The organism is Pseudomonas sp. GW821-FHT11D10 (assembly GCF_058808435.1).
On sequence record NZ_JBXARR010000001.1, the window covers coordinates 263,859 to 321,529 of the forward strand.

The 57,671-nt window shown below is 61.0% G+C and carries 48 protein-coding genes and 1 pseudogene (2 of these 49 cut by a window edge); 24 read left to right on the plus strand and 25 right to left on the minus strand.

Annotated elements, in window-relative coordinates:
• Positions 1-684 carry the 3' portion of an acyl-CoA dehydrogenase gene (locus tag AC1RT4_RS01280; RefSeq protein ID WP_041075051.1) on the plus strand. It extends 546 nt beyond the left edge of the window, so only the last 684 of its 1,230 coding nucleotides appear in the window; its start codon lies off the left edge, out of view; its stop codon occupies positions 682-684.
• A 136-nt stretch (positions 685-820) separates the two neighbouring features.
• Here the strand turns inward: AC1RT4_RS01280 and AC1RT4_RS01285 are convergent, their stop codons facing one another.
• Both AC1RT4_RS01285 and xthA read right to left on the minus strand, forming a co-directional pair.
• Positions 821-2,155 (minus strand): substrate-binding domain-containing protein, encoded by a 1,335-nt coding sequence (locus tag AC1RT4_RS01285; RefSeq protein WP_493083035.1) that lies wholly within the window; start codon positions 2,153-2,155, stop codon positions 821-823.
• Between the two features lie 115 nt (positions 2,156-2,270).
• The gene (xthA, locus tag AC1RT4_RS01290) at positions 2,271-3,083 is read right to left on the minus strand and encodes an exodeoxyribonuclease III (protein WP_493083037.1); all 813 of its coding nucleotides are present in this window, start codon (positions 3,081-3,083) and stop codon (positions 2,271-2,273) included.
• A 174-nt stretch (positions 3,084-3,257) separates the two neighbouring features.
• Between xthA and AC1RT4_RS01295 the strand changes: the two genes are divergently transcribed.
• The 8 genes from AC1RT4_RS01295 (at position 3,258) to AC1RT4_RS01330 (ending at position 15,821) form a co-directional block, all read left to right on the plus strand.
• The gene (locus AC1RT4_RS01295; protein ID WP_007951503.1) at positions 3,258-3,908 is read left to right on the plus strand and encodes a GNAT family N-acetyltransferase; all 651 of its coding nucleotides are present in this window, start codon (positions 3,258-3,260) and stop codon (positions 3,906-3,908) included.
• Between the two features lie 66 nt (positions 3,909-3,974).
• The gene (locus tag AC1RT4_RS01300) at positions 3,975-5,702 is read left to right on the plus strand and encodes an autotransporter assembly complex protein TamA (protein ID WP_493083039.1); all 1,728 of its coding nucleotides are present in this window, start codon (positions 3,975-3,977) and stop codon (positions 5,700-5,702) included.
• Positions 5,699-9,373: a translocation/assembly module TamB domain-containing protein gene (locus AC1RT4_RS01305; protein WP_493083041.1), complete on the plus strand. Its 3,675-nt coding sequence runs from the start codon at positions 5,699-5,701 to the stop codon at positions 9,371-9,373. The genes AC1RT4_RS01300 and AC1RT4_RS01305 overlap by 4 nt, the downstream gene beginning before the upstream one ends.
• 117 nt (positions 9,374-9,490) lie before the next feature.
• Positions 9,491-10,813, plus strand: a complete 1,323-nt coding sequence (locus AC1RT4_RS01310; protein ID WP_493083043.1) for a hypothetical protein — start codon at positions 9,491-9,493, stop codon at positions 10,811-10,813.
• 237 nt (positions 10,814-11,050) lie between these two features.
• Positions 11,051-11,533, plus strand: a complete 483-nt coding sequence (locus AC1RT4_RS01315; RefSeq protein WP_085608360.1) for a MarR family winged helix-turn-helix transcriptional regulator — start codon at positions 11,051-11,053, stop codon at positions 11,531-11,533.
• Entirely contained in the window at positions 11,523-12,992 is a 1,470-nt protein-coding gene (locus tag AC1RT4_RS01320; RefSeq protein ID WP_007951498.1) for an efflux transporter outer membrane subunit, read from the plus strand. The genes AC1RT4_RS01315 and AC1RT4_RS01320 overlap by 11 nt, the downstream gene beginning before the upstream one ends.
• Before the next feature lie 15 nt (positions 12,993-13,007).
• Entirely contained in the window at positions 13,008-14,210 is a 1,203-nt protein-coding gene (locus AC1RT4_RS01325) for an HlyD family secretion protein (RefSeq protein ID WP_007951497.1), read from the plus strand.
• A gap of 81 nt (positions 14,211-14,291) precedes the next feature.
• Positions 14,292-15,821 carry a DHA2 family efflux MFS transporter permease subunit gene (locus tag AC1RT4_RS01330; protein ID WP_192561624.1) on the plus strand — a complete coding sequence of 510 codons (1,530 nt, stop codon included), beginning with the start codon at positions 14,292-14,294 and terminating at the stop codon, positions 15,819-15,821.
• A gap of 238 nt (positions 15,822-16,059) precedes the next feature.
• Here AC1RT4_RS01330 and lpxH read toward each other — a convergent pair whose 3' ends face one another.
• Together lpxH and AC1RT4_RS01340 are read right to left on the minus strand one after the other, a co-directional pair.
• Entirely contained in the window at positions 16,060-16,806 is a 747-nt protein-coding gene (gene lpxH / locus AC1RT4_RS01335; RefSeq protein WP_493083046.1) for a UDP-2,3-diacylglucosamine diphosphatase, read from the minus strand.
• Positions 16,803-17,309, minus strand: coding sequence for a peptidylprolyl isomerase (locus AC1RT4_RS01340; protein ID WP_127798757.1), 507 nt, complete (start codon positions 17,307-17,309; stop codon positions 16,803-16,805). Before AC1RT4_RS01340 ends, lpxH begins: the two co-directional genes overlap by 4 nt.
• A gap of 250 nt (positions 17,310-17,559) precedes the next feature.
• Between AC1RT4_RS01340 and AC1RT4_RS01345 the strand changes: the two genes are divergently transcribed.
• The 3 genes from AC1RT4_RS01345 (at position 17,560) to AC1RT4_RS01355 (ending at position 22,118) form a co-directional block, all read left to right on the plus strand.
• Positions 17,560-19,260 (plus strand): glutamine--tRNA ligase/YqeY domain fusion protein, encoded by a 1,701-nt coding sequence (locus AC1RT4_RS01345; protein ID WP_493083049.1) that lies wholly within the window; start codon positions 17,560-17,562, stop codon positions 19,258-19,260.
• A gap of 20 nt (positions 19,261-19,280) precedes the next feature.
• Complete coding sequence (gene cysS, locus AC1RT4_RS01350) at positions 19,281-20,663, plus strand: cysteine--tRNA ligase (protein ID WP_262196243.1); 1,383 nt, start codon at positions 19,281-19,283, stop codon at positions 20,661-20,663.
• Positions 20,664-20,906: 243 nt separating this feature from the next.
• A complete protein-coding gene (locus tag AC1RT4_RS01355; protein WP_493083051.1) occupies positions 20,907-22,118 on the plus strand; it encodes an MFS transporter in 1,212 nt (403 codons plus the stop codon).
• 16 nt (positions 22,119-22,134) lie between these two features.
• Here the strand turns inward: AC1RT4_RS01355 and AC1RT4_RS01360 are convergent, their stop codons facing one another.
• Positions 22,135-24,000 carry a sigma-54-dependent Fis family transcriptional regulator gene (locus AC1RT4_RS01360; protein WP_493083053.1) on the minus strand — a complete coding sequence of 622 codons (1,866 nt, stop codon included), beginning with the start codon at positions 23,998-24,000 and terminating at the stop codon, positions 22,135-22,137.
• A gap of 271 nt (positions 24,001-24,271) precedes the next feature.
• On the opposite strand from AC1RT4_RS01360, the gene AC1RT4_RS01365 reads away from it, so the two are divergent.
• The 6 genes from AC1RT4_RS01365 to AC1RT4_RS01390 are packed head-to-tail and all read left to right on the plus strand — an operon-like array spanning position 24,272 to position 30,224.
• The gene (locus AC1RT4_RS01365) at positions 24,272-25,366 is read left to right on the plus strand and encodes an ABC transporter ATP-binding protein (RefSeq protein ID WP_007951489.1); all 1,095 of its coding nucleotides are present in this window, start codon (positions 24,272-24,274) and stop codon (positions 25,364-25,366) included.
• Entirely contained in the window at positions 25,366-26,478 is a 1,113-nt protein-coding gene (locus AC1RT4_RS01370; RefSeq protein WP_493083055.1) for an ABC transporter ATP-binding protein, read from the plus strand. Before AC1RT4_RS01365 ends, AC1RT4_RS01370 begins: the two co-directional genes overlap by 1 nt.
• Positions 26,475-27,341, plus strand: a complete 867-nt coding sequence (locus AC1RT4_RS01375) for a carbohydrate ABC transporter permease (protein WP_007951487.1) — start codon at positions 26,475-26,477, stop codon at positions 27,339-27,341. The genes AC1RT4_RS01370 and AC1RT4_RS01375 overlap by 4 nt, the downstream gene beginning before the upstream one ends.
• A 9-nt stretch (positions 27,342-27,350) precedes the next feature.
• Positions 27,351-28,151 (plus strand): carbohydrate ABC transporter permease, encoded by an 801-nt coding sequence (locus AC1RT4_RS01380; protein ID WP_115078485.1) that lies wholly within the window; start codon positions 27,351-27,353, stop codon positions 28,149-28,151.
• 10 nt (positions 28,152-28,161) lie between these two features.
• Complete coding sequence (locus tag AC1RT4_RS01385; RefSeq protein WP_039767461.1) at positions 28,162-28,434, plus strand: DUF2160 domain-containing protein; 273 nt, start codon at positions 28,162-28,164, stop codon at positions 28,432-28,434.
• 47 nt (positions 28,435-28,481) lie between these two features.
• Entirely contained in the window at positions 28,482-30,224 is a 1,743-nt protein-coding gene (locus tag AC1RT4_RS01390) for an ABC transporter substrate-binding protein (RefSeq protein ID WP_007951484.1), read from the plus strand.
• A 55-nt stretch (positions 30,225-30,279) separates the two neighbouring features.
• On the opposite strand, the pseudogene AC1RT4_RS01395 reads toward AC1RT4_RS01390, so the two are convergent.
• The 8 genes and pseudogenes from AC1RT4_RS01395 to AC1RT4_RS01430 all read right to left on the minus strand — a co-directional run.
• A pseudogene (locus tag AC1RT4_RS01395) lies at positions 30,280-30,378 on the minus strand (PIN domain nuclease); the annotation flags it as partial.
• Between the two features lie 13 nt (positions 30,379-30,391).
• The gene (locus AC1RT4_RS01400) at positions 30,392-30,634 is read right to left on the minus strand and encodes a type II toxin-antitoxin system Phd/YefM family antitoxin (protein WP_493083058.1); all 243 of its coding nucleotides are present in this window, start codon (positions 30,632-30,634) and stop codon (positions 30,392-30,394) included.
• Positions 30,635-30,793: 159 nt separating this feature from the next.
• Positions 30,794-31,672, minus strand: a complete 879-nt coding sequence (locus AC1RT4_RS01405; RefSeq protein WP_493083060.1) for an alpha/beta fold hydrolase — start codon at positions 31,670-31,672, stop codon at positions 30,794-30,796.
• Positions 31,669-32,619 carry a class I SAM-dependent methyltransferase gene (locus AC1RT4_RS01410; RefSeq protein WP_493083063.1) on the minus strand — a complete coding sequence of 317 codons (951 nt, stop codon included), beginning with the start codon at positions 32,617-32,619 and terminating at the stop codon, positions 31,669-31,671. Before AC1RT4_RS01410 ends, AC1RT4_RS01405 begins: the two co-directional genes overlap by 4 nt.
• A complete protein-coding gene (locus AC1RT4_RS01415; protein ID WP_493083065.1) occupies positions 32,616-33,839 on the minus strand; it encodes a YcaO-like family protein in 1,224 nt (407 codons plus the stop codon). The genes AC1RT4_RS01410 and AC1RT4_RS01415 overlap by 4 nt, the downstream gene beginning before the upstream one ends.
• Before the next feature lie 50 nt (positions 33,840-33,889).
• Positions 33,890-34,018, minus strand: coding sequence for a hypothetical protein (locus AC1RT4_RS01420; protein ID WP_493083067.1), 129 nt, complete (start codon positions 34,016-34,018; stop codon positions 33,890-33,892).
• 372 nt (positions 34,019-34,390) lie between these two features.
• A complete protein-coding gene (locus AC1RT4_RS01425; RefSeq protein WP_493083069.1) occupies positions 34,391-35,800 on the minus strand; it encodes a heavy metal sensor histidine kinase in 1,410 nt (469 codons plus the stop codon).
• Entirely contained in the window at positions 35,797-36,471 is a 675-nt protein-coding gene (locus AC1RT4_RS01430) for a heavy metal response regulator transcription factor (RefSeq protein ID WP_007951475.1), read from the minus strand. Before AC1RT4_RS01430 ends, AC1RT4_RS01425 begins: the two co-directional genes overlap by 4 nt.
• A 408-nt stretch (positions 36,472-36,879) precedes the next feature.
• Between AC1RT4_RS01430 and AC1RT4_RS01435 the strand changes: the two genes are divergently transcribed.
• From AC1RT4_RS01435 to AC1RT4_RS01455, 5 genes are all read left to right on the plus strand, one after another.
• Positions 36,880-38,127 (plus strand): TolC family protein, encoded by a 1,248-nt coding sequence (locus AC1RT4_RS01435; protein WP_493083071.1) that lies wholly within the window; start codon positions 36,880-36,882, stop codon positions 38,125-38,127.
• A 49-nt stretch (positions 38,128-38,176) separates the two neighbouring features.
• Positions 38,177-39,370, plus strand: coding sequence for an efflux RND transporter periplasmic adaptor subunit (locus AC1RT4_RS01440; RefSeq protein ID WP_493083073.1), 1,194 nt, complete (start codon positions 38,177-38,179; stop codon positions 39,368-39,370).
• A 15-nt stretch (positions 39,371-39,385) separates the two neighbouring features.
• Positions 39,386-42,538 carry an efflux RND transporter permease subunit gene (locus AC1RT4_RS01445; RefSeq protein WP_493083075.1) on the plus strand — a complete coding sequence of 1,051 codons (3,153 nt, stop codon included), beginning with the start codon at positions 39,386-39,388 and terminating at the stop codon, positions 42,536-42,538.
• Positions 42,539-42,672: 134 nt separating this feature from the next.
• Positions 42,673-42,873, plus strand: coding sequence for a co-regulatory protein PtrA N-terminal domain-containing protein (locus AC1RT4_RS01450; protein WP_179694427.1), 201 nt, complete (start codon positions 42,673-42,675; stop codon positions 42,871-42,873).
• A 79-nt stretch (positions 42,874-42,952) separates the two neighbouring features.
• On the plus strand, positions 42,953-43,285 hold the full coding sequence (locus tag AC1RT4_RS01455; protein ID WP_103386165.1) for a DUF2790 domain-containing protein: 333 nt from the start codon (positions 42,953-42,955) through the stop codon (positions 43,283-43,285).
• Positions 43,286-43,434: 149 nt separating this feature from the next.
• On the opposite strand, the gene AC1RT4_RS01460 is transcribed toward AC1RT4_RS01455, so the two are convergent.
• The 3 genes from AC1RT4_RS01460 to AC1RT4_RS01470 form a co-directional block, all read right to left on the minus strand.
• On the minus strand, positions 43,435-44,760 hold the full coding sequence (locus tag AC1RT4_RS01460; RefSeq protein ID WP_493083078.1) for an OprD family porin: 1,326 nt from the start codon (positions 44,758-44,760) through the stop codon (positions 43,435-43,437).
• A gap of 161 nt (positions 44,761-44,921) precedes the next feature.
• A complete protein-coding gene (locus AC1RT4_RS01465) occupies positions 44,922-45,236 on the minus strand; it encodes a helix-turn-helix domain-containing protein (protein ID WP_007951468.1) in 315 nt (104 codons plus the stop codon).
• The gene (locus AC1RT4_RS01470) at positions 45,233-45,577 is read right to left on the minus strand and encodes a toxin (RefSeq protein ID WP_096822369.1); all 345 of its coding nucleotides are present in this window, start codon (positions 45,575-45,577) and stop codon (positions 45,233-45,235) included. The genes AC1RT4_RS01465 and AC1RT4_RS01470 overlap by 4 nt, the downstream gene beginning before the upstream one ends.
• A gap of 368 nt (positions 45,578-45,945) precedes the next feature.
• Here AC1RT4_RS01470 and AC1RT4_RS01475 point away from each other — a divergent pair, with 368 nt between their 5' ends.
• Positions 45,946-46,419 (plus strand): GNAT family N-acetyltransferase, encoded by a 474-nt coding sequence (locus tag AC1RT4_RS01475; protein ID WP_493083080.1) that lies wholly within the window; start codon positions 45,946-45,948, stop codon positions 46,417-46,419.
• A 60-nt stretch (positions 46,420-46,479) separates the two neighbouring features.
• On the opposite strand, the gene nuoN is transcribed toward AC1RT4_RS01475, so the two are convergent.
• The 9 genes from nuoN to nuoF all read right to left on the minus strand — a co-directional run.
• Positions 46,480-47,943, minus strand: coding sequence for an NADH-quinone oxidoreductase subunit NuoN (gene nuoN, locus AC1RT4_RS01480; RefSeq protein WP_007951465.1), 1,464 nt, complete (start codon positions 47,941-47,943; stop codon positions 46,480-46,482).
• A 7-nt stretch (positions 47,944-47,950) separates the two neighbouring features.
• Positions 47,951-49,483 (minus strand): NADH-quinone oxidoreductase subunit M, encoded by a 1,533-nt coding sequence (gene nuoM / locus AC1RT4_RS01485; protein ID WP_007951464.1) that lies wholly within the window; start codon positions 49,481-49,483, stop codon positions 47,951-47,953.
• A gap of 39 nt (positions 49,484-49,522) precedes the next feature.
• Positions 49,523-51,376 carry an NADH-quinone oxidoreductase subunit L gene (nuoL, locus tag AC1RT4_RS01490; RefSeq protein WP_007951463.1) on the minus strand — a complete coding sequence of 618 codons (1,854 nt, stop codon included), beginning with the start codon at positions 51,374-51,376 and terminating at the stop codon, positions 49,523-49,525.
• On the minus strand, positions 51,373-51,681 hold the full coding sequence (nuoK, locus tag AC1RT4_RS01495; RefSeq protein WP_003180046.1) for an NADH-quinone oxidoreductase subunit NuoK: 309 nt from the start codon (positions 51,679-51,681) through the stop codon (positions 51,373-51,375). The genes nuoL and nuoK overlap by 4 nt, the downstream gene beginning before the upstream one ends.
• A 3-nt stretch (positions 51,682-51,684) precedes the next feature.
• Positions 51,685-52,185: an NADH-quinone oxidoreductase subunit J gene (gene nuoJ, locus AC1RT4_RS01500; RefSeq protein WP_007951462.1), complete on the minus strand. Its 501-nt coding sequence runs from the start codon at positions 52,183-52,185 to the stop codon at positions 51,685-51,687.
• A gap of 9 nt (positions 52,186-52,194) precedes the next feature.
• The gene (nuoI, locus tag AC1RT4_RS01505) at positions 52,195-52,743 is read right to left on the minus strand and encodes an NADH-quinone oxidoreductase subunit NuoI (RefSeq protein WP_007951461.1); all 549 of its coding nucleotides are present in this window, start codon (positions 52,741-52,743) and stop codon (positions 52,195-52,197) included.
• An 11-nt stretch (positions 52,744-52,754) separates the two neighbouring features.
• A complete protein-coding gene (nuoH, locus tag AC1RT4_RS01510) occupies positions 52,755-53,762 on the minus strand; it encodes an NADH-quinone oxidoreductase subunit NuoH (RefSeq protein ID WP_007951460.1) in 1,008 nt (335 codons plus the stop codon).
• Positions 53,759-56,473 carry an NADH-quinone oxidoreductase subunit NuoG gene (gene nuoG / locus AC1RT4_RS01515; RefSeq protein WP_007951459.1) on the minus strand — a complete coding sequence of 905 codons (2,715 nt, stop codon included), beginning with the start codon at positions 56,471-56,473 and terminating at the stop codon, positions 53,759-53,761. The genes nuoH and nuoG overlap by 4 nt, the downstream gene beginning before the upstream one ends.
• 137 nt (positions 56,474-56,610) lie before the next feature.
• Positions 56,611-57,671, minus strand: the 3' portion of a protein-coding gene (nuoF, locus tag AC1RT4_RS01520) for an NADH-quinone oxidoreductase subunit NuoF (RefSeq protein WP_007951458.1). The gene runs 295 nt beyond the window's last position; the window shows 1,061 of its 1,356 coding nt (coding positions 296-1,356); its start codon lies beyond the right edge, outside the window — the gene reads right to left on this strand; its stop codon occupies positions 56,611-56,613.

A 57,671-nucleotide genomic window follows, 5' to 3' on the forward strand; every position in this document is an offset into this window, starting at 1 on the left:
GGCCTGAGCAACCCTGACGCCCCGCGTCACGCCCAGCACTCGATGATCCTGGTGCCGGTCGACACCCCTGGCGTAAAAATCGTCCGCCCGCTGCCGGTGTTCGGTTACGACGACGCACCGCACGGTCACGCCGAAGTGCTGTTCGATAACGTGCGAGTGCCGTACGAAAACGTCCTGCTCGGTGAAGGACGCGGCTTCGAAATTGCTCAAGGTCGTCTCGGCCCGGGCCGGATTCACCACTGCATGCGCTCGATCGGCATGGCCGAGCGCGCACTGGAACTGATGTGCAAACGCTCGGTGAGCCGTACTGCATTCGGCAAGCCGCTGGCGCGTTTGGGCGGTAACGTCGACAAGATCGCCGACTCGCGGATGGAGATCGACATGGCGCGCCTGCTGACCCTGAAAGCGGCGTACATGATGGACACCGTGGGTAACAAGGTCGCCAAAAGCGAGATCGCGCAGATCAAGGTCGTTGCACCGAACGTCGCGTTGCGGGTGATCGACCGGGCGATCCAGATTCATGGCGGGGCAGGGGTGTCGAACGATTTCCCGCTGGCCTACATGTACGCCATGCAACGCACCCTGCGCCTGGCCGACGGCCCGGACGAAGTGCACCGCGCGGCGATCGGCAAGTTCGAGATCGGCAAGTATGTGCCGAAGGAAATGCTGCGCAGCGAGCGCTGATCAGCATTAGCCGCCCTCTGATCGTTCCCACGCTCTGCGTGGGAATGCATACCGTGACGCTCCGCGTCACAGTGGACGCGGAGCGTCCATGGCTGCGTTACCACGCAGAGCGTGGGAATGATCACTGGTTCGACGCTCAGTAAACCCACACCTCCACCCGCCGATTCTTGATCCTGCCTTCATCCCCGCTGTTGGTCGCCACCGGCATCAGCGCGCCAAACCCGCGCACCTCGCGCAACACCACGCCGTTCTTCACCAGTTCCCGACGTACCGCCATCGCCCGCAGCTTCGACAGCAAATCCGCCCGCGCCGGGTCGTCCTTGGCGTCGCCGAATCCCACCAGTGTTACCGCGCGGTCGGTCTTGTCGTGGTGCTTTATATAGTCGAACACCCGGGCCAGATCCTGGCGGGCCTTGTTGTCGAGGCTGGCGCTGCCTTCTTCAAAGCGGAAGTTCACCGTCAGACGCTGGGCGTGACGGCTGAGGGATTGATAACCCTCGGGCATCAGCGCATTCGGCGTGACGGCGATGGCCTGCACGGTCTGGGCGATAAAACCGTTGGCCGCGACAATCGCCTGGCCCCGACGGCTCTGCGCAAACTCCACCAACGCCTTGGCCCAGGGATTGTTGCTGTCGGGCGGCAGATAGAAGAACAGCCGCCGCGACAGCGGATAGTCTTCAGTGGCGATCAGGCTGGCGAGCGGCAGCATTGCCTGGGATTGCCCGTCGACAATCGCCACAGCCTTGGCCTGACGCACATAGGGCAGGCCGATGAAACCGATGCCCTGCGGATCGGCACTGACGGCGTCGGACAACTGCTCGCTGGATTCAAATCGTTTCGCGGCATTGCTCAGGGATTTCCCACGACGGCTGAGGACAAGTTCCTTGAACGTGTCGTAGGTGCCGGACTGATCATCCCGCGCATACAAATGAATCGTCCCACCCTTGCCGCCGACGTCTTCCCACGTCTTCGCCTCGCCACTGAAGATTCGCGCCAGTTGTTCGGTGTTCAATTGATTCAGCGAATTGTCGGGATGGAGGATGATCGCCAGGCCATCGATGGCGATGACTTGCTCGGCGCCGGGGCTTTTCAGATCGCCCCGGGCTTGCAGGTTCAGCAGTTCGCTGTCCTTGATCGGACGCGACGAGGCAGCCAGATCGGCGCTGGCGTTCTTGAGTGCAGTGAAACCGGTGCTCGAACCGTGGGCGGCGATCTCCACCACGACTCTTTGGCCTTGAGCCGTCAGGCCGACGACCCGTTGTTCGTTGGCGGTGTCCGGCGTTTCGCTGTGGACTTTCAACAGTCCCTGGTCTTGCAACAGACCTTCCACCAGCGCCGGGCCGAGGGCCGCGCCGATGGTGTTGGAACCCTGGATGCGCAATACCGGGCCGTTCTCGGGAATGGGCAACGCCGCAAACCCAACCTGCAGCCAGGCGCTCAGGAGAAAGACGAACAGAACACGCAGGGTCATGCCGGCACCGATTGCAGCCAAGGGGATTGCCGGGGAGATTAAGTCAGTGAGGTTGCTGAAAGATGACAAGGCAGAAGATCACAACCCGCGGCTGTGATCTTCTGCTTAAAGCAGATCAGCTCAATTCAAGCCAGATCGGCGCATGGTCCGAAGGCTTTTCCATCCCGCGCAGTTCATAGTCGACACCGGCGGCTTTCACCCGGGGCAGCAAACCATGGGACGCCAGAATCACATCGATGCGCAGGCCGCGCTTCGGCTCGTCTTCAAACCCGCGGCTGCGGTAGTCGAACCAGCTGAACATGTCGGTCACGTCCGGGTTGAGGTGACGATAGCTGTCGGTCAGGCCCCAGTTTTTCAGGCGGGCCATCCACTCGCGCTCTTCCGGCAGGAAGCTGCACTTACCGGTTTTCAGCCAGCGCTTCATGTTGTCCGGGCCGATGCCGATGTCGCAGTCTTCCGGGGAGATGTTGACGTCGCCCATCACCACCAGCGGCTGTTCGTTGTGGAACTGGCTTTCCAGCAGCGCTTGCAGATCACTGTAGAAGCGCTGCTTGGCCGGGAATTTGGTCGGGTGGTCGCGGCTTTCGCCCTGTGGGAAATAGCCGTTCATGATCGTCACCGGAACGCCGTTGGCGTCGGCGAAAGTGCCCCAGATGAAGCGCCGCTGCGCGTCTTCTTCATCGGTGGCGAAGCCTTTGTGCACGGCAATCGGTTCCTGGCGCGAGAGCAGGGCGACACCGTAATGGCCTTTCTGGCCGTGGAAATACACGTGATACCCCAGGGCCCGCACTTCTTCCAGCGGGAACTGGTCGTCGTGGACCTTGGTTTCCTGCAGGCCGATGACGTCCGGCTGATGCTTTTCGATCAGCGCCGCCAGCTGATGCGGGCGGGCCCGCAGTCCGTTGATGTTGAAGGAAACGATCTTCATGGTCGGCAGTCCTGGCAAAAGGGCGATGCTAGCTGACATGTAGGATCTGGGCCAGCGTGGCGGTAGTCCATATGCGCTGCTAATGTCTTTCGGGTGTGGGAACGATCCCTTCAGCCCAAGGCTCGTATAACAAGAACGGGGCCTGTTGAGTCCCGTCCAGGGAGAATCACCGTCATGCCTGAAACCCAAACCGCCATCGCCGACATTCATATGCTCGACCGCGGCTATTCCCGGGAAGCGCGATCCCTTCTTTATCAGGCTTACCGCCACGAGCCGACTTTCGCTTACCTGTTCGAAGCCGAGCGTCCGGGTTACGAGCAGCGGGTGCGCGCCACGGTGCGGGAGCTGGTCAAACAGCATTTTCTGCAGGATCTGCCGGCCATCGGCCTGCTGGTCAACGACCGCTTGATCGGCATCGCCCTGATCGCGCCGCCGCAACGGCGTCTGGGCGTTACCGAGAGTTGGGCCTGGCGTTTGCGCATGGTGTTGAGCACCGGTTTCCGTTGCACTCGGCGTTATCTGGAATACCACGCTGCCGTCGAGGCCTGCGTGCCGACCGATTCGGTGCACATGCTGCCGCTGCTCGGTGTACATCCGCAATTTCAGGGCAAGCATTTCGGCGAGCAGCTGCTGCAAGCGGTGCACAACTGGTGCGCGGTGGACGAAAGCTCCCAAGGCGTGATCCTCGATACCGGCAACCCGCGTTATTTGGAGTTCTACAAGCGTCAGGGTTACGAGGAAATCGGCGAAGTGGCCGTCGGCCCGGTGCGCGAGCACGTGTTTTTTCATGCCAACCCGCAGGTGTTACAAACAGCAACGGGATAACCATCGAACTTTTTGGGAAATTTCCTGTTCTATCACGCTCCCAAGCCCGTGATAGCATCCGCGCCTATGAAGTTTCCAGGAAGATTTACCAGTGGCGTGCTCATGCTGTTAACCAGCTGCGCGGCGCTGGCGCAAAGTGAATTGGATGTGCGGATCAAACCGTCCAACGATGAACTGAAAGCCAATATAGAAGGCTATATCGGCAGCCTCGGCGATCGTGACGAAGAAGCCTTGCAGCGCTTCAGTCGCGGCGCCGAAGAGCAGGCGCGCAAGGCCGCCCAGGCCTTAGGTTATTACCAGCCGCAGATCGAAAGTGACGTCAAGGGCGGCGAAAAACCGCGTCTGGTGCTGAACATCGATCCTGGCGAGCCGATCCGTCTGCGCAACGTGACCGTGCGCATCGACGGCCCGGCGGCCTCCCTCAAATCCTTTCGAGTCCCGAAAAGTGACGTGCTCAAGCCCGGCGCGGTGCTCAACCATGGGCGTTACGAAGACGCCAAGCGCCTGATCCAGAACCAGGCGTCGCGCTACGGCTTTTTCAGCGGCCGCTTCACCAGCCAGAAATTGATGGTCGATCCCCGCGCCGGGGTCGCCGATGTCGAACTGATTTACGAAAGCGGCCCGCGTTATGCGCTGGGCAAAGTCAGTTTTGAAGGCGATACACCGTTCGACGAAGACCTGCTGCAACGCATGGTGCCGTTCAAGGCCGGCGAGCCGTATGACTCCGAACTGATCGCCGAACTCAACCGCGACCTGCAATCGAGCGGCTATTTCGAAGGCGTGCGGGTCGACGCCGCGCCGACCGCCGCGAAAAACGACGTGATCCCGGTGGACGTCAAACTCGACACCCGCAAGCCGCGCACCATGGGCCTGGGCCTTGGTTATTCCACCGACGTCGGCCCGCGAATCAAGGCCAACTGGACCCGCCATTGGGTCAACCCGCAGGGCGACAGTTATGGCTGGGAGGCCGAACTGTCGGCGCCACGGCAAAACGTCGGCCTGTTCTATGACATCCCGCTGGACCCGCCGCTGACCGACAAACTGCGCTGGGCCGGCGGTTATCAATACGAGGACATCGACGGTTCCGACACCTTGAGCAAGCTGCTGACCTTCGGCCCGGAATGGCACAGCAAATTGCCGAGCGGCTGGCAGCGGGTGATCTCGCTGAAATGGCAGCGCGAGGAATACCAGCTCGGCGACGACTCCGGTCTGAGCACCTTGCTGATGCCCGGCGTCAGCTATTCCTACCTCAAGAGCGACAACCGCATCGATCCGCACAACGGCTATCGCCTGACCTTCGAAAGCAAGGTTGCGAAAGAAGGCCTCGGCTCGGACAACAACCTGGTTTACGGCACGGCGCTGGTCAAAGGCCTGACCACCGTATTCGACAAGCACCGTCTGCTCGGCCGGGTGCAGGTCGGCGGCAGCGCCACCAACGGCTACAAATCGGTGCCGCCGTCGCTGCGCTTTTTCGCCGGTGGCGATCAGAGCGTGCGCGGCTACGACTATCAGAGCCTGTCCCCGGAAAACTCCGAGGGCGACCGCATCGGCGGGCGCTACATGGTGGCGGGCAGCGTCGAATATCAATATTCAATTGCCGAGAAGTGGCGGATCGCGACCTTCGTCGATCAGGGCAACTCCTTCAATAAACTCGAACTGCCGAACCTCAAGACCGGGGTCGGTATCGGTGTGCGCTGGGTCTCGCCGGTGGGGCCGATCCGCCTCGACCTGGCCCACGCGCTGGACGACGATGGCGGCATCCGGCTGCACTTTTCCATGGGGCCTGAGCTGTGAAGCGTGGTTTGAAAATATCGGCGCTGGCGCTGTTGTCGCTGGTGCTGCTGATTGTATTGAGCATTACCGCTGTGCTCGGAACGCAGATCGGCAGCCGTTGGGTGCTGGGACTGGTGCCGGGTTTGAGCGTCGACAATTTCCAGGGTCGCCTCGGCGGGCAGTGGAGCGCCGATCATCTGCTGTGGCAGCAGGACAGCAGTCGCGTCGAACTGAGCAAACCGATCTTCGAATGGTCGCCGCTGTGCCTGACGCGAATGACCCTGTGCATCGAACAGCTCAAGGCCGATACCGTCAGCCTGCAATTCCCGCCGAGTGAAGAAACCACCGAAAGCGGCCCGATCAAGCTTCCTGATCTGCAATTGCCCGTGGCCATCGAGCTGGGCGATGTGCAGGTTGGCAGCCTGTTGTTCAACGGCAGCGAAGAGTTGAAAGGCCTGCAACTGGCGGCGCACTGGACCGCCAAGGGCATGCAGATCGACAGCGTGAAACTGCAACGCGACGAGTTGAGCCTGAATCTGTCCGGCCTGTTGCAACCGACCGGCAACTGGCCGCTGAACATCACTGGTGATCTGACCTTGCCGTCGCCGGCTCCCGAGCCGTGGACGCTGGCGCTGAAAATCGACGGCGACCTGCTGAAAACCCTCAACCTGCACGCCGACAGCCGTGGCTACCTCAACGGCCAGTTGAGCGGCGAGCTGCAACCGTTGGCGGAAAACCTGCCGGCCAAGGTGCGGATCACCTCGGAAGCCTTCAAGCCGAGCACGGATCTGCCGGACACCCTGCAGTTCAATCAACTGCTATTGACCGGCGAAGGCGATCTGAAAAACGGTTACCAACTCCTCGGCAATGCGACGCTGCCTGCCGATAAAGGCCCGGTGGCGCTGTTGCTCAAAGGCAAGGTTGACGCCAAAGGCGCGCAGATTGCCGGCCTCGATCTGACGGCCAACGACAAGCAAAGCCTCAAGCTGACCGGCAATGTCGACTGGAGCAAAGGCCTCAGCGCCCAGGCCAACATCAACTGGCTGGATTTTCCGTGGCACCGGCTCTATCCGGAGATCGACGAGCCGCAGGTCACGTTGCGTACCTTCACGGGCGAAGTCTCCTACACCGACGGTCAGTACATCGGTAACTTCGCCGCCGCTGCGGATGGGCCGGCGGGGGCGTTCAGCCTCAGCAGTCCGTTCAGCGGCAATCTCAAGCAGATTTTCCTGCCACAACTGAAACTCGAAGCCGGGCAGGGTAAAGCCGAAGGCCATGTGAACGTGCAGTTCGCCGATGGCATTGCCTGGGACACTGCGCTGGAATTGTCGGCGCTCAACCCGGCGTATTGGGTCGCGGAGCTGCCGGGCACCCTGGCCGGCCCGTTGAAAAGCAAAGGCGAAATGAAGAACGAGCGCCTGAGCCTGAATGCCGACCTCGATCTGAAAGGCAAACTGCGCGGTCAACCGGCGGTGCTGCAAGCCAAGGCTGACGGCGCGGGCGAGCAGTGGAATCTGAATGCCCTGCAAATCCGCCTCGGCGACAACAGCATCAACGGCAAGGGCAGCCTGCAACAGAAGCTCACCGGGCAGATCGACATCAAACTGGCGCGTCTGGCCCAGCTCTGGCCGCAACTGCGCGGGCAGATCAACGGTCGGGTCGATGTCGCCGGTACGCTCAAGGCGCCGCAGGGCAAGCTCGGCCTGCAAGGTTCGCAACTGGCGTTCCAGGACAATCGCCTGCAAAGCCTCAACCTCGACGCCACCCTCGACAGCGCGCAACGGGCGAAAATCGACCTCAAGGGCAGCGGCATTCAGGCTGGCGATACGTCGTTGGGTACGCTGACCGCCAGCGCCCAAGGCGATATCAAAAGCCAGAAACTCAACCTCGACCTGCTCGGGCCGAAGCTGAAACTGGCGTTGGGCCTGGACGGCAATCTGGACAAGGGCAACTGGCGCGGGCGTCTGGCCAGCGGTGACATTCAGGCTGGCGGTCAGGACTGGAAACTGCAGAGCCCGGCCAAGCTCGAACGACTGGCCGACGGCAAAATCAACTTCGGCGCCCATTGCTGGATGTCCGGCAATGCCAGCCTGTGCGGTGAAGATCAGCGCCTGATGCCGGAACCGAAGCTGCGTTATCACCTCAAGCAATTCCCGATCGAAAGCCTGGCGCAGTGGCTACCGAAGGATTTCGCCTGGCAAGGCAAGCTCAACGCCGACCTGCAACTGGACCTGCCGGCCAGCGGCCCGAACGGCCAGATCAGCGTGGATGCCAGCGGCGGCACCTTGCGCATGAAGGAAAAGGATCAGTGGCTGGACTTCCCGTACCAGACCCTCAAACTCACCAGCAAACTCACGCCCAAGCGCATCGACACCGACCTCAACTTCGTCGGCGGCAAGCTTGGTGAGTTGATGGTGCAGGCGCAGCTCAATCCGTTACCGAAGAACAAGCCGCTCAGCGGTTCATTCCGCCTCAGCGGGCTGGATCTGTCGGTGGCGCGGCCGTTTGTGCCGATGGTTGAAAAACTCACCGGGCGCCTGAACGGCAGCGGCACGATTTCCGGCGGGCTGCTCGCACCGCTGGTCAACGGCACGGTGCAACTCAGCGACGGCGAAGTGTCCGGGCCGGAGTTGCCGATCGAACTGCAAGCGTTGCAACTGCAAGCGGTGATCGCCGGTGAGGCCGTGCAACTGAACGGCGGCTGGAAAAGCGGCAAGAGCGGGCAGGGCAGTCTGAACGGCAACATCGCCTGGGGTCAGGCGCTGGTGGTGGATCTGGCGCTCAAGGGCACGCAATTGCCGGTGACGGTCGAGCCCTACGCCAAACTGGAAGTGGCACCGGACCTGAAGATTTCCATGGCCGGCGATGAGCTGGCGATTGCCGGCAAGGTGCTGGTGCCGAAAGGCGAAATCACCGTGCGCGAACTGCCGCCATCGACGGTCAAAGTCTCCGATGACACGATCATCGTCGGTGCGCAGACCGAAGAGGGCAAACCGCCGCTGGCGATGAAAATGGACATCGATGTGGTGGTCGGCCAGGACAAGTTGAGCTTCGCCGGATTCGGCCTGACCGCCAACCTGCAAGGTCACGTGCACATCGGTGACAACATGGACACCCGTGGCGAGCTGTGGCTCAACGACGGCAAATACCGCGCCTACGGTCAGCGCCTGACGGTGCGTCGCGCGCGTCTGCTGTTTGCCGGTCCGATCGATCAGCCGTATCTGGACATCGAAGCGATTCGCCAGACCGATGACGTGATCGCCGGTATTCGCCTGAGCGGCAGCGCCGAACAGCCGACCACGCAGATCTTCTCCGAGCCGGCGATGAGTCAGGAACAGGCGCTGTCCTATCTGGTGCTGGGGCGTCCGCTGAGCACCACCGGCGAGGACAACAACATGCTCGCGCAGGCGGCGCTCGGTTTGGGTTTGATGGGCAGTTCCGGGGTCACCAGCAGTCTGGCCAGTGATCTGGGCATTCAGGACTTCCAGCTCGACACCCAGGGCAGCGGCAACACCACCAGCGTGGTGGCCAGCGGTAACATCTCCGAGAAGCTCAGCCTGCGTTACGGCGTCGGCGTGTTCGAGCCGGCCAACACCATCGCCTTGCGCTACAAGCTGAGCAAGAAGGTCTACCTAGAAGCCGCCAGCGGCGTGGCCAGTTCGCTGGACATCTTCTACAAGCGGGATTTCTAGCCCGCGTTCCCCCAGGCCGGATCGTGTCACCACGATCCGGCTTTTTCTGGATGTATTAGACTGATCGCAGCTTGAAGGGCGCCGTTTGCGGCTGCCCGAAACGCCCCGGGGGCGCCAATGGTTCGCTTGAGTATGGTCTTGCTCGGTCACGATTTTGTCCGCCGGCGCTGGTCAGCCCTGGCATTGACCGGCGTTGTCTGGGGCGCGGCCGGTGTGGCCATCTTCATCGATGCGCTGGACGGCGTTCTGTATTTTCCGCTGCATGTGTTCGGCTATTTGCTGTTGCTCGAAGCCCTGATCATTTTGCTGGTGCCGGCCCCGAAAACCGGCACGGCGGCGGCTTTGCGCAAGGCTCGCGGTCTGGCGTTTCTGCTGCTGGGGCTGCTGATCGTTGACCGACAGCATGCTGCCGGCGTGATTCTCGCAGTGTTGTTCGGTGCGGCTTTTCTGCTCGATGGCGGTTTTCGGCTGGCGGCTGCGGTGGTGGTGCGCTTTGTCGGTTGGCGAATGTCACTGCTGGTGGCGCTGTTTGAGATCGGCTTTGGCGTGTTCATCCTCGAACCGTATCCGAGCCTTTACAAGGGGACGGTGCCGTTCTGCATCGGCATGAGCATCTTTCTTTCGGGCTGTGCCTTGTTGCAGCAGGCATTGCGGTTCAAGAACAGACCGTCGCCGGTAACGCCTTCCCCGGCCCATGCCCCTGCATGCAACGGCGCAATGGTGATCCATGTCTGGACACCCAGCGGTACGGTTGAAGACACCCTGGTGCGCAACCGCTTCCTCAATCGTTACATCGCGGCGGTCGATATCAATGGCGTCATTTCCGCCGGCCACGCGGCACTGGAATGTGCGCCGGACATCTACATCAGCCATTACCCGCTGGACGATATCGATCGCTCGGCGGGGGATTTCGTGCGCTTGCTGCGCGCAACGCCAAACAACGATGTGGCGGGGCGGTTTCTGCCGGACTACGAGAGCGAAGTGGCCGACTGGTGCCCTTCGTCGGTTCAGGTCAGTTTCGTGCATTACGATGCGGTACGGCTTCAGGCGTTCTGGGCGGATTATCGGCAGAACACCACCTACAACCTCACCAGCCGAAATTGTTCGAGTGCCGTTGCGCATAGCCTGGAAGCTGCCCTTGAAGGCGCGATGAACAGGGGCCATTCGAGCATGCTGGATTTTGCCCGGGTCATCATCAGTCCCGAATTCTGGGTCGCGGCCCAGGTGCGCAAGCGCGCCGAGGCCATGGCCTGGACGCCCGGCCTGGTGCTCGATTATGCGCGGGCGTTGCATGCTGCCATCGAGCCGGCACCGCCGGGCTGGCACGGTATTTACGCGGGAGCCAGGCGCGCCTGCGGGTATGTGGCAACTGCGTTGCGCGGGCGGGAAGTCCATCCCCTTCAGCCGCCACCGATGAATCATCCCTCCGACAAATCCTGAACGGCTCTACACCGAGTCGCTCCCTTCGCGAGCAAGCTCGCTCCCACATTGATTCGTGCAGACATGAGATCCCTGTGGGAGCGAGCTTGCTTGCGAAGGCGTCCGTCTGGGCACCCGAAAAACCCAGTCCACTGGTCAACTAATTACAAAGCAACCTAACTATTACGTTGACATTCGCTGCCTAGGCAGTAACATCTCGACATACATTCACTGCCTAGGCAGTTATTAGGTGAGCAAATGAAGCATTTCACCCCCGACGAATTCAAGCATTGCCATCTCGGCCTGTTGCTCGGCCGTGCGGCCTTGCTCAAGGACAAGATCATCGACACCCACATGGAACCCCACGGCATCACCGCCGCGCAGTTCAAGGTGTTGATCATCATGGCCCAGTTCGGCGTCGACACCCCGGCCGAGCTGTGCCGGCACCTGTCGCTGGACAGCGGTTCGATGACTCGCATGCTCGACCGTCTGGAGCAGAAAGGTTTCTTGGTTCGCCAACGCAGCGAAGGCGATCGCCGTCAGGTGCAACTCAAACTCACCGAGCAGGGCCAGCAACTGGCCGATCGCCTGCCGCACATCGGCGCCGACGCCATGAATGAACTGGCCGGCGCCGTGACCCCGGACGAGTTGAAAACCCTGGAATACATCCTCAAGAAAATTTTGCTGGCAGCCGGTGACCCGATCACCATCCAGCGGTTAGGTGAACACAATGAGCGGTAAAACCTTGCGCAGCAGCCTGACACTGGTGCTGTCGGCGATGATCCTCGCCGGTTGCGCCAACTACAGTGGCCTCGATACCCAGGGCGCCAGCCTCGATGCGAAAACCCTGCAGACCGGGCAATCGCTCAACGGCGTCACCCTGTCCCAGGCCGCCTGGCCGAAGAGCGACTGGTGGACCAGCCTCGGCGATCCGCAGCTCGACGGCCTGATCCGCGAAGCCCTGAAAGACAGCCCGGACATGCAGATCGCCGACGCCCGCGCCCATCAGGCCAGCGCCGCCGCGTATGCCGCCGATGCCGAGCGCTACCCAACCCTCGATGCCAGTGCCGGCATCAGCCGTTCGCGTCTGGCCAAGGATCAGGACCCGCGAGGGCAGGGCGATGCGTACGCCACCGTGCGCAACATCAGCGCCGGCTTCAATTACAACTTCGACCTCTGGGGCGGTCAGCGTGACGCCTGGGAAGCCGCCCTCGGTCAGGCCCGCGCCGCCGAAGTCGACCGTCAGGCCGCGCAATTGACCCTGGCTGCCGACGTGGCTCGGGCTTACAGCGATCTGGGTCAGGCGCACATCGTTTATGACCTGGCCAACGAAGATTTGAAGCGCACCAAACAGATGCTGGACCTGAGCCAGCGTCGCCTGAGTTCCGGGATCGACAGCCAGTACCAGTTCCAGCAGACCCAAAGTCTGGAAGCCAGCTCCGAAGCCAGCCTGATCGACGCTGAAAAACGCCTGAACAGCGCAAAAATCGCCCTGGCCGTGCTGCTCGGTAAAGGCCCGGATCGCGGCAACGAAATCGCTCGGCCGAAAGTCCTGCAAGCCAGCGCCGTCGCGCTACCGTCTGTTTTGCCCGCCGAATTGCTGGGCCGTCGCCCGGATCTGGTCGCCGCGCGCTGGCGTGTCGAGGCAGCGAGCAAGGACATCGACTCGGCCAAGACCCGCTTCTATCCGAACTTGAACCTGTCGGCTTCCGCCGGTGCCGAATCCTTGTTGGGGGACGCGATGTTCGGTTCCGCCAGTCGCTTCTTCAACATTGCCCCGACGATTTCGGTGCCGATCTTCGATGGCGGACGCCTGCGCGCCAACCTCGATGCCCGCGACGCCGATTACGACCTCGCCGTGGCGCAGTACAACAAAAGCCTGGTGAAAGCCCTGGGCGATGTCAGCGACACGATCAACCAGTTGCGTGACATCGGCCGGCAGATCGGCGCCCAGCAGCACGCGACCGAGATTGCCCAGGACTCTTACAACACCGTCGTCCAGCGTTACGGTTCCGGCATCGGCAACTACCTGGACGTGCTCAGCATCGAGCAGCAATTGCTGCAGGCCCAGCGTCAGCTGGCCAACCTGAATGCCGAGCAGATCGACCTGTCGATTCAACTGATGCAAGCGCTGGGCGGCGGCTTCCAGGGGCAAACCCTGACCGCAGCCAACGCCACCCCAGCCACGCCGCACAACTAATTCAAGGTATTTGTCATGGCCACTGCCGAAAACACACAAGCTCAAGACAACGCCCAGGACACTGGCAACCCGCGCAAACGCAAGGTGATGCTGCTGGTGCTGGCCGTTGTGGTTGCCCTCGCCGGTGCCGGCGTCTGGGCGTATCACGAATTCATCGGGCGCTGGAGCGAAAGCACTGACGACGCCTACGTCAACGGCAACGTGGTGGAAATCACCCCGCTGGTGACCGGCACCGTGGTCAGCATCGGAGCCGACGATGGCGATCTGGTGCATGAAGGCCAGGTGCTGATCAACTTCGACCCGAACGACGCCGAAGTCGGTCTGCAAAGTGCCAAGGCCAATCTGGCCCGCACCGTGCGTCAGGTGCGCGGTCTGTACAGCAACGTCGACGGCATGAAGGCCCAGGTCAATGCGCAACAGGCCGAAGTGCAGAAAGCCCAGGACAACTTCAACCGCCGGAAAAACCTCGCGGCCGGCGGGGCGATTTCCCAGGAAGAACTGTCCCACGCCCGCGATGACCTGACCTCGGCGCAAAACGCCCTGGCCAATGCCAAACAGCAGCTGAAAACCACCAGCGCGCTGGTCGATGACACTGTGGTCTCGTCGCACCCGGACGTGATGGCCGCCGCCGCGCAACTGCGTCAGGCCTACCTGACCAATGCTCGCAGCACCTTGATCGCACCGGTTACCGGTTACGTCGCCAAGCGCACCGTACAACTCGGCCAGCGTGTGCAGCCGGGTACCGCGCTGATGGCGGTGATTCCGCTGGATCAGCTGTGGATCGACGCCAACTTCAAGGAAACCCAGCTGCGTGACATGCGCATCGGCCAACCGGTGGAGATCGAGTCGGACATCTACGGCAGCGATGTGAAGTTCAGCGGCACCATCGACAGCCTCGGCGCGGGCACCGGCAGCGCGTTCGCCCTGTTGCCGGCGCAGAACGCCACCGGTAACTGGATCAAGATCGTGCAGCGTGTGCCGGTACGGATTCACGTCAACGCCGAAGAGCTGGCCAAACACCCGCTGCGCGTCGGTCTGTCGACCAATGTCGAGGTCAACCTGCACGACCAGAGCGGCCCGGTACTGGCCCAGCAACCGCCGCAAAAGGCCTCGTTCAGCACCAACGTCTACGACCGCCAACTGGCCGAAGCCGACGCGATGATCACCCAGTTGATCCACGACAACAGCGCGGCGGTCAGCAAGACCGCGCAACGCTGATTCGCCAATCCCTTCGCCGTGCCCCGTAACGGGCGCGGCGCCCGTCCTCGCTCCAAAAAATTCGGCTCCAAAGGATTCGCGATGAGCAATAACGCCTCTTTTACGCCGCCCAGCCTGTTGCTCAGCACCATCGGCCTGTCGCTGGCGACCTTCATGCAGGTGCTCGACACCACCATCGCCAACGTGGCGCTGCCGACCATTTCCGGCAACCTCGGCGTGAGTTCGGAGCAGGGCACCTGGGTCATCACTTCGTTCGCCGTGAGCAACGCCATTGCGCTGCCGCTCACCGGCTGGCTGAGCCGTCGCTTCGGCGAGGTGAAGCTGTTTCTCTGGGCGACCATCCTGTTTGTGCTGGCTTCGTTTCTCTGCGGTATTTCCACGTCGATGCCGGAACTGATCGGCTTCCGCGTGCTGCAAGGCCTGGTGGCAGGGCCGCTGTACCCGATGACCCAGACGCTGTTGATTGCGGTGTATCCGCCGGCGAGGCGGGGCATGGCCCTGGCGTTGCTGGCGATGGTCACGGTGGTGGCGCCGATTGCCGGGCCGATCCTGGGCGGCTGGATCACCGACAGTTACAGCTGGCCGTGGATTTTCTTCATCAACGTGCCGATCGGGATTTTCGCGGTGATGGTGGTGCGCCAGCAGCTGGCCAAGCGCCCGGTGGTCACCAGCCATCAGCCGATGGATTACGTCGGGCTGATCACGCTGATCATCGGCGTGGGCGCGTTGCAGGTGATCCTCGACAAGGGCAATGACCTGGACTGGTTCGAGTCGAACTTCATCATCATTGGCGCGGCAATTTCGGTGATCGCGCTGGCGGTGTTCGTGATCTGGGAAATGACCGACCAGCATCCGGTGGTCAACCTGCGGCTGTTCGCCCACCGCAACTTCCGCATCGGCACACTGGTGCTGGTGCTGGGTTACGCCGGGTTCTTCGGCATCAACCTGATCCTGCCGCAATGGTTGCAGACCCAGATGGGCTACACCGCGACCTGGGCCGGGCTGGCGGTGGCACCGATCGGCATTCTGCCGGTGCTGCTGTCACCGTTTGTCGGCAAGTATGCGCACAAGTTCGACCTGCGTCTGCTGGCCGGGCTGGCGTTCCTGGCGATCGGCCTGAGCTGCTTCATGCGTGCCGAATTCACCAACGAGGTGGACTTCCAGCACATCGCCCTGGTGCAGTTGTTCATGGGGATTGGTGTGGCGCTGTTTTTCATGCCGACCTTGAGCATTCTGATGTCGGACTTGCCGCCGAGCCAGATTGCCGATGGCGCGGGTCTGGCGACGTTCCTGCGGACACTGGGCGGCAGTTTTGCGGCGTCGTTGACTACGTGGATCTGGATTCGTCGGGCGGATCAGCATCATGCCTACATGAGCGAGAGCATCAGCACTTATGAGCCGGCGACCCGTGAGGCGTTGAATCAGTTGGGCGGGGCGAGCAATCCGGCGTATGCGCAGCTGGATCATGTGTTGACCAGTCAGGCGTACATGCTTTCGACCGTGGATTACTTCACGTTGTTGGGGTGGGGGTTTATGGGGTTGATTCTGATTGTGTGGCTGGCCAAGCCGCCGTTTGCTGCGAAGGCAGGGCCGGCGGCTTCCGGGCACTAAGATCAAGAGCTTTCCCTCACCCTAACCCTCCCGAAACGTCGGACCGCCCGGAGGGAGAGGGGACTGACCGAGGTGGATGTGCGAGGTACATCGACCTGAGATGTCGAGTTGAACTCAGGGCTTGAAGGATCTGGCTTGCGAGCTCGAGTCGAACTCAGGTTTGAACAGCATGAAGATCGGCTCCCTTTCCCCCTCGCCCCCCCTGGGGGAGAGGGCTGGGGTGAGGGGGTAGCGATCTTCAGCCGTGCGGCAATGCCAACGGTGGCGCAAAATCAAACGGCGCCAACCCAAACCCGTTCTCATCCACCTGCAACGCCCAACCCTGACGATCCCAATCCCCCAGCACAATCCGCTTCGCCGCCTGATCGCCGATCTGCAACTTGTGGATCGCCGGGCGATGGGTGTGCCCGTGAACCAGGGTTTTCACCCCGTATTCCTGCATGATCCGCGGAATTTCCTCCGGCGTGACATCGACGATGTCATTGGCTTTCATCCGCGTCTGCGCCCGGCTTTCGCTGCGCAACTTGCGCGCCAATTTGTGGCGGGTGCGCAAGGGCAGATTACGCAGGATGAACAGGCTCAGCGGATTGCGCAGGTAGCGTCGCAGCTTCATATAGGCTTCGTCGCGGGTGCACAGGCTGTCGCCGTGCATCAGCAGTACCGGTTCGCCGTAAAACTGCACGACACTCGGGTCCTTCAACAGCGTGCAACCGGCCTGTTTGCAGAAGGCCTTGCCGAGCATGAAGTCGCGATTGCCGTGCATCAGAAAAATGGCCGTGCCGCTGTCGCTGAGTTCGCGCAGGGCCTGGCAGATGGAGCGCTGGAAGGGGGTCATGGCGTCGTCGCCAATCCACGCCTCGAAAAAGTCGCCCAGAATGTACAACGCACTCGCCGAGCGGGCGCGTCCGGCGAGCAAATCCAGAAACGCCCGGGTAATGTCCGGGCGCTCCTCTTCCAGATGCAAGTCTGAAATCAGCAATATCACGCTTCGATGATCTCGGCTTTCTCGATGATCACGTCGTCTGCTGGTACGTCTTGGTGGCCTGCCTTGGACGTGGTGGAAACGCCTTCGATCTTGTCGACAACGTCGGTGCCCGAAACCACTTTACCGAATACGGCATAACCCCAGCCCTGAGCGGTCTTGGAGGTGTGGTTGAGGAAGCTGTTGTCGGTGGCGTTGATGAAGAACTGAGCCGAGGCCGAATGCGGATCCATGGTGCGAGCCATGGCCAGGGTGTACTTCTCGTTCTTCAGGCCGTTGTCGGCTTCGTTCTGGATGCTCGGGCTCTTGTCTTTCTTTTCTTTCATGCCTGGCTCGAAACCGCCGCCCTGGATCATGAAACCTTTGATGACGCGGTGGAACACGACGTTCTCGTAGTGACCCTTTTTCACGTATTCGATGAAGTTGGCCACGGTGATCGGGGCTTTTTCAGCGTTCAGTTCGATGACGATGTCACCGAAGTTGGTGGTCAGTTTTACTTGAGTCATGATCGCTACTCTTTATAAGGAATTCGTGGGCATTGGAGCATTTCGCCCCGTTACCGGTTCAGCCCGTGAAGGCCAAGGTGCGCAGTTTAGCGTGACAGGCGCGAATTTCGAGGCTGTTTTTCAAAACCCGGCGATTAAATGCATTCCTTTTAAGCCCTGCTCTGTCAGGGGCTTGACAGCATCGGCTATGATAGCGGCTTTGTTTTGTCAGGCCCGTGTCCCGGCCGCGCACTGTACGTTCAAGGATCCTATGAGCAAGCCCACTGTCGACCCTACCTCGAATTCCAAGACCGGCCCTGTCACGCCGGTCAATTTCCTGCGCCCGATCATCCAGGCGGACCTGGACTCGGGTAAGCACACGCAGATCGTCACCCGTTTCCCGCCTGAGCCCAACGGCTACCTGCACATCGGCCACGCCAAGTCGATCTGTGTGAACTTCGGCCTGGCCCAGGAGTTCGGCGGCGTTACCCACCTGCGTTTCGACGACACCAACCCGGCCAAGGAAGACCAGGAATACATCGACGCGATCGAAAGCGACGTCAAATGGCTGGGCTTCGAATGGTCCGGCGAAGTGCGCTACGCCTCGCAATACTTCGACCAGTTGCACGACTGGGCCGTCGAGCTGATCAAGGCCGGCAAGGCCTACGTCGACGACCTGACGCCCGAGCAAGCCAAGGAATACCGCGGCAGCCTGACCGAGCCGGGCAAGAACAGCCCGTTCCGCGACCGTTCGGTGGAAGAGAACCTGGACTGGTTCGCCCGCATGCGCGCCGGTGAGTTCCCGGACGGTGCCCGCGTACTGCGCGCCAAGATCGACATGGCCTCGCCGAACATGAACCTGCGCGACCCGATCATGTACCGCATCCGCCACGCCCATCACCATCAGACCGGTGACAAGTGGTGCATCTACCCGAACTACGACTTCACCCACGGTCAGTCGGACGCCATCGAAGGCATCACCCACTCGATCTGCACCCTGGAGTTCGAAAGCCATCGTCCGCTGTACGAGTGGTTCCTCGACGCACTGCCAGTACCGGCGCACCCGCGTCAGTACGAGTTCAGCCGTCTGAACCTCAACTACACCATCACCAGCAAGCGCAAGCTCAAGCAACTGGTTGACGAGAAACACGTCAACGGCTGGGACGATCCGCGCATGTCGACGCTGTCGGGCTTCCGCCGCCGTGGCTACACCCCGGCGTCGATCCGCAACTTCTGCGACATGATCGGCACCAACCGTTCCGACGGCGTGGTCGACTTCGGCATGCTCGAGTTCAGCATCCGTCAGGACCTCGACGCGAACGCACCGCGCGCCATGTGCGTGCTGCGTCCGTTGAAAGTCGTGATCACCAACTACCCGCAAGACCAGGTCGACAACCTCGAACTGCCGCGTCATCCGCAGAAAGAAGAGCTCGGCGTGCGTCAGCTGCCGTTCGCCCGTGAAATCTACATCGACCGCGATGACTTCATGGAAGAGCCGCCAAAAGGCTACAAACGCCTGGAGCCGAACGGCGAAGTGCGTCTGCGCGGCAGCTACGTGATCCGTGCCGACGAAGCGATCAAGGATGCCGACGGCAACATCGTCGAGCTGCGTTGCTCGTACGATCCGGACACCCTGGGCAAGAACCCTGAAGGCCGCAAGGTCAAGGGCGTGATCCACTGGGTGCCGGCCGCTGCCAGCATCGAGTGCGAAGTGCGTCTGTACGATCGCCTGTTCCGTTCTCCGAACCCGGAGAAGGCCGAAGACAGCGCGAGTTTCCTGGACAACATCAACCCTGACTCACTGCAAGTGCTGACCGGTTGTCGTGCTGAACCCTCGCTGGGCAATGCACAGCCGGAAGACCGTTTCCAGTTCGAGCGCGAAGGCTACTTCGTCGCGGATATCAAGGACTCGAAACCAGGCCAGCCGGTATTCAACCGTACCGTGACCCTGCGCGATTCGTGGGGCCAGTGATCAAGTCTTAAGGAAACACCGTGCTTACGATCTACAACACGCTCACCAAGAGCAAAGAAGTCTTCAAGCCGCTGGATGGCAACAAGGTGCGCATGTACGTCTGCGGGATGACCGTGTACGACTACTGCCACCTGGGCCACGGCCGCAGCATGGTCGCGTTCGACCTGGTGACCCGCTGGTTGCGGTTCAGCGGTTATGACCTGACCTACGTGCGCAACATCACCGACATCGACGACAAGATCATCAACCGGGCCAACGAGAACGGCGAGTCGTTCGAAGCGTTGACCGAGCGCATGATCGCGGCGATGCACGAAGACGAAGCGCGCCTGAACATCAAGAAGCCGGACATGGAACCGCGCGCCACGGATCACATTCCGGGCATGCACGCGATGATCCAGACCCTGATCGACAAGGGCTTCGCCTACGCCCCGGGCAATGGCGACGTGTACTACCGCGTCGGCAAGTTCATGGGCTACGGCAAGCTCTCGCGCAAGAAGATCGAAGACCTGCGCATCGGTGCGCGGATCGAGGTCGACGAAGCCAAGGAAGATCCGCTGGACTTCGTGCTCTGGAAAGGCGTCAAGCCGGGCGAGCCGAGCTGGGAATCGCCGTGGGGCGCCGGGCGTCCGGGCTGGCACATCGAGTGCTCGGTGATGTCCACCTGCTGCCTGGGTGAGACTTTCGACATTCATGGCGGCGGCAGCGACCTCGAGTTCCCGCACCACGAAAACGAAATCGCCCAGAGCGAAGCAGCCACCGGCAAGACCTACGCCAATGCGTGGATGCATTGCGGCATGATCCGTATCAATGGCGAGAAGATGTCCAAGTCCTTGAACAACTTCTTCACCATTCGCGACGTGCTCGACAAGTACCACCCGGAAGTCGTGCGTTACCTGCTGGTGTCGAGCCACTACCGCAGCGCGATCAACTATTCGGAAGACAACCTCAAGGACGCCAAGGGCGCACTGGAGCGTTTCTACCACGCGTTGAAAGGCCTGCCGAACGTGGCGCCGGCTGGCGGCGAAGCGTTCGTCGAGCGTTTCACCACGGTGATGAACGACGACTTCGGCACCCCTGAAGCCTGCGCGGTGCTGTTCGAGATGGTGCGTGAGATCAACCGTCTGCGCGAGAGCGATCTCGATGCGGCGGCCGGTCTGGCAGCGCGCCTGAAAGAACTGGCCAGCGTGCTCGGTGTGTTGCAGCTCGAAGCCGATGACTTCCTGCAGGCCGGCGCCGAAGGGCGTGTCGATGCAGCCGAAGTCGAGGCGCTGATCGCTGCGCGTCTGGCGGCTCGTGCCGGCAAGGACTGGGCCGAATCCGACCGCATCCGCGACCAGCTCACCGCCATGGGCGTGGTGCTGGAAGACGGAAAGGGCGGCACGACCTGGCGTCTGGCTGACTGATTGCTGCGCTTGCTACAAACAAAACCCGCCTTGTGCGGGTTTTTGTTTTTCTGCTGCTTACTCCGGGCTGCAATTTGATCGTTCCCACGCAGAGCGTAGGAACGATCAAATGTGCAGGTTTTTTCTGGGGCAATGGTCAGGATCGCCAAAATCAAAGCCCGTGATTGCTTTTGGTATTCGCATAGGTCTTGATAGCGCACGCGGCAGGATGCACATCAGCGGCGAATCCGGAAGGGAGGAATCATGGCTAATCACTATCGCGAGCTGGTATCGACACCCGGCGCCACCGGGCTGATCCTCGCGAGCTCCATCGCCCGACTGCCACAGGCAATGATCGGCATCGGCATCATCACCATGCTGGTGCAGCAGACCGGCGTTTACTGGCTGGCCGGTGCAGTCGCCGGCACGTTTACCCTGTCCAACGCGCTGCTCGGCCCGCGCATCTCGAAACAGGTTGATCAGCGTGGCCAGAGCCGCGTGCTGCCCGTCGTCACGGTTTTCAGCATCGTCATGTTGCTGGCGCTGATCGTTGCCGTGCACCTGAGGGCGCCCGCCGCGTTGTTTTTTGTGCTGGCGGCGCTGGCGGGAACGATGCCGAGCATGCCGTCCATGATCCGCGCACGCTGGACGCAGCTGTTTCGTGGCAAGCCGCAACTGCACACCGCGTTCTCGCTGGACACAGTTCTCACCGAACTGGCCTACATCATCGGCCCGCCACTGGCGATCGGTTTGAGCGTGAGTTTTTTCGCGGAAGCCGGGCCGCTGGTGGCGGTAGGGCTGCTGGCCGTCGGCGTGACGGCGTTTCTCATGCAGCGTCAGACCGAACCGAAAGTGGTGGCGGGCAACCGGAAAAACAGCGGTTCGACCCTGCTGATTCCCGGCGTTCGCACCATTGTCCTGGCACTGCTGGCGATGGGGGCCATTGGCGGGTCGATCGATGTCGCGGTTGTGGCTTTTGCCAACGCGCAGGGCTGGCCATCGGCTGCCACCTTCATTCTCGCCGCCTATGCGTTCGGCTCGCTGGTGGCGGGCCTGACTTTCGGCGCGTTGCGGGTTTCGCTGGCGATTGAAAAACAGTTCTTTATCGGAATATTGGTCACGGCAGTCACCGGCGTATTGCCGGTGTTCTCACCGGACGTTTATGTCCTGTCCGCGATGTTGTTTATCGCCGGCATCTCGTTCGCGCCGACCATGGTCGTGGTCATGAAGCTGGGGACGATCATCATCCCCGCGGCGAGAATGACCGAAGGGCTGACGTGGATGACCACCGGGATCAGCATCGGCGTGGCGCTGGGCGGCATGCTGGCGGGGCTGGTGATTGATGCCTGGGGCGCCCGGGCAGGGTTCGGCGTTGCGATAGCCGCAGGTCTGATGATGATGGTCGTGGTGTTGATGGGGCTGCGGACGTTGGCAGCTGCATCGGCCGCGCCTGTTGAGCCGGCAATTTCGGCCTGACCCGCTATGGGGGCGCTCAGCTTTCAAGCTGCCGCAATCGTTTGTACAGCGTATTGCGGCTCACCCCCAACCGTCGCGCCAGATGGGAAATATTCCCGCCGGCCAGCTGCAACTCCCGGTTCAACGCCTCGGCATTGTTCAGGTCGATGCCCAACGGCTCGGCCACTTCCACCGGTTCCATCTCCAGATCGACAAAAAAGTCGTCCGGCAAATGCTCGGGCCGAATCGGCTGCTCCTCGGCCATCGCCAGCGCCACCTGCATCACGCTGCTGACCTGACGCAGATTGCCCGGCCACGGGTGCCGTTCGAACAGCTCCAGCACCTCACGACTCAATCCTGCCCACTGCGACGGCTCGCGATGTTGTTCCCACAACCGTTTGAACAGTGCCTGCTTGTCGCTGCGTTCGCGAAGCGGTGGCAGCTCGAGGGTCAAGCCGCCGATGCGGTAGTACAAGTCCTCGCGAAAGCGCCCCAGTTGCACCTGTTCCCTGAGCGAACGGTTGGTGGCGGAGATGATCCGCAGATCCACCGGAAACAGCTCGCTACTGCCCACCGGTTGTACGCAGCGCTCCTGCAATACGCGCAACAGGCGAGCCTGAGTTGGCAGTGGCATGTCGCCGATCTCGTCGAGGAACAGCGTGCCTTTGTCGGCCTTGCGGATCAGGCCGATGCTGCCTTTCTGGTTGGCGCCGGTGAACGCGCCTTTTTCATAGCCGAACAGCTCGGACTCCACCAGTTCGGCGGGGATCGCCGCGCAGTTGACGGCAATGAACGCCTGTTTGCTGCGGGAACTGGCCTGGTGCAGGGCCTTGACGAAGACTTCCTTGCCGACCCCGGTTTCCCCGTGAATCAGCAGCGGGATGTCCTTTTCCAGCAGCCGCTCGGCCTGGCGCACGGCTTTTTCCACGCGGCTGTCGCCGAAGTGCAAAGTGCTCAGGCTGATGGCCGTAGGGACGACGACTTTCGGTTCAGCGGTTCTGGCTTCAGCGGTTCTTGTTTCAGTGAAGACGCGCGCCTGAATCGGCGCCTGTTTAGGCCGTTTCAACAAACACTGGAAACGATTGCGCCCGGAGGTCTGCAAGGCAAACGGCAAACCGTCCGGCTGATTGATCAACTCCAGCAACGACACCTTGAACAGGCTTTCAACGCTGACCCGCGACAGCTGCACACCCAACAGATTGTCGGCCCGACGGTTGGCCGACAGCACCTGACCGCTCTCATCAAAGATCAGCAGCCCGGCCCACTGGCTGTCGAGGTTGTTCAACCCGGTGTTGAAGGTCAGTTGAAAGTGCTGGCCATGGAACAGGTTGAGGATCAGCCGGTTCTCCACGGTCTGGCTCATCATCTTGACCATGCCGAGGGTGTGCGAGGGCGGCAGATAGCTGTCGCTGGACACATCGAGTACGGCGATGACCTTGCGCTCGGCATCGAAAATCGGCGCGGCGGAACCGGTCATGAAGCGGTTGGCCTTGAGAAAGTGTTCATCATGTTCGATGTGCACCGCCTGCTCGCAGGCCAGCGCCGTGCCGATGGCGTTGGTGCCGCTGGCACGCTCGACCCAACTGGCGCCCGCCTGAAAACCGCGCGCCAGATTCGGCTCGATAAAGCGCTGGGTGCCCCAGGACGTCAGCACCTGGCCCTGATTGTCGGCCAGCATGATCAGGCAGTTGGAGTTGCTCAGGATGTTCTCGTAATACGGCAGCACTTCCTGGTGAGTGGTCTGCACCAGCGAATGATGGCGGTCGAGCAACTGCGCGATGCCGGCAGCGGGCAACTGATCGAAGGCCGGGGCGCTTTGATGATTGAGACCGAAGGCGCGGCAACGGGACCAGGAGTCCTGGACGATCGCATCGTGGGAAAGCGGCGGGGCAGGTGCGGCCATGATTGGCAGTCTCTGAAGGGGTGCTTTGTTGTTTTTGTTATGGCTCGTTCGACGAGCAAAAAGCATCCATAGAGTGTTGTTCACTATTGTTCATTGTCAATCGCCCGACTGTTCAATTGTTCAGTCACGACTGTTCACTTGTGTTCAGCTACGAACCACGGTTTGCGTGGCCTCCAGCGAATTTTGCAGTAAATCAACAGCTTGCCGTTTCTGGCACGAATGTCGCTCTACAGGACAGGTCGCTTGACTCCAATAATAAAAAGGCCGAGCCATGTCACTCACCCTGGAGCACGTCAGCCGTACCGTCGAGGGCCAGACCTGGATCGACGATGCGAGCCTGAAATTCGAACCTGGATCCTTCAACGTTTTGCTCGGACGCACGCTGTCCGGCAAGACCAGTCTGATGCGCCTGATGGCCGGTCTGGACAAGCCCGACAGCGGCCGGATCTTGATGAACGGCGTCGACGTCACCCAGCGCCCGGTGCGTCTGCGCAACGTGTCGATGGTCTATCAGCAGTTCATCAATTACCCGACCATGACGGTGTTCGAGAACATCGCCTCGCCGCTGCGCCAGGCCGGGATCTCCAACGAGCAGATCCAGAGCAAGGTGCAGGAAACCGCGAAGATGCTGCGCATCGAGAAGTTTCTGAAGCGCTATCCGCTGGAACTGTCCGGTGGCCAGCAGCAGCGCACGGCCATGGCCCGGGCGCTGGTCAAGGATGCCGAGCTGATCCTGTTCGACGAGCCGCTGGTCAACCTCGACTACAAACTGCGCGAAGAACTGCGCCAGGAAATGCGCGAGCTGTTCAAGGCGCGCCACACCATCGCCATCTACGCGACCACCGAACCCAACGAAGCGCTGGCGCTGGGCGGCACCACCACCATTCTTCATGAAGGGCGGGTGATCCAGAGCGGCCCGTCGACCGAGGTCTATCACCAGCCGCAAACGGTGCTGGCCGCCGAATTGTTCTCCGAGCCGCCGATCAACCTGATGCCGGGGCGCATCGCCGGTAACGAAGTGAGTTTCGCCAACTTCGTACACTTCCCGTTGAACGTCGATCTGCGGCCGGTGGGCGAGGGCGAGTTCCGTTTTGGCGTGCGTCCGAGCCACATCTCGCTGGTGCCGAGCAACGACGACGACCTGGAACTGGCGGTGACCGTCGAGGTGGCGGAAATCAGCGGTTCGGAAACCTTCCTGCACGTGCGCAACGAGCATTTCCTGTTGGTGCTGCATCTGCCGGGGGTTCACGAATACGACGTCGATGCACCGATCCGCATCTACATCCCGACCCATAAACTGTTTGTGTTCGATGCGCAGGGCCGTCTGGTGCAGGCACCGGGCCGGCGCGTCGCGAGGGTTGCCTGATGGCCGAAATCCGTTTGCAGCACCTCGCCCACAGCTACAGCAAAACCCCGAGCGGGCCCGAGGATTATGCGATCCGCGAGATGGACCACATCTGGGAGCAGGGCGGCGCCTATGCCTTGCTCGGCCCTTCGGGATGCGGCAAGTCGACGTTGCTCAACATCATTTCCGGCCTGCTCAGCCCGTCTCAGGGCCATGTGCTGTTCGACGGCAAAGCGGTCAACGACCTGACCCCGGAGAAGCGCAACATCGCCCAAGTGTTCCAGTTCCCGGTGGTCTACGACACCATGACCGTGTTCGACAACCTGGCCTTTCCCCTGCGCAATCAGGGCCTGGCCGAGGCGAAAGTGCACAGCAAGGTGCAGGAAATCGCCGAGGTCCTCGACCTGCAGAACCTGCTGAGCAAAAAAGCGCGCAACCTCACCGCCGACGAAAAACAGAAAGTCTCCATGGGCCGTGGTCTGGTGCGCGATGACGTGTCGGCGATCCTGTTCGACGAGCCGCTGACGGTGATCGACCCGCACCTGAAATGGAAACTGCGGCGCAAGCTCAAGCAGATCCACGAGCAGTTCAACATCACCATGGTCTACGTCACCCACGATCAGCTGGAGGCTTCGACCTTCGCCGACAAGATCGCGGTGATGTACGGCGGCCAGATCGTCCAGTTCGGCACCCCACGGGAATTGTTCGAGCGGCCGAGCCACACCTTTGTCGGCTACTTCATCGGCAGCCCGGGGATGAACCTGATCGAAGTGCAGCCGCAACCGGGCGGGGTCGGTTTCAATTCGACCCACCTGCCGCTGTCCGACGCCTTGCAGCGCCATATCGAACACGGTCAGTGGAAAAATCTGAAGGTCGGCATCCGTCCAGAGTTCATCCATGTGTGGGACGAGCCGTTCGATGACGCGATGCAGGCGCGGGTCGTACACGTCGAAGACCTCGGCACCTACAAGATCATGACCCTGGATCTCGACGGTGCACCGCTGAAAGTGCGTCTGGCCGAGGACAAACCGGTGCCGCAGGGCACGGCCTACATCAGTTTTCCGGCGCAGTGGCTGATGGTCTATGCCGACGAATTTCTGCTGCATGCCACCGACAGCGAGGTACAGCCATGAACAAGGTGCAGAACAACAAGGCCTGGTGGCTGGTGTTGCCGGTGTTCCTGCTGGTGGCATTCAGTGCGGTGATCCCGATGATGACCGTGGTCAACTATTCGGTGCAGGACATCTTCGACCAGTCCAGCCGCTATTTCGTCGGCGCCGACTGGTACAAGCAGGTGCTGCTCGATCCGCGTTTGCACGACTCGTTGCTGCGTCAGTTCATCTACTCGGCGTGTGTGCTGCTGATCGAAATTCCGCTCGGCATCGCCATCGCGCTGACCATGCCGACCAAGGGCCGCTGGTCGTCGGTGGTGCTGATCGTGCTGGCGATCCCGCTGCTGATTCCATGGAACGTGGTCGGCACCATCTGGCAGATTTTCGGCCGCGCCGACATCGGCCTGCTGGGTTCGAGCCTCAACGCCATGGGCATCAGTTACAACTACGCGGCTAACACCATGGACGCCTGGGTCACCGTGCTGGTGATGGACGTCTGGCACTGGACTTCGCTGGTGGCGCTGCTGTGTTTCTCCGGGCTGCGGGCGATTCCCGACGTGTATTACCAGGCCGCGCGTATCGACCGGGCCTCGGCCTGGGCGGTATTCCGGCACATTCAGTTGCCCAAGTTGAAGAGCGTGCTGCTGATCGCGGTGATGCTGCGCTTCATGGACAGCTTCATGATCTACACCGAGCCGTTCGTGCTCACCGGCGGCGGGCCGGGCAACTCGACGACCTTCCTGAGTCAGACCCTGACCCAGATGGCCGTAGGCCAATTCGACCTGGGGCCGGCGGCGGCATTCTCGCTGGTGTACTTCCTGATCATCCTGCTGGTGTCCTGGCTGTTCTACACCGCCATGACCCACAACGATGCCAACCGCTGAGGCCCGGCCATGAGCAAAAGAAAGCTTGTTCCACTGCTGCTCTACATCCTGTTCCTGCTGGTGCCGATCTACTGGCTGCTGAACATGTCGTTCAAGAGCAACACCGAAATCCTCGGCGGACTGACTCTTTTCCCACAGGATTTCACGCTGGCGAACTACAAGGTGATCTTCACCGACCCGAGCTGGTACACCGGGTATATCAACTCGCTGTACTACGTCAGTCTGAACACGATCATTTCCCTGACCGTGGCACTGCCGGCGGCCTACGCGTTTTCGCGCTATCGCTTTCTTGGCGACAAGCACCTGTTCTTCTGGCTGCTGACCAACCGCATGGCGCCACCGGCGGTGTTCCTGCTGCCGTTCTTCCAGCTGTATTCATCGATCGGCCTGTTCGACACCCACATTGCCGTGGCACTGGCGCACTGCCTGTTCAACGTGCCGCTGGCGGTGTGGATCCTCGAAGGTTTCATGTCCGGTGTGCCGAAGGAGATCGACGAAACCGCCTACATCGACGGCTACAGCTTTCCCAAGTTCTTCGTGAAGATCTTCATTCCGCTGATCGGCTCCGGCATCGGTGTGACGGCGTTTTTCTGCTTCATGTTTTCCTGGGTCGAGCTGCTGCTGGCGCGCACGCTGACCTCGGTGAACGCCAAACCGATCGCGGCGGTGATGACGCGCACGGTGTCGGCGTCCGGCATTGACTGGGGCGTACTGGCGGCAGCGGGGGTGTTGACTATTCTCCCCGGCATGCTGGTGATCTGGTTCGTTCGCAACCACGTGGCCAAGGGCTTTGCCTTGGGCCGGGTCTGAGGAACTGATGATGGAATGGATGAGCTGGACCGTCCCGACGGCGGCGTTTTTCATCGTGATCGGGTTGATCCTGGTGGGCATGACCACCTGGGAATTGCGCTCGCCGAGCATCTTGCGGCGAGGGTTTCTGCCGATTGCCACCACCCGTGGCGATCGCTTGTTCATCGGTCTTCTCGGCAGCGCCTACCTGCATCTGCTGGTAATCGGCGTGACCGACTGGAGCATCTGGGTAGCGTCCGCGTTGTCCCTGGTGTGGCTGTTGGCTGTGATGCGTTGGGGCTAGTCGAATCGCTCGGCAATCTTGCTCCGAAAACCTAACAGGAGGTCTCTATGTTCGATAAGAAAAATAAGCTGCGACATAGCATTTCATTGGCAGCCATGCTGGCACTCAGCGGTTTGAGCGCGTCCGCCTGGGCCGACGCCTACGAAGATGCCGCAAAAAAATGGATCGGCAGCGAATTCAAGCCGTCGACCCTGACGGCCGAGCAGCAACTGGAAGAACTGAAGTGGTTCATCAAGGCGGCCGAGCCGTTTCGCGGGATGGACATCAAGGTCGTCTCGGAAACCCTGACCACCCACGAATATGAATCCAAGGTGCTGGCCAAGGCCTTCAGCGAAATCACCGGCATCAAGCTGACCCACGACCTGCTGCAGGAAGGCGACGTCGTGGAAAAAATGCAGACGGTGATGCAGTCGGACAAGAACATCTACGACGGCTGGGTCAACGACTCGGACCTGATCGGTACGCACTTTCGCTACGGCAAGACCGAATCGATCACCGACCTGATGGCCAACGAAGGCAAGAACTTCACCTCGCCGACCCTCGACATCAAGGACTTCATCGGCATCTCCTTCACCACCGCGCCGGACGGCAAGATCTATCAATTGCCCGACCAGCAGTTCGCCAACCTGTACTGGTTCCGCGCCGACTGGTTCGAACGCGCCGACCTGAAAGCCAAGTTCAAGGAAAAGTACGGCTATGAACTGGGCGTGCCGGTGAACTGGTCGGCCTATGAAGACATCGCCAAATTCTTCAGCGAAGACGTCAAGGAAATCGACGGCAAACGCATCTACGGGCACATGGACTACGGCAAGAAAGACCCGTCCCTGGGCTGGCGCTTCACCGATGCCTGGTTCTCCATGGCCGGTGGCGGCGACAAGGGCATTCCCAACGGCTTGCCGGTGGACGAGTGGGGGATTCGCGTCGAGGATTGCCACCCGGTCGGCTCCAGCGTGACCCGCGGCGGCGACACCAACGGCCCGGCGGCGGTGTTCGCCACCACCAAATACGTCGACTGGCTGAAGAAGTACGCGCCACCGGAAGCGGCGGGCATGACCTTCTCCGAGTCCGGCCCGGTGCCGTCCCAGGGCAACATCGCCCAGCAGATCTTCTGGTACACCGCCTTCACCGCCGACATGACCAAACCGGGCCTGCCGGTAGTTAACGCCGACGGCACGCCGAAATGGCGCATGGCACCGTCGCCACGCGGGCCGTATTGGGAAGAGGGGATGAAACTCGGTTATCAGGACGTGGGCTCGTGGACCTTCATGAAATCCACGCCTGAGAAACAGAAACTCGCGGCCTGGCTGTACGCGCAGTTCGTGACTTCGAAAACCGTGTCGCTGAAGAAAACCATCGTCGGCCTGACGCCGATTCGCGAGTCGGACATCAACTCGCAAGCGATGACCGACCTGGCACCGAAACTCGGTGGTCTGGTCGAGTTCTATCGCAGCCCGGCCCGCGTGCAATGGACGCCGACCGGCACCAACGTGCCGGACTACCCACGTCTGGCACAACTGTGGTGGAGCCACATCGCCGAAGCCGCCAGCGGCGAGAAGACCCCGCAACAGGCCCTCGACGGTCTGGCCAAGGATCAGGACGCGATCATGACCCGTCTGGAACGCTCCAAGGCCCAAGCGGTGTGCGCACCGAAAATGAACCCCGAGCGCGACGCGCAATACTGGTTCGACCAGCCGGGCGCACCAAAACCGAAACTGGCCAACGAGAAACCGAAAGGCGAAACCGTGAGCTACAACGAACTGCTCAAGTCGTGGGAGGCGGCACGCAAGTAAGGTTTTTTGCGGGGCGGAACGGCACCTTCGGGTGCCGTTTTTCTTTGTGCGGGATTCAGACCAGAACAGCCAGATCTGTGTACTGAGCCACCAGGGGATCGGCGGTTAGCAGCTTCATCGGCTCTACCATGGCTGTTGCAACAATAAGCCGATTTCGAGCAATACCCTCATGACTGGCCACCCTCAAACGCGTTGAGCATGTCATCCGGTAGTGGCCTGTAGAAGTTTTCTGGAAGCACGAGTTTGCCCTTCATCGCACCTATGCGCGGACCGTGAGCCTTGGTGACAGGAACCAGACGAACGAGTGCACGCCCATGTTTGGCAATTGTAATGATCTGCCCCGAGGCGGCCTCATCGACGAGTCTGGATAGATTGTTTTTTGCTTCGGCCAACGGAACGATGATCATCATGTCTTCCTCATATCCTCAGCCGCTTGGTAAACCGTGACCCAAGATAACGTCTTGTTTCCTGGCGTGGCTGTAGGACGAGACGGGCATTCTGGAGAGAGCTTTCTGTATTCCCGGCGGGACGGGCCAGTAACGGAAAAAGATCCTACGGCCATATAGCGCTTACCTTTCGATCTCACGTTTCACCGCCCGACGCACCGCTTTGAGGAGGGCGTTTTCAAAGGCGTTGTGCCCGGCGTGCAGCAGCCGGCAGTGGATGTTCATTCGTTGCCTGAGCCAGCGCACGCTGGCCATGCCATGGGTGTCGCGGATGCCCTGGATCAGCAAGGTGTTGTCGTCGAGGGTCAGGTGTTCATCCTTTGGCGTGAAGCAGTAGTTCTGCAGGTGGTAATGCAGTTCCAGCCGAATCGCGAGCACCGCTTCCTGATCCACGAAACGCTCCAGTGTGTCGGGGCAAATCGTCTGTCCTGTGCGACGTAGAACAGCGTTCAACCATTCGATGGCGGCGCGGCGTTGTTGCAATGGACAGCCTTCGCCGAGGATCCGGTAGATGTCCTTCGCGCGATGGCCTGACGACGTTTGAGGCGATTGCGTCAGCCCGTCATTGAGCGCCTGATCGTAGGCCCGGACATTGTCGGCAAACGGCACGAATACCGAGACCAACGTGGTTTTCAGCAGGTGCTGCGGGTAGCGCTGTTGGTACTGGATCGCCAGCCAGCTACCCCATGACACGCCCAGCACGCTGATTTTTTCGAAGCCGAAATGCTGGCGCAGGGCATCGATGTCTTCGACACACATCCCGGTAGTGTTATCCCGCAGTTCGCCGTAGGGCGTCGAGCGCCCGCAACCCCGTTGGTCAAACAGGATGATGTCGAACCGACCCGGTTCGAAGAACTGCAAATGGTGGCGGCTGATACGCCCGCCGGGGCCGCCATGGAGGAAAAACACCGGTTCGCGTCCCGGAACACCATGGCGTTCCCAATAGAGTTGATGGCCGTCGCCGGTCGGGTAATAACCTCGGCTGTGCAGGGAGAAGGTCATGACGCCTGAACCGTCAGACGATAGAACTGGAAAAGCTCGACCTGCCCAGGCCGCGCCGCCACGCTGGATTCAAGTTTCAGGTTGTGGATGGAGGCGAGCCAGATGACCGGGATCAGCACCGGCGTGTGACCAAAGACGAGGATCGTGCCACCGGGTTTTACGCAGCGGATCAGCGATTCGAATGCGGCCTGGGCCTCACGGCGGGTCAAGACTTCGGCGTTGAGGAAACGCAGGATCAAGACATCGCAGCGAATCCCGGCATCGGAAGCCTCACTCGCCTCCAGCACGTCGAATTCGACGGAGGTCCGGCTGTGCCAGCGCCTGGCATGTTCGATCATCGAGGCCGAACGGTCAGTCCCCAGGCACAGACAGTCGGGCAGGGCTCGGGCGAGGTGGGCGATGAACGCGCCGGTCGAACAGGCCGGGTCGTAAATCAGTGCGCCTTTTTCAGTGATGGCCTGGAGCAGCCCGGCGCAGTATTCGCGCAAATGGTGCTCGTCGGTATTCAGCTGTTCGGCCAGTGATTCGTTGCATTGCCAGAAGTCTGCCGGGCAGACCGCTTCCCGGCCTGTCTCATCCAGCAGTGGAAAGGGAAACAGGATCTCGCTGTCAGCCTGATGCAAGGCGTGCTCGAAGACCTGCGCCTTCTCTGCGAGGGAGGCCGTCCGAAAACCGATCGACAACCCGTCATCACCCCACAATGAATGGAGATGCGGGCCAAATAACATGCCGGGTTTAAGCGCGCTGCCGGCCTGCCACCGAAAATGCCGGTCACGTTGCAGGAGCTTGCGGCCGACCCAGAGCTCATCGTTCACCCGCAGGAAAAAAACGTGATGCAGTCCACTGCCCCGCGGTTCGAGGTAGTGGCCAACAGCGCCGTTCTCGTTGAGGTAAAGGCGCATGGATCGGGCCAATGTCAGTTCCCGGGTGCGATCAAGTCGGTTCATGGGGCTGGCCTCTCCAAAGTCTGGCCCCGGGCTTGCGGGATGACGACGTTGCCGCTGGATACCACGAAGAAGCGTTCCAGTCCGGGGATCACCACGTTGAGCAGGGTGGTGCCGAGCTCGGTTCGCTGCAGGACGGCTGCACCCAGCGTACGGCCGTGAATCCGCAGGTCTTGAGTCAGCAAGTGCAGTTGATTTTGCACCGTCAGGTCTTTAGCGGAATCCGCCAGTCTCACCTCGTGTTGAATGCAGCGATGCAGCAGCGTCTGCGGATCGAACTGCGCACAGCGCAGCAGGCGCGGGAAGGGCTGCAGATTGCGCAGCGCATTGTTCAGCGTCTGTCGGTATTCGGGTTCGGCGGCGCTGAGTTGCAATTGCACCAGTTCAGTGAGCGCCCGCCACGCCGCGTGACGCGGGTCGAGGGAGCTGCCACTGCCGAATACCTGTGGGTGAGCGCCCGGCTTCGTGGTGAAGGCCAGAAAAGTCCGGGTCGTGAACTCGGTGCTGATATCCACCAGCACGATTTCGCCGTCGATCTCCTGTTCGGCATCGGCCCACAGACGACCGAGTTCGTCGCTTTCAGTGAGAGGTGCCACCCGCCGCAGTGGCGGATGGTTCTGGTAATAAAAATGATCAAGCAGAAACAACGACACGGCATCGCGTTCGATGCATTCGTTGGCGGCGTGCAGCATCGCTTCGTTGTAAGTGGCGCCAATCGCGGTGCCGCTGTTGCTGGCGTAGCGCCGCACGGCGCGGTAGTCCGCCATGCCCGGTGACGAGGGTAAACGTGAGCCGTTCGGCGAGGTCAGCGCCACCGGATAGGAAAACCGGTCATGCCACGGCGGACAGACATAGGTCCGGCAGGTGATGCGCACGTTTTGCTGACAGGTGAGCCTGTGCAGAAGCGAGTCATCGGCAAACAACGGCGTGTCTTTGAAATAGCGTTCCGTCTCGTGGTGAACATCGGTGGTACGGAGCTCATCCGTCCAGTAGTGCTCGAGCGCTTCATAAAGCGCGCCCAGGTACGCGTGATCTGCATAGCCCTTGCCGGAGCCACGGGCATGTCGGTTGTCGCCGCCATGAAGACTCGCCTGAACGGCAACGACTTTGCTGCCGAGGGTGCGGGTGTGCGGTGTGAGTCCCAGGCGTGAGAGCTCGGCATCAATACGCCGCTCTGCCTGATCGGCCGTGAGCTCACGCTCGACCAACGTTGTCTTGTCCATGATTCCCTTCCTGGAAAGCCCGCGAGGGCGCAAGGCCCCCGCGGGTTCTGTCACTCGGCGTTGAGTTCCGCCTGTTCTTCCTCGGTCAATTGCAGTGCTTCAATCTGCTCTGCCGAAGGGGTTTCCTGCTCGTCGAGTTCTTCGATCTGGTTGGCGTTCCAGCTGCTCATGTAGCCCATGATGTTGCTCCTTGGTTGTTGTTTGGGAGTGCTGTTGCAAGCACGAGCCGAATCTAAAAGGGCGGTGAGGGCGGGGTCAAAAATGTCCAGACGTTTCCAGTCGCGGGTTTCAGCGATGTCGAAATACGTACTGATAAAACGTGAATTGACGCCGGGCGGACGTGTTTCTGGGGGGCAGCACTGCGTGGCAACGGGCGAACCACGCGAAAGGAATCATCGGTTTGAGGCGTTCTGTCTTCTGTCGCTGTCAGACGTTTCAGCGCAGGGATGACGCAAATTCGTACTGAAGGATTTACGGGGATGGATGCAGCACTTGTGCGGTGATTTTTCCCATGAGGTTTGAGAAAACACCGCACAAATCGGCTTGAAGGTTTAGTGCCGTTCCCGGTGCATGGCAGGAAACACCAGACTGAACACCGTCATCGCCCCCGGACGGCTTTGAACCTGCGCGGAGCCCTGATGCAAGGTCATGATCGAATGCACGATGGCCAGCCCCAGACCGGTACTGCCCTGTGACCGGGTGCGGCTGCTGTCGACCCGGTAAAAACGGTCGAACAGATACGGCAGGTGCTGCGCTTCGATGCCTGCGCCGGGATTGCTCACTCGCAGCGACACCTCGTTCGGCGCCTGTTCGATGAACAGCGAAACGGTCTTGCCGGACGGGCAGTGGCGCAGGGCATTGGACAGCAGATTGGAAATCGCTCGCTGAATCATCAGCCGGTCGCCCGACACCTGAGCGCTGCCGATGACTTTCAGATCGATCTGTTTGTCCTGCGCCGTAAGAGAAAACAGGTCAGCCACCTTGGACGCCTCTTCTTCCAGCGCAATCGGCTCGAACGAGGCGTGCGCTGCAGGCTGGCTGGCCTGGGCCAGGAACAGCATGTCCGAGACAATCCGCGCGACCCGCTCCAGCTCTTCGGTGCAGGACACCAGAACGTTGGTGTATTGCTCGACCGAGCGTTCCCGCGACAGCGTCACCTGGGCCTTGCCCATCAGGTTATTGATCGGCGTGCGCAGTTCGTGGGCCAGGTCATCGGAGAACTGCGACAACTGCTGCACGCCGCTGTCCAGGCGATCGAGCATGACGTTGATGCCCTGCGCCAGTTCGCTGAGTTCCTGGGGCATGTTCAGTACTGACAGGCGATGGTCGAGATCCTGCGTCGTCACTCGCGCCGCCACTTTGCGAAACTCGCGCAACGGTGCCAGCCCTCGTTGCACGGCGCCCCAAGCGGTCAGGCCGATGAACACCAGCAACAACGGCAAGGCCATCAGCGTCGAGCGCAGGTAGGCGCTGAGCAGAGCCTGATCGTGGGCGTTATCCATCGACAGCAGCACCGGTACGTTGCTGCCGTCCTTGAGGCGAATCAGCTTGGAGACGGTGAGAAACTTCGCGCCTTCAGCATCGGCGCTGTCGGTGTGAGTCAACTGATCGGTGGTCGCCCGAACTGCCTTCAGTTCAACCCGTGGATCGGTCAGGCCCGAGCCGGACTTGAGCAGCGGGGTGCGCAGGTTGTTCAGGTCATAAATGGTCAGGGTCAGGTTGTCGTGCCCCATGACCTGATCGAGCAGAATGTGCGGCTTCGCGCTGATCTCACCGGTGTCGGCATACAGCGTCAGGCTGTGCTCGACCTGTTCCATCTTCTTTTCCAGGCTGTCGCGCGATAGCGCGTTCAGCTCATGGGTCAGGGCGAAATACGCGAGGATCGCCAGGAACACCACCAGCAATGCGCCGAGAATACTGACCGTCAGACCCAGACGCAGCGACAGGCTGGCCGGCTTCATTCCCGCGCCTCAAGCACATAGCCGACGCCGCGCAGGGTGTGGATCAGTTTGCTGTCGAACGGGTCGTCGATCTTCGCCCGCAAGCGGCGGATCGAGACTTCGACCACGTTGGTGTCGCAGTCGAAATTCATGTCCCACACCAGCGAGATGATCTGGGTGCGGGTCAGCACTTCGCCGGACTGGCGCATCAGCAGGTGCAGCAGGGCGAATTCCTTGGTGGTCAGGTCGATGCGCTGGGTGCCGCGAAAGGCCCGGTGACGGCCGGGATCGAGTTCCAGATCGGCGACCTTGAGCACCTGCGGCACCGGGATGTTCTCGCTGCGACGCATCAACGTGCGTACCCGCGCCAGCAATTCCGGAAACTCGAACGGCTTGACCAGATAATCATCGGCGCCCAGATCCAGACCCCGGATCTTGTCCGCCAGCCGCCCGCGTGCGGTGAGCATCATCACCCGGGTGGAGTGGGTGCGACGCAGTTGTTCCAGCACGCTCCAGCCGTCGAGTTCCGGCAGGTTCACATCGAGAATGATCAGGTCGTAAACCTGTTGCTGCGCCAGGTGCAAACCATCCGCGCCATTGACCGCGTGATCCACGATATAACCACTTTCGGTCAGGCCCTGATGCAAGTATTCGGCAGCTTTAAGCTCGTCCTCGACGACAAGGATTCGCATGATGTTTCACCACTTTTAATGAATGGGTATTTAAGTAAGTGAGTCTGGAAGTTGCAGTTTTTGCAGGGACATCCTGACGGGCTTTGGAACTGAATGGCGTGCACGGTAAAGGCTGTAGCGGCTACAGAGTCAACGCCTGAGCCCTTTAAATCGGCCATCCGCGACAGCCTGTCGCAGCGAAATGGTGGATTTTTCATGACTTTCATTTCGGCAAGTGCTGTTCGGCGGATAACTAACGCGTAAGTGTTTCCATGTATTGCAATCGCTCACGCCGAACTTCGAATCCTAGAGCAAAACAACTTCGATAAACCGTGGATAACGGATTTGTAATGTTCACGTCACCTTGTCGATAAGTTCAAAACCCTACCGTGGCGCCATCAACGATTCTTGATTGAAGGAAGCCTTCCATTGCCCGGTTTAATTGAACTGACGGCGCGATCACGCCTGAAAAAAACCGCCAGCGGCCTCTTGTTGCTGGCCTGTACCAGCCTTGCCAGCGCATCGACCCTGACGCTGGATCAGGCGCTGCAAACCGCGTTCGCCGGCAACCCGGAGCTGGCCGCCGCGCAATGGGAAATCGGCATTGCCGAAGGCGACCGCAAACAGGCCGGGCTGATCCCCAACCCCGAGGTGTCGTGGGAGGCCGAAGACACCCGGCGCGAATCGCGCACCACCACGGTGATGCTCAGCCAGCCGATCGAGCTGGGCGGCAAGCGTGGCGCGCGGATTGATGTGGCGAGTCGTGCGCAGGATGCCGCCGGCATCGAGCTGGAGCGCAAGCGCAACGCACTGCGTGCCGACGTGCTTCAAGCGTTCAACGGCGCACAGACCGCGCAGCAACGCTTGCAACTGGCCCGGCAGTCGCTGCAACTCGCCGAGCACGGTTTGCGTGTGGCGCAGGGACGAATCGATGCGGGCAAGTCGTCGCCGGTGGAAGGCACACGGGCGCAAGTGCAGCTTTCGGAGGTGCGTCTGGAGCTAAGCCGCGCCGAGCGCGATCAGACCAATGCTTACCAGCAACTGGCGCAGGTCATGGGCGCACCTTTGCCCACTTCGACCACGGTGCAAAGCGCTGCTCAGAACCTGGCCAATGTCCCGCCACCCACCCGTTTGCTTGAGCGCCTGAACGAGACGGCGGAGCTGCGGCTGGCCAGGTTGCAGATCGACCAGCGCGAAGCGTCGCTGGGACTGGAAAAGTCCCAGCGGATTCCCGATCTGACCGTCAGTATCGGCAGCCAGTACAGCGAAACCGAGCGCGAGCGGGTCAACGTGGTCGGGCTGTCGATGCCGATCCCGCTGTTCAACCGCAATCAGGGCAACGTGCTGGCGGCGGCGCGGCGTACCGATCAGGCCCGGGACCTGCGCAACGCCACCGAACTGCGCTTGCGCACGGAAATCCAGACCACGCTGGCGCAATGGCAGACCGCCAACGGCGAAATCCAGGCATTCGACCGGACCATCCTGCCCGCCGCGCAAAGTGCGGTGGACAGCGCCACTCGCGGTTTCGAAATGGGCAAGTTCGGCTTCCTCGATGTGCTCGACGCCCAGCGCACATTGATCGCCGCTCGCAGCCAATACATCCAGGCGGTGAGCGAGGCGACCGACGCCCGGGTCCGCATCGAACGCATCTTCGGCGACCTCAGCGCCAACCCTTGAATTTCAACTTTCTGATCACTGCGCGATGGTTTGGCGCAGAGGAGTTTCCATGGACAAAAAACTGATCGTGGTCGCTGCGGCGACCTTGGCGCTGGGCATTGGCATCGGCTCGATGTGGGGCGGCAATGCGTCTATCGATGCGCATGCCGATGAAGCGGCGGAACACGCCGACCACGCCGAAGAAGGCGCCGCCGCTGAAGGCGAGCACGACGAAGAAGGGCACATCGAATTGACGGCCGAGCAGATCGCGGCGGCGGGGATTCAACTGGCCGCCGCCCAGGCGCAGAACTTCAGCCTCGGTCTGTCGTTCCCCGGCGAAGTACGCTTCGACGAAGACCGCACCGCGCATGTGGTGCCGCGCGTGCCGGGCGTGGTCGAGTCGGTGTCGGTCAATCTCGGGCAGTCGGTGAAGAAAGGCCAGTTGCTGGCGGTGATCGCCAGTCAGCAGATTTCCGATCAGCGCAGTGAACAGGCAGCCGCGCAACGTCGTCTGGCTTTGGCCCGCACGACGTTCGAGCGCGAGAAGAAACTGTGGCAGGACAAGATCTCCGCCGAACAGGATTTCCTTCAGGCGCGCCAGGCTCTGGAAGAAGCCGAAATCGCCGTGAGCAATGCCCGGCAAAAGATCAGCGTGCTCAGTGGCAGCGTGGTCGCCACCGGTGGCAATCGCTACGAGCTGCGGGCGCCGTTCGACGGTGTGGTAGTGGAAAAACACCTGACGCCGGGCGAGGTGGTCGATGAAACCACGGCGGCGTTCACGCTCTCGGATTTGTCGCGGGTGTGGGTCACGTTCGGCGTTTCACCGAAGGACTTGAACAAGGTGCAAGTGGGCAAAACCGTCACCGTCAGCGCGGCGGAGTTGAACGCCGAAGTCAGCGGCACCGTGGCTTACGTCGGCAGCCTGCTCGGCGAACAGACCCGCACCGCAACTGTGCGCGTCACCCTGGAAAACCCGCAAGGCTCATGGCGCCCCGGCCTGTTTGTCACCGCGCTGGTCGCCACCGACAGCCGTCAGGCCAAAGTCGCCGTACCGGAAACCGCAATCCAGACCGTCGAGGACAAACCCACGGTATTCGTGCGTACCGACGACGGCTTCAAGGCTCAAGCGGTGGAGCTGGGCAGTCGCGCGGCGGGCCAGGTGGAAGTCACCGCCGGACTGGAACCGGGCGTGCAGGTCGCCAGCGCCGGCAGCTTCGTCCTCAAATCGGAACTGGGCAAAGCCTCGGCCGAGCACAGTCATTAATCGCGGAAGACTCCCATGTTCGAACGCCTGATCCAGTTTGCCATCGAGCAGCGCATCATCGTGCTGCTCGCCGTTCTGCTCATGGCCGGCCTCGGCATCGCCAGTTATCAGAAACTGCCGATCGACGCCGTGCCCGACATCACCAACGTCCAGGTGCAGATCAACACCGGCGCGGCCGGGTTTTCGCCGCTGGAAACCGAGCAGCGCATCACTTTCCCGATTGAAACCGCGATGGCCGGTTTGCCAGCGCTGGAGCAGACCCGCTCGCTGTCGCGTTCGGGGTTGTCCCAGGTCACGGTGATCTTCAAGGACGGCACTGATCTGTTCTTTGCCCGGCAATTGGTCAACGAACGGTTGCAGTCGGCCAAGGAGCAATTGCCCGAAGGTGTGGAAGCGGTGATGGGGCCGATTTCCACCGGTCTCGGCGAGATCTTTTTGTGGACGGTCGAGACCAAGGAGGGCGCGCTGAAAGAGGACGGCACGCCCTACACACCGACCGACTTGCGGGTGATTCAGGACTGGATCATCAAGCCGCAATTGCGCAACGTCCCCGGCGTGGCCGAGATCAACACCATCGGCGGTTTTGCCAAGGAGTACCAGATTGCGCCCGATCCGAAAAAACTCGCGGCCTACAAACTGACCCTCACCGATCTGGTGACGGCGCTGGAACGCAACAACGCCAACGTCGGCGCCGGGTACATCGAGCGCAGCGGCGAGCAATTGCTGATTCGCGCACCGGGGCAGGTGGCGAGCACCGAGGACATCGCCAACATCGTCATGGCCAATGTCGACGGCACGCCGATCCGGATCAAGAATGTCGCCACCGTGGACATCGGTCGCGAACTGCGCAGCGGCGCCGCCACGGAAAATGGCCGCGAAGTGGTGCTCGGCACGGTGTTCATGCTGATCGGCGAAAACAGTCGCACAGTCTCCCAGGCCGTCGCCGCGAAGCTCGAACAGATCAACAAATCCTTGCCCGCCGGCGTGATCGCGGTGCCGGTGTACGACCGCACGCATCTGGTCGACAAGGCCATCGCCACGGTGAAGAAGAACCTCGTCGAAGGCGCGATTCTGGTGATCGCGATCCTGTTTCTGTTCCTCGGCAATATCCGCGCCGCGCTGATCACGGCGATGGTGATTCCGCTGTCGATGCTGTTCACCTTCACCGGCATGTTCAGCAACAAGGTCAGCGCCAACCTGATGAGCCTCGGCGCGCTGGACTTCGGGATCATCGTCGACGGCGCGGTGGTGATCGTTGAAAACACTTTGCGACGACTTGCCCATGCGCAGCAGCATCACGGGCGTCTGCTGACGCGATCCGAGCGTTTCCATGAAGTGTTTGCGGCAGCGAAAGAGGCGCGGCGACCGCTGATTTTCGGCCAGTTGATCATCATGGTGGTGTACCTGCCGATCTTCGCCCTGAGCGGTGTCGAAGGGAAAATGTTCCACCCGATGGCGTTCACCGTGGTCATCGCGTTGCTCGGCGCCATGCTCTTGTCCGTGACTTTTGTGCCGGCGGCGATTGCGCTGTTCGTGACCGGCAAGGTCAAGGAAGAAGAGGGCGTGGTGATGCGCGGTGCGCGTCGCGTTTATGCACCGGCGCTGGACTGGGTCATGTCCCATCGGACGATGGCGGTCGGCGCGGCGTTGGGAGTGATTGTGCTCAGTGGCGTGGTCACCAGCCGCATGGGCAGCGAGTTTGTGCCGAGTCTCAGCGAAGGCGATTTTGCCTTGCAGGCGTTGCGAGTGCCGGGCACCAGCCTGACGCAGTCGGTGGACATGCAGCAGCGACTGGAAACGTTGATCCTGGCCAAAGTGCCCGAGGTTGAGCGCGTCTTCGCCCGCACCGGTACTGCGGAAATCGCTTCCGACCCGATGCCGCCGAACATCTCCGACAGCTACGTGATGCTCAAGCCCAAAGAGCAATGGCCGGACCCGGGCAAGTCCCGCGAAACCCTGATGGCCGAACTGCAACAGGCCGCGGCAACGCTGCCGGGCAGCAACTATGAACTGTCGCAGCCGATTCAGTTGCGCTTCAACGAACTGATCTCCGGCGTGCGCAGCGACGTGGCGGTCAAGGTGTTCGGTGATGACATGGACGTGCTCAACGCCACAGCGGCGAAGATTGCCGCCGCGATGCAGAAGGTCAACGGCGCGTCCGAGGTCAAGGTCGAGCAAACCACCGGTCTGCCGGTGCTGACCATCAACATCGACCGCGACAAGGCCGCGCGTTACGGGCTCAACGTCGGCGATGTGCAGGACACCATTGCGGTGGCCGTCGGTGGGCAGAAGGCCGGGACGCTGTATGAAGGTGACCGTCGATTCGACATGGTGGTGCGCTTGTCCGACGCCATGCGCAAGGACATCGACGGGTTGTCGGCGCTGCTGATTCCGGTGCCGGCGGCGGGTGGTGATGCCTCCAGTCAGATCGGCTTCATTGCGCTGAAGGACGTTGCCAGTCTCGATCTGGTGCTGGGGCCGAATCAGGTCAGCCGCGAGAACGGCAAGCGCCTGGTGATCGTCAGCGCCAACGTGCGTGGGCGTGACATCGGTTCTTTCGTCGCCGAGGCGGGCGAAGTGATCGAGCGCGACGTGCAGGTGCCGGCGGGTTACTGGACCACCTGGGGTGGGCAGTTCGAGCAACTGCAATCGGCGGCCAAGCGCTTGCAGATCGTGGTACCGGTAGCGTTGCTGCTGGTGTTCGGGTTGCTGTTCATGATGTTCAACAACCTCAAGGACGGCTTGCTGGTGTTCACCGGGATTCCGTTTGCGCTGACCGGCGGGGTCATGGCGTTGTGGCTGCGGGACATTCCGCTGTCGATCTCGGCGGGTGTCGGTTTTATCGCGCTGTCCGGCGTGGCGGTGCTCAACGGGTTGGTGATGATCGCGTTCATTCGCAACTTGCGGGAGGAGGGACGCTCGCTGTCCGAGGCGATTCACGAAGGTGCGCTGACGCGATTGCGCCCGGTGCTGATGACGGCGCTGGTGGCGTCTCTGGGCTTCATTCCGATGGCCCTGGCGACCGGCACCGGGGCCGAGGTGCAGCGACCGCTGGCGACGGTGGTGATTGGCGGGATCCTGTCCTCGACCATTCTCACGTTGCTGATTCTGCCGGCGCTGTATCAGCTGGCGCATCGTCGGGATGAGGAAGCGCCTACTACGGGCTAGTCACTTTTAGCCTCAACAACAGGCCCGCCATTGCGGGCCTTTCTACATAACGGATATGTAATTTCGGCGCCACCGTCACGAAAGGTTCGGATTGTTACCTTGATCCCGTCAGTTACTTGAATGAGGAATCAACGATGAAACTTGCACAGATTGGCGCGTTTGCCGTGGCTCTGATGATGTCTTCCCTGGTGTTGGCCGAAGGTGGCGGTGACCGCACTTTCGACCGAATGATGGCCGCCAATGACCGCTCGATGGAGGTGTTTGCTGCGAAGGAAAAGGCCCGTGATCCGGTCGTCGTGAACGACAAGAAGGACGACAAGACCCAAGACCTGTAAGTGTGCTGCCAGTGAATGAGCCCGTCATCGCGCATCGATGGTGGGCTTTTTTATGAGTCGTGTTTTGAGGGAAACGAATATGAAAACTCTAAAGCTGTTGGCGTTCACCGCTGTCATGGCGATGTCCTTGAATGTGTTGGCCGAAGGAGGTGGCGACAGAACGTTCGACCGGGCGCTCAGCGCCAACACCAAAGCCATGGAGCAGTACGCTGCCAGTCAGGGCAAAGCGGCGCCGGTGGTCAAGGAATACGAGTACGGAATGAAGCTGGATGTGAAGAAGGTGGTGAGCGTTGTCCGGCCGAAAAATGAATGCGCGGTCGTGCCGGCTGCGATGACTTACGAGGACTCCAAGGGGCAGCTCAATACGGTCACTTACAACGTGATGGGGAATTGTCGTCAGCAGGGTGGCTGACGCTAATCCCGGCTGAAACGCCCGGTTCATGTGCAGTGAGTCGGGCTTTTTTTCGGGCATAAAAAAGGCGCCCCGAAGGACGCCAAAGATTCACCTCTTACCAAAGGAGCAAGGAGCTTCTAAAGGTGAATGGGCATTGCTCGTGAAACTCAGAGAATCGCCAGCGGGTATTCAACGATCACCCGCACTTCATCCAGGTCTGACTCGAATGCCGTGGCCCGGGTGGTGGCCTGGCGCAGACGCAGCGACAGATCCTTCATCGAACCGCTCTGCACCACGTATTTGACTTCGATATCACGTTCCCAGCGCTTCTGGTCGGTCAGCGGATTGCCGTCGGCATCGCGGCGCATGTACACGGCGTTGGCGTTGGAGTAATCGGCGTCGGTGCCGCGTGCGTAACGGGTCATGAACGACAGGCCTGGCACGCCATAGGTGGTCATGTCGAGGTCGTAGCGCACCATCCACGAACGCTCTTTCGGCGAGTTGAAGTCGCTGTACTGGATCGAGTTGTCGAGGAAGATCGAGTCGGACTGGCGCAGGTAATCGAAGTCGTCGTTGCCGTTGTTGCGCTGGTGGGAGAGGGCGACGGAGTGCGCGCCGAGTTTCACCCCGACGCGGCCGCTCCAGATGTTGTTGTCGAACTCGCCGAGCAATTGTTTGCCCTCGTCGACCGCCTTGTAGTAATTCAGGCCGCCGAACAGCGACAGGTCATCCGACAGCGGATACGTCCAGGCGGTGCCGGCGTAGTACTGGTTCCAGGCATCTTTGAGGCGGCTGGAGTACAGGCTGAAACTCAGGTTTTTGTTCAGCGCGTAATCGCCGCCGCCGTAAGCGATCCACGGCGAATTGACCGGGCCGGCATAGAAGGTCGCGAAGTTCTCGCGCAGGTCGCTGGACACCGGTTGGCTCATCGCATGCAACCGGCCGCCCTGGATCGACAGGCCTTCGATGCTGGTGTTGGTGGCCGTCACACCGCGAAAGCTTTCCGGCAGCAATCGCGAATCGCCCGCCGCGACCACCGGGTTGGCCGGGAACACATCACCGACTTTCACCACCGTATCGAAAGCGCGCACTTTGGCGGCGCCACCGACCTTGGTGTATTCGTCCCGCGCTTCACCGTCGCTGTTGACCGGCAACACATCGAACGAACTGCGGCCACCGTTGCGGCCGTCGCCGGTGTCGAGTTTCAGACCGATCATCGCAAATGCATCCACCCCGACCCCGACGGTGCCCTGGGTGAAGCCGGATTCGAACTTGCCGATGATGCCGTGGGCCCAGGCTTCGGAATAACCATTGCCGGTGGGACTGGACTGGCCGTTACGGTGGTCACGGTTGAAATAGAGGTTACGGTTGAGGACCGTCAGGCTGCTGCCTTCGATAAAACCTTCGGGTTTTTCTTCTGCAAACACCGTGGACGGCCCGGCGCCGACAACCACTGCCAGAGCGGCCATCGACATTTTTGTGTTGTTAACCATCAATCACTCCTTGGGTTCGGCAGAACGGGAACGAGCTTCGGCGTGGGTTTTATTGTTCGACGGGCAAGGGGCTCGCCGGGAGAGTCGCCGGGTGACATCGTTGCAGGCTGCAGATAACGCGGAGGTGATTGGGGAATTACAATTTTGTTAGATCCCGGAAGTCAGGTCAGAGCCGCAAGGTGGTCGATCGTTTGTGGAAAACGCTCGACCAGTCGAATGAGTGTCGTCGCTTGGGCATTTGGCGTTGCTCGACCTTGTTCCCAGTTTTCGAGGGTTCTAGTGTTGGTTCGCAGGTACATGGCGAAAACTGACCGGGAGAGGTTGAGTTGCTGGCGGATCGCAACAACTTCCTCGGCAGTGATCGGCAATAGTTTGGGTAACTGGACTTTGTGGGTGCGAAGGGTGACCTTGCCTTGGCGCTCGTCGGCCAAAGCCTCAAGGCCCTCCATCAGTTCGGAAAAAATGTCACGTTTCATATTTGGGTTCTCGTGTTGATTTCTGTATCCAGCGCCTGTTTGAAGACTCTTTTCTGTGAAGGCAACAGATCGTCTTGCTCGTTTTTGCTGTACACGGTGAACAGCCAGAATTGGTCGAAACCAGACCACCAGTAATAAATCACTCGTAATCCGCTGCGCTTGCCCTTACCGCGTCGTTGGTCGCAGAAGCGAATTTTGCGCAGCCCGCCCGTGCCTTCGATGAGGTCGCCCGCTTCAGGATTTTTCAGCAGCTCCAACTGAAAGCTGCGAAACAGATCATCATCCAGGTAATCGTCCCGGTGCTTCTGGAACGCGGGTAATTCGATAAAAAGAGCATCCATGTTCTGTACGTTACCTGCGTATAGTTTTGTCCCGATGATCGAATTGGTCAAGGCCTCCAGGCCATCCTTTTCGCCCCCTTTTCAACGGTAGTCACCGATCGTAAAAACACCTGTAGGACGAGTCGGCCAGTGTGGTGGGAGCGTTCGACTATTTAGGGAAGAGCCTTGCGATTGACTCGTCGGATCAATCCGCAGCACTATCGGGCCATGACCACCCAACTTCGAATGACCATGATGTGCTCCTCCATGACCGCTTCCGGCGGGCCATAGGTCATGCATGTCTGGTCAATGACGTGTTACCCAAAGCCCCGCCAGAAATGGACGGGGCTTTTTCATTGCCCGTCCGCACATGGCTCAAGGAGAGAGAAATGTTCGAAATGAAAAGAGCCGAACCGGACGATGCCGGGATAGCGTTCGAGATTCGGCGACTGGCGATCCGGCATCAATGCATCGGTCCCTACAGCGAGCAGCAAATGCTCGACTGGACAAAGGGCTCGGCGGCAGACGGTTATGACACGCTCATGCAGAAGCATTTCTATCTGGGTTACGTTGAGGGGGAACCCGTGGCAACCGGCATGCTCGATCTGGAGCACCGCGAAATCGGCGCAATCTTCATCCATCCGGATTTCATGCAGCGCGGTCTGGGTAAGCGTGTGCTGCACTTTCTGGAAGCGCTGGCACAGGATCTGGGACTGACAGAGGTTTGTCTGGATGCGACGTTGAATGCCGCTGATTTTTATCGGCGCTGCGGTTACGTCGGGGAGGGGAGTGCGATCTATCAATCGCCTTCAGGTCTGCAACTGGCCTGCGTGCCGATGGTGAAGAAACTCAAGACGGTCTAGACGCAAAAACGGCACCCGAAGGTGCCGTTTTTGTTTGTAGCCAGCTATCGCTCTAAGCGATCAGCCCGCCAGGCCCGATTGCTGAACCAGGGTCAGCAACGGTTGTGGGTAGACGCCGAGGAAGAACGCAACCAGGGCGATCGCCAGCAGCATCACGCCGCCTGCTTTCTGTTCCCAGTGCAGTTGGGCGTCGTGGCGGCGCAGGTTCGGTTCGATCAGGTACAGGGTGACCATCACGCGCAGGTAGTAGAACACGCCGATGGCGCTGCCCAGAACCAGCGAACCTACCAGCCACCATTGGTGCGACTCGACACCGGTGGCGATGATGTAGAACTTGCCGATGAAGCCAGCGGTCAGCGGGATACCGGCCAGGGACAGCATCATCACGGTCAGTACGGCGGTCAGGTACGGACGGCGCCAGAACAGGCCGCGGTACTCGTACAGCGCGTCTGCGTCACGGCCGTTGTACGGCGAGGACATCAGGGTGATCACGCCGAAGGCGCCGAGGCTGGTGATCACGTAGGTGACCAGGTACACGCCGATGGCTTCCACCGCCAGACCCTTGCTCGCCACCAGTGCGATCAGCAGGTAGCCGAAGTGCGCGATGGACGAGTAACCGAGCAGACGCTTGAGGTTGCTCTGGGTCAGGGCCAGCAGGTTACCGAACAGGATCGAAGCGATGGCGATGATGGTCAGTACGTTGCTCAGAACGCCACTGCTTGCAGCAGGGGAGATCTGGAACAGACGAACCATGACCGCGAACACGGCCACTTTCGACGCGGTGGCGAGGAACGCGGCCACCGGTGCCGGAGCACCTTCGTACACGTCCGGCGTCCACAGGTGGAACGGTACCAGCGACAGCTTGAACGCCAGACCGATCAGCATCATGCCCAGGCCCAGTTGCGCCAGCGAGCTTGGCAGGCCGGTCGCGGCCAGTGCCTGACCGATGCCGACGAAGCTCAGCGAACCCGAGTCGGCGTACAGCAGCGCCATACCGAACAGCAGGAACGCGGAACCGGCGGCCGACAGCACCATGTACTTGATGCCGGCTTCCAGCGAACGCTTGTTGAAGAAGGCGTAGGCCACCAGACCGTAGACCGGCACCGACAGCAGTTCCAGACCGATGAACAAGCCGGCCAGGTGCTGCGCGCTGACCAGCACCAGGCCACCGGCGGCGGCCATCAGGATCAGCAGGTACAGTTCTTCACGGTTGCCCGGGTAACCCGAACCGCCATCGCCGAGGTAGGCGTGGGCAAGGGTGACGCAAGCGAGGGTGGCGACCAGGATCAGCGCCATGTACAGGCAGGCAAAGGTGTCGATCTGCAGCAATGGAGTCACGGCCAGAGGCGCGACTTTCAGCGCTGGCAGGATCGACAGCAAGGCCAGGTTCAGACCGGCCACCGAAATCAGGAAGGTCTGCGAGTGGTTGCGGCGCCAGGCGATTGCCAGCATCACCACGATAATGGTGAGGCTGGTGATCAACAGTGGCGCAAGCGCAATAAAGTGTTGAATCGTGAATTCCATAGCGCTCTTACCGGGCCGAAGCGAGTTGAGTGAAGGCGGTGCCGAGCCACTGCTGCACGCCATGCATCGTGGCGGCAGAAGTGTCGAGGAACGGTTGCGGGTAGACGCCGAGGTAAATCAGCAATACCGCAAGGCCCAGCACCATGATCAGTTCGCGACCGTCCATGCCGTGCAGGATCGAATCCGATTTGGACGGACCGAAGTAGGCACGGTGAATCATGATCAGCGAGTAGACCGAACCGAACACCAGACCGGAGGTGGCAATCGCGGTGATCCATGGAGCACTGGCGAACGTACCGATCAGGATCAGGAACTCGCCGACGAAGTTACCGGTACCCGGCAGACCCAGAGAGGCGGCTGCGAAGAACAGGCTGATCGCCGGCAGGTAAGCGATACGCGACCACAGACCGCCCATCTCACGCATGTCACGAGTATGCAGACGCTCGTAAAGCTGACCGCTGAGGATAAACAGTGCCGCCGCCGACAGACCGTGCGCCAGCATCTGGATCACGGCACCTTGCAGTGCCAGTTGGCTGCCGGAGTAGATGCCGATCAGTACGAAGCCCATGTGGGAAACGGACGAGAAGGCGATCAGACGCTTGATATCGGTTTGTGCGAAAGCGAGGAACGCACCGTAGAAGATCCCGATCAGACCGAGGGTCATGGCGATCGGCGCGAACTCGGCCGAAGCGTTCGGGAACAGCGGCAGGGCGAAACGCAGCAGACCGTAGGCTGCGGTTTTCAGCAAGATACCGGCGAGGTCGACGGAACCTGCAGTCGGCGCCTGGGCGTGAGCGTCAGGCAGCCAGGAGTGGAACGGAACCACTGGCAGCTTGACCGCGAAGGCGATGAAGAAGCCGAGCATCAGAATGTACTCGGTGGTCATCGACATCTTGGTCTTCAACAGATCGGCGTAGTTGAAGGTGATCACGCCGGTGCTGTTGTAGTTGACCAGGACCAGACCGAGGATCGCCACCAGCATGATCAGGCCGGAAGCCTGAGTGAAGATGAAGAACTTGGTCGCCGCGTAGATCCGGGTTTTCTTGCCGTCCGAAGAACTGTGACCCCAGAGCGCGATGAGGAAGTACATCGGCACCAGCATCATTTCCCAGAAGAAGAAGAACATGAACAGGTCGAGGGCGAGGAACACGCCGACAACGCCGCCCAGGATCCACATCAGGTTCAGGTGGAAGAAGCCAACGTGACGTTGAATCTCTTTCCACGAGCAGAGTACCGACAGGATACCCAGCAGACCGGTCAGCAGGATCATCAGCAGCGACAGGCCGTCGAGGGCCAGGTGCACGTTGATGCCGAAGCGCTGGATCCAGACGTGCTTGAACTCAAGCGCCCAGGTCGGATCGGCGCCAGGCGCCGGTGCAAATGAATAGTCACCGTGGGCCCACAGCCAGAGGCCGAGGGCGAGTTCCAGGGTCATGGTCAACAGCGCAATCCAGCGGGGCAGGGTAGCGCCGAAGCGCTCACCCATCCAGCACAGCAGGCCGCCGATGAAGGGGATCAGGATTAGCCAAGGCAGAATCATGACGGGCTCGTTTCCTTTCGCAAATTCGCAAGGTTCATATCAGACCGCTACCAGCACGACAGCGCCGATGACCAACACGGCACCAGCAGCCATCGAAGCAGCGTACCAACGCAGTTGACCGGTTTCGGTACGGCTCAGGGCGGTGTGACCACCCTTGGCCATACGCGGGATCAGACCGATGGTCTGGTCGAGCGGGTCTTTGCGCAGCATGTGGCTGATCGCAAGGTACGGCTTCACGAACAGTTTGTCGTAGATCCAGTCGAAGCCCCAGGCAGCGAACCACCAGGCCGAAAGGAGACGGCCGATACCGCTGTTGGCGATCGCGGTCACGAAGCGACGCTTGCCGAGGAACAGCAGGGCCGCCAGCAGGATACCGGCCAGGGCGATGGCGCCCGAGGCGATTTCCAGGCTGTGCTTGGCTTCGCCACCGGCATGGCCAACGCTCTCAGGCAGTACGCCGTGCAGCGGTGGAACGATCATGGCGCCGACGAAGGTCGACAGCACGATCAGCACCGACAGCGGCAGCCAGTGAGCGATGCCGTGACCGGCGTGGGCTTCGGTCTTGGCTTCACCGTGGAACGCGATGAAGATCAGGCGGAAGGTGTACAGCGACGTCATGAATGCGCCGACCAGACCTGCATAAAGCAGACCGTGGTTGCCGCTGGCGAACGCTTCCCAGAGGATTTCGTCCTTGGAGTAGAAGCCTGCGGTGACCAGTGGCAGAGCGGCCAGGGCGGCACCACCGACGATGAAGCTGGCGTAGGCCAGCGGCAGTTTCTTCCACAGGCCGCCCATCTTGAAGATGTTCTGCTCGTGGTGGCAGGCAACGATCACCGCACCGGAAGCAAGGAACAGCAGGGCCTTGAAGAAGGCGTGGGTCATCAGGTGGAAGATCGCGCCTTCCCAGGCGCCAACGCCCAGCGCCAGGAACATGTAGCCGATCTGGCTCATGGTCGAGTAGGCGAGGATACGTTTGATGTCGGTTTGCACCAGCGCGGCGAAACCGGCCAGTACCAGGGTCACACCACCGACGATGCCGACCAGGTGCAGGATGTCCGGCGCCAGGGCGAACAGACCGTGGGTACGGGCGATCAGGTAGACACCGGCAGTCACCATGGTTGCGGCGTGGATCAGTGCCGAAACCGGGGTAGGGCCGGCCATCGCGTCCGCAAGCCAGGTCTGCAGCGGCAGTTGAGCCGATTTACCGACCGCACCACCCAGCAGCATCAGGGTCGCCAGCACGATCCAGAAATCGCCGACCTTGAAGTGCTCAGGCGCTTTCACCAGCAGTTCCTGGACGTTCAGCGTGCCCAGTTGCTGGAACAGGATGAACAGGCCGATCGCCATGAACACGTCGCCGATACGGGTGACGATGAAGGCTTTGAGTGCGGCGTTACCGTTGTTGCGGTTGCTGTAGTAGAAACCGATCAACAGGTACGAGCACAGGCCCACGCCTTCCCAACCGAAGTAGATGAACAGCAGGTTATCGCCCAGGATCAGGAACAGCATGCTGGCGATAAACAGGTTGGTGTACGAGAAGAAGCGCGAGTAACCGTCTTCGCCACGCATGTACCACGATGCAAACAGGTGGATCAGGAAGCCGACTCCGACGACCACACCGAGCATGGTCACGGACAGACCATCCAGGTACAGCGCGAAGTTAGGCTGGAAACCTTCCACCGACATCCAGCGCCACAGCACCTGGGTGTAGACGCCACCTTCCGGTGGAGCGACGTTGAATTGCCAGATCACGTAGGCCGCGACGATGGCAGACAGGCCGATGGAGCCGACACCGATCAGCGCCGACAGGTTTTCCGAGAAGCGGCCGCGCGAGAACGACAGCAGCAGGAACCCGATCAGAGGGAATACGAAAGTCAGAAAGAGTAGGTTCATCCGCGCATCTCACTGGCAGCGTCGATATCGAGCGTGTGGAAGCGGCGATACAGTTGCAGCAGGATCGCCAGGCCAATACTGGCTTCGGCGGCTGCAAGGCTGATCACCAGGATGAACATGATCTGTCCATCCGGTTGCGCCCAGCGGGCGCCCGCAACGATGAAAGCCAGTGCAGAGGCGTTCATCATCACTTCCAGACTCATCAACACGAACAAAATGTTGCGGCGGACCATCAGGCCGACCAGACCAAGGCAGAACAGGATGCCGGCGACGGCCAATCCATGTTCGAGAGGGATAGCAGGCATGTCTTACTCCTTCGCCTCGTTACGGCCCAAATGGAACGCCGTGACGGCTGCAGCGAGCAGCAGCATCGAGGCGAGTTCGACCACCAGCAGATACGGACCGAACAGGCTGATGCCCACGGCTTTTGCATCGACGGTGGTGTGGCCGATGGCCTGACCGCTCTGGTGAGCGAACAGCACATACAGCAGTTCGGCCAGCAGCAGGGCGGCGAGAATCACCGGCCCCGCCCAGATCCCGGGCTTGAGCCAGGTGCGTTCCTGCTGAACCGAGGCCGGGCCCAGGTTCAGCATCATCACCACGAACACGAACAGCACCATGATGGCGCCAGCGTAGGCGATCACTTCCAGCACGCCGGCGAACGGAGCGCCGAGTGCGAAGAAGGTCATGGCCACGGCGATCAACGAAATGATCAGGTAGAGCAGGGCGTGCACAGGATTTGTGTTGGTGACCACACGCAGTGTGGACACAACAGCGATACCCGATGCGAAATAGAAAGCGAATTCCATCGTTCTTCCTTAAGGCAGCAAGCTCTTCACGTTGATCGGCTCGGCTTCGTTTTGTGCGGCGCCTTTCGGCTTGCCCGCAACGGCCATACCTGCAACACGATAGAAGTTGTAATCAGGGTTTTTGCCGGGGCCGGAGATCAGCAGATCTTCTTTCTCGTACACCAGGTCCTGACGTTTGAACTCGGCCATCTCGAAATCCGGGGTCAGTTGGATCGCGGTGGTCGGGCAGGCTTCCTCGCAGAGACCGCAGAAAATGCAGCGCGAGAAGTTGATACGGAAGAAGTCCGGGTACCAGCGACCGTCTTCGGTTTCAGCTTTCTGCAGCGAGATGCAACCCACCGGGCAGGCCACGGCGCACAGGTTGCAGGCTACGCAGCGTTCTTCGCCGTCGGGGTCGCGGGTCAGGACGATGCGGCCACGGTAGCGTGGTGGCAGGTAGACCGGCTCTTCCGGGTATTGCAGGGTGTCGCGCTTGCGAAAGCCATGGCCGAAGACCATGACCAGGCTGCGTAACTGGGTACCGGTACCCTTAACGATGTCGCCAATATATTTGAACATGGGTCAAATCCTCACTGAACCGCAACCGCAGGCGTGTTCCACAACACGATTGCAGCGGTCACCAGCAAATTGATCAGGGTCAGTGGCAGGCAGAATTTCCAGCTGAAATCCATCACCTGGTCATAACGCGGACGCGGGATGGAAGCGCGCAGCAGGATGAACAGCATGATGAAGAACGCGGTCTTCAGTGCGAACCAGACGAAGGACAGTTGCGGCAGGATGCCGAACGGACCGTGCCAGCCACCGAAGAACAGGGTGACCAGCAGCGCCGAGATCAGGATGATGCCGATGTATTCACCGACGAAGAACATGCCCCATTTCATACCGGCGTATTCAATGTGGTAACCGTCGGCCAGTTCCTGTTCCGCTTCCGGCTGGTCGAACGGGTGACGGTGAGTCACGGCCACGCCAGCGATGAAGAAGGTACAGAAGCCGAAGAACTGCGGAATGATGAACCACAGGTTCTGCGCCTGGTACTCGACGATGTCGCGCATGTTGAACGAGCCGACCTGCACCACGATGCCCATCAGGGCCAGGCCCATGAACACTTCGTAGGACACGGTCTGCGCCGAGGCACGCAAGCTGCCCAGCAGGGCGAACTTGTTGTTGCTCGACCAGCCGGCGAACAGCACCGCGTAGACCGAGAGACCCGCCATGGCGAAGAAGAACAGCAGGCCGATGTTCAGATCCGCCACGCCCCAGGTCGGGGTGATCGGGATGATCGCGAACGCGATCAGCAGGGCGGACATGGCCACCACCGGTGCCAGGGTGAAGATCACCTTGTCGGCAAACGGCGGGGTCCAGTCTTCCTTGAAGAACATCTTCAGCATGTCGGCCGCGATCTGGAACATGCCGAAGGGGCCAACGCGGTTCGGACCGTAACGGTCCTGCCACCAGCCCAGCAGGCGACGCTCGACAAAGCTGAGCAACGCGCCTGCGACCACCACGGCCAGCAGGATCACGATGGCCTTGATGACCGTCAGGATCACATCGATCACTTCAGGGGTGAACCAGGTCATTGCGCTGCCTCCTGCAGACCATCAACGGTTTGGCCGAAAATCGCCGGCGGAATGCCTGCCAGACCGGCCGGCAGTGCAACCAGGCCAGCGCCCAGCTCTTCATTGATGCGCAGTGGCAGACGCAGGGTCTGGCCGGCAACATTGAGGCTCAGCAGTGCGCCGTCGTTGACGCCCAGGCGGTCCGCTTCGGACTTGGCCAGTGCAACGTAGGCGGCCGGGATGCGTTCCTGGACCGGAGCGGCTTTCGACGAGTTCTCGTCGCTGCCGAACAGGTGGTAGAACGGCACGGCTTGCCAGGTGCCCTGGGCCGGGTTGAACGCGCGCGGAACACTGGCGAACCAGTTCAGCGAATCACCGGTGCTTTCGATCAGGCGGGTGCCCGGATCGCCAGCGCGCAGGTGACCACCGACTTCGTCCTGGAACTTGTTCCAGGCTTGCGGCGAGTTCCAGCCCGGCGACCAGGCGAACGGCACTTGCTGACGAGGTTCGGCGGAGCCCGAGTAACCTTCCATCGAGAAGGCGAACGCGGTGTCCTTGTCTTGCGGGGTGCGTGGTTCGTGAACGCTGATGTCGGCGCGCATCGCGGTGCGACCGGAGTAACGCAGCGGCTCACGCGCCAGTTTCAGACCCTTGATGCGGAACGAGGCGGACGGTGCGGCGTCGACGATACGGGCCAGTTGCGTGGTGCTCGAAGCAACGGCAGCGGTCACGTGGTCGAGTTGCGTCCAGTCGATCGGCTGGTTCAGCAGGGTGGCGCGCAGGGCGTGCAGCCAGCGCCAGCCTTCGTGGACCAGAATGCTCGCGTCCATGTATTGCGGGTCGAAAACCTGGAAGAAGCGCTGGGCGCGACCTTCCTGGCTGACCAGCGTACCGTCGCCTTCAGCGAAGCTGGCGGCTGGCAGAACCAGATGCGCGCGATCGCTGGTGGCGGTCTTCTGATGGTCGGCAACGATCACTACTTTCGCAGCGTTCAGTGCCGCATCGACCTTGGCCTTGGCGGTACGGGTGTACAGATCGTTTTCCAGCACGACGATGGCGTCGGCCTTGCCGTCGATGACCGCTTGCAGCGCGGCATCAACCGATTCGCCACCGAGCATGGCCAGACCGAGGCTGTTGGCTTCCGGCACGATCAGGCTGATCGAACCGTTCTTCTCGCGCAGCTTCAGGGCCTTGGCGATGTTCGCAGCGGCTTCGATCAAGGCTTTGGAGCCCAGCGAAGTACCGGCGATGATCAGCGGACGCTTGGCGGCGAGCAGGGCGTCGGCGATGCGCTTGGCCAGTTCCAGGGCTTCGGCGTCCAGACCTTCAACGGCCGGTGCGCTGGCGTCCAGGGCGTGAGCCACGGCGAAACCGATGCGTGCCAGATCGTCAGGAGCGGCGTGCACGCATTCTTCGGCGATGTCGTCGAGCTTGGTTTCAGCCAGGCTGGCGATGAACAGCGGGTTCAGCTCGTGCTGACCGATGTTCTTCACCGCGGCGTCGAGCCAAGGCTGAACGCGCATGGCTTCGGCCATGTCTTCGGCCTTGCCTTTTACCGACTGACGCAGGGCCAGGGCCATGCGGGCGGCGGTCTGGGTCAGGTCTTCACCGAGGACGAACACGGCGTCGTGGTCTTCGATGTCGCGCATGTTCGGCACTGGCAGCGGGCTGTCTTTCAGCACTTGCAGGACCAGACGGATGCGTTCCAGCTCGGAGGCTTCGATACCGGAGTAGAAGTGCTCGGCGCCCACCAGTTCACGCAACGCGTAGTTGCTTTCGAGGCTGGCACGCGGCGAACCGATACCGACGATGTTGCGACCGCGCAGCAGGTCGGCGGCTTTATCCAGCGCGTCGTCCAGGCTCAGCTTGGTGCCGTCGGCCAGCAGCGGCTGACGTGGACGGTCGGTGCGGTTGACGTAGCCATAACCGAAACGGCCACGGTCGCACAGGAAGTACTGGTTCACCGAACCGTTGTAACGGTTTTCGATGCGACGCAGTTCGCCGTAACGCTCGCCCGGGGAGATGTTGCAACCGCTGGAGCAGCCATGGCAGATGCTCGGCGAGAACTGCATGTCCCACTTGCGGTTGTAGCGCTCGGAGTGAGTCTTGTCGGTGAACACACCGGTCGGGCAGACCTCGGTGAGGTTGCCGGAGAACTCGCTTTCGAGGGTGCCGTCTTCAACGCGACCGAAGTACACGTTGTCGTGGGCGCCGAATACACCGAGGTCGGTGCCGCCGGCGTAGTCCTTGTAGAAACGCACGCAGCGGTAGCAAGCGATGCAGCGGTTCATTTCGTGGGAAATGAACGGGCCCAGTTGCTGGTTCTGGTGGGTACGTTTGGTGAAGCGATAACGGCGCTCGTTGTGGCCGGTCATCACGGTCATGTCTTGCAGGTGGCAGTGACCGCCTTCCTCGCACACAGGGCAGTCGTGCGGGTGGTTGGTCATCAGCCATTCAACGACACTGGCGCGGAACGCCTTGGATTCTTCATCGTCGATGGAGATCCAGGTGTTGTCGGTGGCAGGGGTCATGCAGGACATGACGATGCGACCACGGGTGTCGTTCTCGTCGGTGTACTGCTTGACCGCGCACTGGCGGCAGGCCCCGACGCTACCAAGCGCGGGGTGCCAGCAGAAATAAGGGATGTCGAGGCCCAGCGACAGACATGCCTGTAACAGGTTGTCTGCCCCGTCGACTTCGAGCGCTTTGCCGTCTACGTGGATAGTGGCCATGGTTCAAAGGTCTTCGTTGGCCCGGTGTCAGCGGGCGTGGCTAATGGAATCTTGTTATCCGTCCGAATCCAGTCAGCCCCGAAAGGCGTCATCGGACGAAAGGCGAAGGGCACGGACCCTTCGCCTTTTTTAAGCGTTTACGCGCCGACTACGATCGGCTTCGCCAGAGGCGGGACGGCGGCGCTTGCAGGCGCGATACCGGCTTCGAACTCTGGACGGAAGTATTTGATGGCACTGCCCAACGGCTCCACGGCACCCGGTGCGTGAGCACAGAAGGTCTTGCCCGGGCCGAGGAAGTTGACCAGACCCAGCAGGGTCTCGATGTCGCCTGGCTGACCGCGGCCTTGTTCGATGGCCATCAGCAGCTTGACGCTCCATGGCAGGCCATCACGGCAAGGGGTGCAGAAACCACAGGATTCGCGGGCGAAGAACTGCTCCATGTTGCGCAGCAGGGACACCATGTTGACGCTGTCGTCCACCGCCATGGCCAGGCCGGTACCCATACGGGTGCCCACTTTGGCGATGCCGCCGGCGTACATTTGTGCGTCGAGGTGTTCCGGCAACAGGAAACCGGTGCCGGCGCCGCCTGGCTGCCAGGCTTTCAGCTTGAAGCCGTCGCGCATGCCGCCGGCGTAGTCTTCGAACAGTTCGCGACCGGTCACGCCGAATGGCAGTTCCCACAGGCCAGGGTTCTTGACCTTGCCGGAGAAGCCCATGAGCTTGGTGCCCATGTCTTCGCTGCCGTCGCGGGCCAACGATTTGTACCAGTCCACGCCGTCGGCGATGATCGCCGGTACGTTGCACAGGGTTTCAACGTTGTTCACGCAGGTCGGCTTGCCCCAGACGCCAACGGCGGCAGGGAAGGGCGGCTTGGAGCGCGGGTTGGCGCGGCGGCCTTCGAGGGAGTTGATCAGTGCGGTTTCTTCACCGCAGATGTAACGCCCGGCGCCGGTGTGGACGAACAGCTCGAAATCGAAGCCGCTGCCCAGGATGTTCTTGCCCAGCAGGCCGGCTGCCTTGGCTTCTTCCACGGCACGGTTCAGGTGCTTGGCAGCGGTGGTGTACTCGCCACGCAGGAAGATGTAGCCACGGTAGGTTTTCAGCGCGCGGGCACTGATCAGCATGCCTTCGATCAGCAGATGGGGCAGTTGCTCCATCAGCATGCGGTCTTTCCAGGTGTTCGGCTCCATTTCATCCG

Excerpts from the sequence above, each read along its gene's own strand:
- AC1RT4_RS01340 (WP_127798757.1), bottom strand. The coding sequence starts at position 17,309 with ATGACTCAAGTAAAACTGACCACCAACTTCGGTGACATCGTCATCGAA.
- AC1RT4_RS01365 (WP_007951489.1), top strand. The coding sequence starts at position 24,272 with ATGTCACTCACCCTGGAGCACGTCAGCCGTACCGTCGAGGGCCAGACC.
- nuoG (WP_007951459.1), bottom strand. The coding sequence starts at position 56,473 with ATGGCCACTATCCACGTAGACGGCAAAGCGCTCGAAGTCGACGGGGCA.
- nuoN (WP_007951465.1), bottom strand. The coding sequence starts at position 47,943 with ATGGAATTCACGATTCAACACTTTATTGCGCTTGCGCCACTGTTGATC.
- AC1RT4_RS01300 (WP_493083039.1), top strand. The coding sequence starts at position 3,975 with ATGAAGTTTCCAGGAAGATTTACCAGTGGCGTGCTCATGCTGTTAACC.
- AC1RT4_RS01375 (WP_007951487.1), top strand. The coding sequence starts at position 26,475 with ATGAACAAGGTGCAGAACAACAAGGCCTGGTGGCTGGTGTTGCCGGTG.
- AC1RT4_RS01390 (WP_007951484.1), top strand. The coding sequence starts at position 28,482 with ATGTTCGATAAGAAAAATAAGCTGCGACATAGCATTTCATTGGCAGCC.
- nuoH (WP_007951460.1), bottom strand. The coding sequence starts at position 53,762 with ATGACCTGGTTCACCCCTGAAGTGATCGATGTGATCCTGACGGTCATC.
- AC1RT4_RS01410 (WP_493083063.1), bottom strand. The coding sequence starts at position 32,619 with ATGAACCGACTTGATCGCACCCGGGAACTGACATTGGCCCGATCCATG.
- AC1RT4_RS01320 (WP_007951498.1), top strand. The coding sequence starts at position 11,523 with ATGAGCGGTAAAACCTTGCGCAGCAGCCTGACACTGGTGCTGTCGGCG.
- AC1RT4_RS01425 (WP_493083069.1), bottom strand. The coding sequence starts at position 35,800 with ATGAAGCCGGCCAGCCTGTCGCTGCGTCTGGGTCTGACGGTCAGTATT.
- AC1RT4_RS01295 (WP_007951503.1), top strand. The coding sequence starts at position 3,258 with ATGCCTGAAACCCAAACCGCCATCGCCGACATTCATATGCTCGACCGC.
- AC1RT4_RS01380 (WP_115078485.1), top strand. The coding sequence starts at position 27,351 with ATGAGCAAAAGAAAGCTTGTTCCACTGCTGCTCTACATCCTGTTCCTG.
- AC1RT4_RS01330 (WP_192561624.1), top strand. The coding sequence starts at position 14,292 with ATGAGCAATAACGCCTCTTTTACGCCGCCCAGCCTGTTGCTCAGCACC.
- AC1RT4_RS01355 (WP_493083051.1), top strand. The coding sequence starts at position 20,907 with ATGGCTAATCACTATCGCGAGCTGGTATCGACACCCGGCGCCACCGGG.
- AC1RT4_RS01385 (WP_039767461.1), top strand. The coding sequence starts at position 28,162 with ATGGAATGGATGAGCTGGACCGTCCCGACGGCGGCGTTTTTCATCGTG.
- AC1RT4_RS01460 (WP_493083078.1), bottom strand. The coding sequence starts at position 44,760 with ATGGTTAACAACACAAAAATGTCGATGGCCGCTCTGGCAGTGGTTGTC.
- nuoM (WP_007951464.1), bottom strand. The coding sequence starts at position 49,483 with ATGATTCTGCCTTGGCTAATCCTGATCCCCTTCATCGGCGGCCTGCTG.
- xthA (WP_493083037.1), bottom strand. The coding sequence starts at position 3,083 with ATGAAGATCGTTTCCTTCAACATCAACGGACTGCGGGCCCGCCCGCAT.
- nuoL (WP_007951463.1), bottom strand. The coding sequence starts at position 51,376 with ATGAACCTACTCTTTCTGACTTTCGTATTCCCTCTGATCGGGTTCCTG.
- AC1RT4_RS01475 (WP_493083080.1), top strand. The coding sequence starts at position 45,946 with ATGTTCGAAATGAAAAGAGCCGAACCGGACGATGCCGGGATAGCGTTC.
- nuoJ (WP_007951462.1), bottom strand. The coding sequence starts at position 52,185 with ATGGAATTCGCTTTCTATTTCGCATCGGGTATCGCTGTTGTGTCCACA.
- AC1RT4_RS01400 (WP_493083058.1), bottom strand. The coding sequence starts at position 30,634 with ATGATGATCATCGTTCCGTTGGCCGAAGCAAAAAACAATCTATCCAGA.
- AC1RT4_RS01415 (WP_493083065.1), bottom strand. The coding sequence starts at position 33,839 with ATGGACAAGACAACGTTGGTCGAGCGTGAGCTCACGGCCGATCAGGCA.
- AC1RT4_RS01455 (WP_103386165.1), top strand. The coding sequence starts at position 42,953 with ATGAAAACTCTAAAGCTGTTGGCGTTCACCGCTGTCATGGCGATGTCC.
- nuoI (WP_007951461.1), bottom strand. The coding sequence starts at position 52,743 with ATGTTCAAATATATTGGCGACATCGTTAAGGGTACCGGTACCCAGTTA.
- AC1RT4_RS01445 (WP_493083075.1), top strand. The coding sequence starts at position 39,386 with ATGTTCGAACGCCTGATCCAGTTTGCCATCGAGCAGCGCATCATCGTG.
- AC1RT4_RS01405 (WP_493083060.1), bottom strand. The coding sequence starts at position 31,672 with ATGACCTTCTCCCTGCACAGCCGAGGTTATTACCCGACCGGCGACGGC.
- AC1RT4_RS01420 (WP_493083067.1), bottom strand. The coding sequence starts at position 34,018 with ATGGGCTACATGAGCAGCTGGAACGCCAACCAGATCGAAGAACTCGAC.
- AC1RT4_RS01440 (WP_493083073.1), top strand. The coding sequence starts at position 38,177 with ATGGACAAAAAACTGATCGTGGTCGCTGCGGCGACCTTGGCGCTGGGC.
- AC1RT4_RS01465 (WP_007951468.1), bottom strand. The coding sequence starts at position 45,236 with ATGAAACGTGACATTTTTTCCGAACTGATGGAGGGCCTTGAGGCTTTG.
- AC1RT4_RS01345 (WP_493083049.1), top strand. The coding sequence starts at position 17,560 with ATGAGCAAGCCCACTGTCGACCCTACCTCGAATTCCAAGACCGGCCCT.
- AC1RT4_RS01325 (WP_007951497.1), top strand. The coding sequence starts at position 13,008 with ATGGCCACTGCCGAAAACACACAAGCTCAAGACAACGCCCAGGACACT.
- AC1RT4_RS01360 (WP_493083053.1), bottom strand. The coding sequence starts at position 24,000 with ATGGCCGCACCTGCCCCGCCGCTTTCCCACGATGCGATCGTCCAGGAC.
- nuoK (WP_003180046.1), bottom strand. The coding sequence starts at position 51,681 with ATGCCTGCTATCCCTCTCGAACATGGATTGGCCGTCGCCGGCATCCTG.
- AC1RT4_RS01470 (WP_096822369.1), bottom strand. The coding sequence starts at position 45,577 with ATGGATGCTCTTTTTATCGAATTACCCGCGTTCCAGAAGCACCGGGAC.
- AC1RT4_RS01370 (WP_493083055.1), top strand. The coding sequence starts at position 25,366 with ATGGCCGAAATCCGTTTGCAGCACCTCGCCCACAGCTACAGCAAAACC.
- AC1RT4_RS01430 (WP_007951475.1), bottom strand. The coding sequence starts at position 36,471 with ATGCGAATCCTTGTCGTCGAGGACGAGCTTAAAGCTGCCGAATACTTG.
- AC1RT4_RS01450 (WP_179694427.1), top strand. The coding sequence starts at position 42,673 with ATGAAACTTGCACAGATTGGCGCGTTTGCCGTGGCTCTGATGATGTCT.
- AC1RT4_RS01310 (WP_493083043.1), top strand. The coding sequence starts at position 9,491 with ATGGTTCGCTTGAGTATGGTCTTGCTCGGTCACGATTTTGTCCGCCGG.
- AC1RT4_RS01315 (WP_085608360.1), top strand. The coding sequence starts at position 11,051 with ATGAAGCATTTCACCCCCGACGAATTCAAGCATTGCCATCTCGGCCTG.
- AC1RT4_RS01285 (WP_493083035.1), bottom strand. The coding sequence starts at position 2,155 with ATGACCCTGCGTGTTCTGTTCGTCTTTCTCCTGAGCGCCTGGCTGCAG.